The organism is Rodentibacter sp. Ppn85 (genome assembly GCF_001999335.1).
Classification (GTDB): Bacteria; Pseudomonadota; Gammaproteobacteria; order Enterobacterales; family Pasteurellaceae; genus Rodentibacter.
Genome location: NZ_MLHS01000045.1, coordinates 1 through 41,552 on the forward strand (window position 1 = coordinate 1; position 41,552 = coordinate 41,552).

General features: G+C 40.7%; 41 protein-coding genes. 28 read left to right on the top strand and 13 right to left on the bottom strand.

Translation table 11 applies throughout. From position 1 onward, the window contains the following. Positions 1-106: 106 nt before the first annotated feature. Entirely contained in the window at positions 107-1,309 is a 1,203-nt protein-coding gene (locus BKL51_RS08315) for an aromatic amino acid transport family protein (protein WP_077466242.1), read from the bottom strand. 155 nt (positions 1,310-1,464) lie between these two features. On the opposite strand from BKL51_RS08315, the gene BKL51_RS08320 reads away from it, so the two are divergent. The 5 genes from BKL51_RS08320 to tsf all read left to right on the top strand — a co-directional run bounded on the left by BKL51_RS08320 (position 1,465) and on the right by tsf (position 6,223). Continuing rightward, positions 1,465-2,328, top strand: coding sequence for a YicC/YloC family endoribonuclease (locus BKL51_RS08320; RefSeq protein ID WP_077466243.1), 864 nt, complete (start codon positions 1,465-1,467; stop codon positions 2,326-2,328). Positions 2,329-2,336: 8 nt separating this feature from the next. Continuing rightward, positions 2,337-3,176, top strand: a complete 840-nt coding sequence (locus tag BKL51_RS08325) for a folate-binding protein YgfZ (RefSeq protein ID WP_077466244.1) — start codon at positions 2,337-2,339, stop codon at positions 3,174-3,176. 1 nt (position 3,177) lies between these two features. Next, complete coding sequence (locus BKL51_RS08330; RefSeq protein WP_077466245.1) at positions 3,178-4,302, top strand: anhydro-N-acetylmuramic acid kinase; 1,125 nt, start codon at positions 3,178-3,180, stop codon at positions 4,300-4,302. 205 nt (positions 4,303-4,507) lie between these two features. Continuing rightward, the gene (rpsB, locus tag BKL51_RS08335; RefSeq protein ID WP_077466246.1) at positions 4,508-5,236 is read left to right on the top strand and encodes a 30S ribosomal protein S2; all 729 of its coding nucleotides are present in this window, start codon (positions 4,508-4,510) and stop codon (positions 5,234-5,236) included. Between the two features lie 135 nt (positions 5,237-5,371). Next, complete coding sequence (tsf, locus tag BKL51_RS08340) at positions 5,372-6,223, top strand: translation elongation factor Ts (RefSeq protein WP_077466247.1); 852 nt, start codon at positions 5,372-5,374, stop codon at positions 6,221-6,223. Positions 6,224-6,276: 53 nt separating this feature from the next. Here tsf and BKL51_RS08345 read toward each other — a convergent pair whose 3' ends face one another. Then, positions 6,277-7,839, bottom strand: coding sequence for a phosphoethanolamine transferase (locus BKL51_RS08345; protein ID WP_077466248.1), 1,563 nt, complete (start codon positions 7,837-7,839; stop codon positions 6,277-6,279). Between the two features lie 131 nt (positions 7,840-7,970). Between BKL51_RS08345 and pyrH the strand changes: the two genes are divergently transcribed. The 17 genes from pyrH (at position 7,971) to BKL51_RS08430 (ending at position 24,972) form a co-directional block, all read left to right on the top strand. After that, positions 7,971-8,684: a UMP kinase gene (pyrH, locus tag BKL51_RS08350; RefSeq protein WP_077466249.1), complete on the top strand. Its 714-nt coding sequence runs from the start codon at positions 7,971-7,973 to the stop codon at positions 8,682-8,684. A gap of 91 nt (positions 8,685-8,775) precedes the next feature. Continuing rightward, complete coding sequence (gene frr / locus BKL51_RS08355) at positions 8,776-9,333, top strand: ribosome recycling factor (RefSeq protein ID WP_059365944.1); 558 nt, start codon at positions 8,776-8,778, stop codon at positions 9,331-9,333. A 188-nt stretch (positions 9,334-9,521) separates the two neighbouring features. Further along, positions 9,522-10,718 carry a 1-deoxy-D-xylulose-5-phosphate reductoisomerase gene (gene ispC / locus BKL51_RS08360; protein ID WP_077466250.1) on the top strand — a complete coding sequence of 399 codons (1,197 nt, stop codon included), beginning with the start codon at positions 9,522-9,524 and terminating at the stop codon, positions 10,716-10,718. 27 nt (positions 10,719-10,745) lie between these two features. Further along, positions 10,746-11,465: a polyprenyl diphosphate synthase gene (gene uppS, locus BKL51_RS08365; RefSeq protein WP_077466251.1), complete on the top strand. Its 720-nt coding sequence runs from the start codon at positions 10,746-10,748 to the stop codon at positions 11,463-11,465. A gap of 11 nt (positions 11,466-11,476) precedes the next feature. Next, the gene (locus BKL51_RS08370) at positions 11,477-12,343 is read left to right on the top strand and encodes a phosphatidate cytidylyltransferase (RefSeq protein WP_077466252.1); all 867 of its coding nucleotides are present in this window, start codon (positions 11,477-11,479) and stop codon (positions 12,341-12,343) included. Between the two features lie 9 nt (positions 12,344-12,352). Beyond that, positions 12,353-13,684 carry a sigma E protease regulator RseP gene (rseP, locus tag BKL51_RS08375; protein WP_077466253.1) on the top strand — a complete coding sequence of 444 codons (1,332 nt, stop codon included), beginning with the start codon at positions 12,353-12,355 and terminating at the stop codon, positions 13,682-13,684. Between the two features lie 27 nt (positions 13,685-13,711). Beyond that, positions 13,712-16,102, top strand: a complete 2,391-nt coding sequence (gene bamA / locus BKL51_RS08380; protein ID WP_077466254.1) for an outer membrane protein assembly factor BamA — start codon at positions 13,712-13,714, stop codon at positions 16,100-16,102. A gap of 101 nt (positions 16,103-16,203) precedes the next feature. Continuing rightward, positions 16,204-16,815, top strand: coding sequence for an OmpH family outer membrane protein (locus tag BKL51_RS08385; RefSeq protein ID WP_077466255.1), 612 nt, complete (start codon positions 16,204-16,206; stop codon positions 16,813-16,815). A 12-nt stretch (positions 16,816-16,827) separates the two neighbouring features. Next, entirely contained in the window at positions 16,828-17,853 is a 1,026-nt protein-coding gene (gene lpxD / locus BKL51_RS08390) for a UDP-3-O-(3-hydroxymyristoyl)glucosamine N-acyltransferase (RefSeq protein WP_077466256.1), read from the top strand. Positions 17,854-17,955: 102 nt separating this feature from the next. Then, positions 17,956-18,402 (top strand): 3-hydroxyacyl-ACP dehydratase FabZ, encoded by a 447-nt coding sequence (gene fabZ, locus BKL51_RS08395; protein WP_077466280.1) that lies wholly within the window; start codon positions 17,956-17,958, stop codon positions 18,400-18,402. A gap of 18 nt (positions 18,403-18,420) precedes the next feature. Next, positions 18,421-19,209, top strand: a complete 789-nt coding sequence (gene lpxA, locus BKL51_RS08400) for an acyl-ACP--UDP-N-acetylglucosamine O-acyltransferase (RefSeq protein ID WP_077466257.1) — start codon at positions 18,421-18,423, stop codon at positions 19,207-19,209. A gap of 89 nt (positions 19,210-19,298) precedes the next feature. Continuing rightward, positions 19,299-20,471 (top strand): lipid-A-disaccharide synthase, encoded by a 1,173-nt coding sequence (gene lpxB / locus BKL51_RS08405; RefSeq protein ID WP_077466258.1) that lies wholly within the window; start codon positions 19,299-19,301, stop codon positions 20,469-20,471. Beyond that, the gene (gene rnhB, locus BKL51_RS08410) at positions 20,464-21,057 is read left to right on the top strand and encodes a ribonuclease HII (protein WP_077466259.1); all 594 of its coding nucleotides are present in this window, start codon (positions 20,464-20,466) and stop codon (positions 21,055-21,057) included. The genes lpxB and rnhB overlap by 8 nt, the downstream gene beginning before the upstream one ends. Before the next feature lie 16 nt (positions 21,058-21,073). Further along, a complete protein-coding gene (locus tag BKL51_RS08415) occupies positions 21,074-22,930 on the top strand; it encodes an SLC13 family permease (RefSeq protein WP_077466260.1) in 1,857 nt (618 codons plus the stop codon). Between the two features lie 65 nt (positions 22,931-22,995). After that, positions 22,996-23,589 carry a molybdopterin adenylyltransferase gene (gene mog / locus BKL51_RS08420; RefSeq protein WP_077466261.1) on the top strand — a complete coding sequence of 198 codons (594 nt, stop codon included), beginning with the start codon at positions 22,996-22,998 and terminating at the stop codon, positions 23,587-23,589. 1 nt (position 23,590) lies between these two features. Beyond that, positions 23,591-23,929 (top strand): nitrogen regulatory protein P-II, encoded by a 339-nt coding sequence (glnB, locus tag BKL51_RS08425; RefSeq protein WP_077466262.1) that lies wholly within the window; start codon positions 23,591-23,593, stop codon positions 23,927-23,929. Beyond that, positions 23,929-24,972 carry an AI-2E family transporter gene (locus BKL51_RS08430; protein WP_077466263.1) on the top strand — a complete coding sequence of 348 codons (1,044 nt, stop codon included), beginning with the start codon at positions 23,929-23,931 and terminating at the stop codon, positions 24,970-24,972. The genes glnB and BKL51_RS08430 overlap by 1 nt, the downstream gene beginning before the upstream one ends. A gap of 48 nt (positions 24,973-25,020) precedes the next feature. On the opposite strand, the gene BKL51_RS08435 is transcribed toward BKL51_RS08430, so the two are convergent. The 3 genes from BKL51_RS08435 to nhaB all read right to left on the bottom strand — a co-directional run bounded on the left by BKL51_RS08435 (position 25,021) and on the right by nhaB (position 28,018). After that, a complete protein-coding gene (locus BKL51_RS08435) occupies positions 25,021-25,809 on the bottom strand; it encodes a glycosyltransferase family 25 protein (RefSeq protein ID WP_077466264.1) in 789 nt (262 codons plus the stop codon). 124 nt (positions 25,810-25,933) lie between these two features. Next, on the bottom strand, positions 25,934-26,467 hold the full coding sequence (gene dsbB, locus BKL51_RS08440; protein ID WP_077466265.1) for a disulfide bond formation protein DsbB: 534 nt from the start codon (positions 26,465-26,467) through the stop codon (positions 25,934-25,936). Between the two features lie 9 nt (positions 26,468-26,476). Beyond that, positions 26,477-28,018, bottom strand: coding sequence for a Na(+)/H(+) antiporter NhaB (gene nhaB / locus BKL51_RS08445; RefSeq protein ID WP_077466266.1), 1,542 nt, complete (start codon positions 28,016-28,018; stop codon positions 26,477-26,479). Between the two features lie 133 nt (positions 28,019-28,151). On the opposite strand from nhaB, the gene fadR reads away from it, so the two are divergent. From fadR to ruvX, 4 genes are read left to right on the top strand one after another with little or no spacing between them, the layout of a single operon-like run. Further along, positions 28,152-28,877 (top strand): fatty acid metabolism transcriptional regulator FadR, encoded by a 726-nt coding sequence (fadR, locus tag BKL51_RS08450; RefSeq protein WP_077466267.1) that lies wholly within the window; start codon positions 28,152-28,154, stop codon positions 28,875-28,877. A gap of 56 nt (positions 28,878-28,933) precedes the next feature. After that, positions 28,934-29,671 carry a 16S rRNA (uracil(1498)-N(3))-methyltransferase gene (gene rsmE / locus BKL51_RS08455; protein WP_077466268.1) on the top strand — a complete coding sequence of 246 codons (738 nt, stop codon included), beginning with the start codon at positions 28,934-28,936 and terminating at the stop codon, positions 29,669-29,671. Continuing rightward, positions 29,668-30,228: a YqgE/AlgH family protein gene (locus tag BKL51_RS08460; RefSeq protein WP_077466269.1), complete on the top strand. Its 561-nt coding sequence runs from the start codon at positions 29,668-29,670 to the stop codon at positions 30,226-30,228. The genes rsmE and BKL51_RS08460 overlap by 4 nt, the downstream gene beginning before the upstream one ends. Further along, positions 30,228-30,650 carry a Holliday junction resolvase RuvX gene (gene ruvX / locus BKL51_RS08465; protein ID WP_077466270.1) on the top strand — a complete coding sequence of 141 codons (423 nt, stop codon included), beginning with the start codon at positions 30,228-30,230 and terminating at the stop codon, positions 30,648-30,650. Before BKL51_RS08460 ends, ruvX begins: the two co-directional genes overlap by 1 nt. Before the next feature lie 34 nt (positions 30,651-30,684). Here ruvX and pgeF read toward each other — a convergent pair whose 3' ends face one another. After that, a complete protein-coding gene (gene pgeF / locus BKL51_RS08470) occupies positions 30,685-31,419 on the bottom strand; it encodes a peptidoglycan editing factor PgeF (RefSeq protein WP_077466271.1) in 735 nt (244 codons plus the stop codon). A 1-nt stretch (position 31,420) separates the two neighbouring features. Then, complete coding sequence (rluD, locus tag BKL51_RS08475) at positions 31,421-32,395, bottom strand: 23S rRNA pseudouridine(1911/1915/1917) synthase RluD (protein ID WP_077466272.1); 975 nt, start codon at positions 32,393-32,395, stop codon at positions 31,421-31,423. 110 nt (positions 32,396-32,505) lie between these two features. On the opposite strand from rluD, the gene BKL51_RS08480 reads away from it, so the two are divergent. After that, positions 32,506-33,297: an outer membrane protein assembly factor BamD gene (locus tag BKL51_RS08480; protein WP_077466273.1), complete on the top strand. Its 792-nt coding sequence runs from the start codon at positions 32,506-32,508 to the stop codon at positions 33,295-33,297. 92 nt (positions 33,298-33,389) lie between these two features. On the opposite strand, the gene BKL51_RS11985 is transcribed toward BKL51_RS08480, so the two are convergent. The 6 genes from BKL51_RS11985 to pnp form a co-directional block, all read right to left on the bottom strand. After that, the gene (locus tag BKL51_RS11985; RefSeq protein ID WP_198930121.1) at positions 33,390-33,539 is read right to left on the bottom strand and encodes a hypothetical protein; all 150 of its coding nucleotides are present in this window, start codon (positions 33,537-33,539) and stop codon (positions 33,390-33,392) included. Between the two features lie 15 nt (positions 33,540-33,554). Further along, positions 33,555-34,970 (bottom strand): membrane-bound lytic murein transglycosylase MltF, encoded by a 1,416-nt coding sequence (mltF, locus tag BKL51_RS08485; protein ID WP_077466274.1) that lies wholly within the window; start codon positions 34,968-34,970, stop codon positions 33,555-33,557. A gap of 33 nt (positions 34,971-35,003) precedes the next feature. Continuing rightward, positions 35,004-35,471: a hypothetical protein gene (locus BKL51_RS08490; protein WP_077466275.1), complete on the bottom strand. Its 468-nt coding sequence runs from the start codon at positions 35,469-35,471 to the stop codon at positions 35,004-35,006. A gap of 52 nt (positions 35,472-35,523) precedes the next feature. Next, the gene (locus BKL51_RS08495; protein ID WP_077466276.1) at positions 35,524-37,323 is read right to left on the bottom strand and encodes a DEAD/DEAH box helicase; all 1,800 of its coding nucleotides are present in this window, start codon (positions 37,321-37,323) and stop codon (positions 35,524-35,526) included. A gap of 91 nt (positions 37,324-37,414) precedes the next feature. Then, the gene (nlpI, locus tag BKL51_RS08500) at positions 37,415-38,359 is read right to left on the bottom strand and encodes a lipoprotein NlpI (protein ID WP_077466277.1); all 945 of its coding nucleotides are present in this window, start codon (positions 38,357-38,359) and stop codon (positions 37,415-37,417) included. An 81-nt stretch (positions 38,360-38,440) separates the two neighbouring features. Beyond that, positions 38,441-40,570: a polyribonucleotide nucleotidyltransferase gene (gene pnp / locus BKL51_RS08505; RefSeq protein WP_077466278.1), complete on the bottom strand. Its 2,130-nt coding sequence runs from the start codon at positions 40,568-40,570 to the stop codon at positions 38,441-38,443. Between the two features lie 321 nt (positions 40,571-40,891). Here pnp and nanQ point away from each other — a divergent pair, with 321 nt between their 5' ends. Continuing rightward, positions 40,892-41,362, top strand: coding sequence for an N-acetylneuraminate anomerase (nanQ, locus tag BKL51_RS08510; protein WP_077466279.1), 471 nt, complete (start codon positions 40,892-40,894; stop codon positions 41,360-41,362). The last annotated feature ends 190 nt before the right edge of the window (positions 41,363-41,552 follow it).

Below are 41,552 nucleotides of genomic sequence, written 5' to 3' on the forward strand. Positions count from 1 at the left end.
TATGAAGGTGGATTTTTACATAGAGTAAAAAACAAAATTACGTGTCCTAAAATAGAATTTGAGCTGTTAAATCAGGCAAAGTGCGGTTGAATTTTGCTGTGTTTTATTAACCTACGACAAAAGGCAAGTAACCGGCACGGATTGCGAATGGAATAGACGTGATCACAACACCAAGCACGAGTACGACAAGCAGGGTTAAATTGCCACCCCATACGCGGTATGGGAGAGATGGATGAATGCGGCGTGCTTTCCATACAAGGCTGACCGGCAATACCACCGCATAGAAGGCGAACATTTGACCGGCATAGCCCAATGCCAAGATAAAACCTTCCGGATAGAATAAAGCGAAAGCAAGCGGCGGAATAAAGGTGAGCAATCCGAGAGAAATACGCCCTGCGGAAATATTAAAAGAGCGCTTTAATAGGTCCTCAATACATTCTAATAAACCTAACCCCACACCTAAGAAAGAGGTCACCAAGGCTAAAGTTGAGAATAGTTTGACCGCACTTGTGATCACATTACTACCGGTGATGGCAAGCGTTGCTTTTACCAAACCGTTTAATGTGGCATCTTCTTTTAATATCTGTAAAAATTCATTTTGTGTGAGCAAGCCGTGGGTAGAAAGTTGCCATAATATATAGGCACCAAGAGTGATGCTCGAGCCGATTAAAATCGAAATGCGCAAAGCTTTTACATTCCCGCCTAAGTATTTATTCAAACTTGGAATGGATCCGTGGAAACCAAAAGCGGTAAAAAATACCGGGCTGGCAGAAATGATCAATGCATTATCAATAGGCATGGCTAATAAATTATCCATTTTAATTTCAGGCAGCATTAACCCTAGTACTATCACAAAAGAGGCAAGCATCACAAAAAAGAGTAGGCGATTAACTTTATCTACACTGTGCGTACCGATCATAATAAATGACCCAAAAATGATTGTGAATAATAAAATACTGATTTTATTATCAAAATTTTCCGGCAATAAATCATTTAATAAAGAACCGCCGCCACTGACATAGGCCGCAATTAGGGCATATAAAAAGATAATGAGTACCACAGTAGCAACGACACGCCCGAATTTTCCGAAATATTGTTCTGCCAGCGTACCGATGCCCGCATCGCTTTCAGCGGTTTGGTAGAGTTCCACAAATAACAAAGCCGTAAAAGTAAGCAATGTCCAAAGTGCCAATAATAAAACTAACGTAAAGCCGAAACCGATTCCGGCAGAGGTGAGAGGCATTGCCAACATCCCCGCACCAATCATTGTGCCGGAAACAAGTAAAGTACTACCAACCGTTTTGTTCATTTTCTTTTCCTGGGTGTAATATAAAATTTACAAAGATTGTATTTTAAAATTTACATACTGTAAACATCTTGTCGATAAAAATATTTTTAGAATTCATTACGCTTTCTCGTTACAATAATCGACAAATCAACTAAGACATAAAATTAGGAGCTCTTATGATTTATAGCATGACTGCCTTTGCGCGCCTTGAACTGAAAAAAGATTGGGGTGATGCGGTGTGGGAAATTCGTTCGGTAAATCAACGTTATTTGGAAAATTTCTTTCGATTACCGGAACAATTTCGCGGTTTGGAGAACGTTTTACGTGAGAAACTTCGTCAAAATTTGACGCGTGGTAAAATTGAATGCTCTTTACGTATTGAAAGCAAAAAACAAACGAATAGCGAACTTAATATTAATCGGGAATTGGCAAATCAAGTACTCCAATCCTTGCAGTGGCTGAAGGCACAAGCAGGCGAGGGAGAAATTAATTTAACCGATGTATTGCGTTATCCCGGAGTCGTGGAGGCGCAGGAACAGGATTTAGATGCGATTAGCCAAGATTTATTGAGCGCTTTTGATGAGCTGCTAAAAGAATTTATTGCTATGCGAGGCCGTGAAGGGGATAAATTACAAGCGATTATTCAGCAACGCTTAGATGCCATTGGTGTAGAAGCTGACAAAGTGCGGTCACAAATGCCGGCGATTTTGCAATGGCAACGTGAGCGTTTAATACAACGTTTTGAAGAAGCGAAAATTAGTCTTGAACCGCAGCGCATGGAGCAGGAAATGGTTTTATTGGCACAGCGTGCGGATGTTGCGGAAGAGCTTGATCGTCTGCAAATGCATGTAAAAGAAACCTCAAATATTTTAAAAAAAGGTGGTGCTGTCGGACGTAAATTGGACTTTATGATGCAAGAGCTTAATCGTGAATCCAATACCTTGGCGTCTAAATCCATTAATGCGGATATCACCGCCTGTGCGGTTGAATTGAAAGTATTGATCGAGCAAATGCGTGAACAAATTCAGAATTTGGAGTAGGAGAGGAGATGGTCCAATTTATTCAACTGAATCAATATCAATTAATAGAAGTGCATGGTGCGGATGCCGAAAAATATTTGCAAGGGCAACTTACCACTGATGTTGTGGCATTAGCAGGCGGAGCGACCACGATCACCGCACATTGTGATCCGAAAGGTAAAGTGAACGCCATTTTTCGTTTATTTAAAGTGAGTAGTGAGCGGTTTTTTTTATTAGTGAGTAAGGATTTGTTACCAAGCGCACTAGAAGCTTTGAAAAAATATGCCGTGTTTTCCAAAGTCAGCTTTGATTTACACGATTGGCAGATCGTTGGGGTGAACGGTGAAAAATGTGGAAAAATTCAACCGCACTTTACATTAGAAATTAATGAACGACGAGCGATTTTATTAAATGAAATCCCGTTAGCGATTACTTTCAATGCCGATGAAAAAGCATGGAATATTGCCGATATTCAAGCCGGAATTCCTCATTTGAGTGCGAAAATGCAGAATGAATTGATTCCTCAAGCAATGAATTTACAAGCTGTCGAGCAGGCTATTTCCTTCACTAAAGGTTGCTATATCGGGCAAGAAACCGTGGCACGGGCCAAATATCGTGGGGCAAACAAGCGAGCGATGTTTGTTCTCAAAGGCGACACCCAAGAAACACCGGAAGTCGGTAGTGAAATTGAAATGCAGCTTGAAAGTCACTGGCGCAAAACCGGCACAATTATAAGTGCGGTCAATATTGAGGGTGTTTTGTGGTTACAAGTTGTGATGAACAATGATATTAATCCGAGTCAAACCTTCCGTTTGCCGAAAGACGGTTGCATTCTGACTATTCAACCTTTGCCTTATATACTCAATTAAAATGAATGCAAAATATTATATCGGCATTATGTCCGGTACAAGTTTGGATGGCGTAGATATTGCATTAGTCGATTTTAGTTTATCCCAACCAAAATTAGTGGCATCGGATTTTACCCCGATGCCAAAGGATTTACGTGAAAAAATTACCGCACTTGTACAGTCGGGTGAGACAACGTTACAGCAGTTGGGCGAATTGGATCATCAACTGGGCTTGCTTTATGCGGATTGCGTAAACCGTTTTTTACAGTCTGAACAGATTCCAACGGAACACATTCAAGCCATTGGTTGCCACGGACAAACTATATGGCATTCACCGCAAGGACGATTTCCTTTCACAATGCAAATTGGCGATATGAATTTGCTTGCCGCCCGTACTAATATAACAACGGTGGGGGATTTCCGCCGTAAAGATATGGCATTCGGCGGACAAGGCGCACCGCTCGTGCCGGCATTCCATCAAGCTGTTTTTTTTGATCCGAATTATGCCACCGTAGTGCTGAATATCGGCGGAATAAGCAATCTATCCTTGTTGATTCCAAATCAGCCTGTTATCGGGTTTGACACCGGAACGGGGAACACTTTACTTGATCAATGGATCGAAAAACAGCTTGGCGTACCCTATGATCAAAACGGCGAATGGGCGGCAACAGGTCGGGTCAATAAAGCATTGCTGGACGATTTGTTAGACGAGCTTTTTTTTCGACAACCACCACCTAAAAGTACGGGGCGAGAATTATTTAATTTATCTTGGTTGGAGCAAAAAATTCAACATATTGCGACAAATTCAAGCGTATTTTTACCACAGGATGTACAGGCAACATTGGTGGAATTTACCGTGAGTAGTATTGTCGAAAGCCTAAATAATATTGATACAACCTTACCAAAACGACTACTGGTTTGTGGCGGTGGTGCAAAAAATAAATTCATTATGCAGCGTCTTGCAAATTGTTTATTGCACTGGGAAATTTATACAACGAACGAGTTTGGTATGGATTCGGATTATGTGGAAGCGGCGGCTTTTGCCTGGCTGGCTTATCGAAGAATGAATTACCAAACGGGTAATTTGCCCGAGGTAACCGGTGCAAAAAGTGCGGTCGGTTTAGGTGTTGTTTTTCCAATGCCTTAAATATATCGTTATTGCGTAGTTCCAAACAAAAATAAACTAGAATTTAACCGCACTTTATGGTATAAATCGCACCGCTCTTTTTCCATCTGAAAAGAGTAAATTTTTAACTTAAATAACACACACATATCACCAAGGCTTCATCGGGGTGCCAAACGGTCGATGAGCTGATATGTGGAGGCTCAACCCCAATTAAAAGGAAAATATTATGGCACAAGTTTCAATGCGCGATATGATCAACGCAGGCGTACACTTCGGACACCAAACCCGTTACTGGAATCCACAAATGAAACCTTTCATTTTTGGTGCCCGTAATGGTGTTCACATCATCAACCTTGAAAAAACCTTACCATTATTCAACGAAGCATTAGCGGAATTAACCCGTATTGCAAGCAACAACGGTAAAGTGCTTTTCGTAGGTACAAAACGCGCTGCGTCTGAAGCCGTTCAAGCTGCCGCATTAGATTGTCAACAATATTATGTGAATCACCGTTGGTTAGGTGGTATGTTGACTAACTGGAAAACAGTACGTCAATCAATTAAACGTTTAAAAGATTTAGAAACTCAATCTCAAGACGGTACATTCGATAAATTAACTAAAAAAGAAGCGTTAATGCGTACCCGTGAGATGGAAAAACTTGAATTAAGCCTTGGCGGTATCAAAGATATGGGCGGTTTACCGGACGCATTATTTGTGATCGGTGCTGACCACGAACATATCGCAGTGAAAGAAGCGAATAATCTGGGTATTCCGGTATTTGCTATCGTCGATACCAATTCTACTCCGGCAGGCGTAGATTTCGTTATTCCGGGTAACGATGATGCGACCCGTGCGATTCAGCTTTACTTAACGGCTGCTGCTGCGGCAGTAAAAGAAGGTCGTGGCAACGAAGCGGCGGTTACGGAAGAATTGGCAGCTGCGGTTGAAGCGGAATAATTTAAGTTTTGCAATAAGGCGAAAGCCCTTATTAATCAAACGATTAATTGGCACAGGGGCGAGAAATTGCCCCTGTATTTTTATCTAAAAAGTTCGGTAAAAAATAACCGCACTTTCAGACAGAGGATTGGAAAAATGGCTGAAATTACAGCAGCATTAGTTAAAGAACTTCGTGAGCGTACCGGCGCAGGTATGATGGAATGTAAAAAAGCATTAGTTGAAGCGAACGGCGATATTGAATTAGCCATCGATAATATGCGTAAGTCCGGCCAAGCAAAAGCAGCGAAAAAAGCGGGTCGTGTGGCAGCTGAAGGCGTTATCATTGCACGTGTTGAAGCAGGTTTCGGCGTGTTAGTGGAAATGAACTGTGAAACCGATTTCGTGGCAAAAGATAGCGGTTTCTTAGCACTAGCAAACGAAGTGGCCGATTACGCTGCGGCAAATAAAGGCACTACTATCGAACAATTACAAGCACATTTTGAAGAAAAACGTGCGGCATTAGTAGCGAAAATCGGTGAAAATATGACTATTCGCCGTGTAACTTACTTAGAAGGTAACGTTATCGCTCAATACTTACACGGTGCGAAAATCGGCGTATTAGTTGCCGGTGAAGGTTCTGTTGAAGAATTGAAAAAAGTGGCAATGCACGTGGCAGCGTCTAAACCTGATTTCGTCAATCCGGAAGATGTTTCTGCCGAAGTCGTGGAGCACGAGCGTCAAATCCAAATCGACATCGCAATTAATTCAGGGAAACCAAAAGAAATTGCAGAGAAAATGGTTGAAGGCCGTATGAAGAAATTCACCGGTGAAGTTTCTTTAACCGGTCAAGCGTTCGTAATGGATCCTTCTCAATCTGTGGGCGACTACTTAAAATCAGTCAATACTTCAGTTTCTAACTTCATTCGTTTAGAAGTGGGTGAAGGTATTGAAAAAGTAGAAGAGGATTTCGCGGCAGAAGTAGCAAAAATTACCGGTGGTAATGCTTAATTCTTGTTATTTTTGAAAGATAAAAAAGCCGATATTAATTTATCGGCTTTTTGTTATTTACGTTTTGGTTGAATATCAATAGCAGGATCGTCTCCCTTTTCATATTTCTCGTCAATGCGTTTTTGCAACCCAAAATCATCTTTATCCGCTTCAGGCGAAAATAAATCTTCTTCCCCGATGAGTTTCGGATTTTTGATGCCTATCCAATTTGCAATTCCTTCCACAAAATTCAAACCGGACTTAAACACTTTATATTCTTTACGTTCGGTATCGTCAGAAGCGATTTTAAACAACGGAATATTGTGATGGCTACGACTAAAACAGTTTTGATTGAACAATATCAGGTTGTGTTTTTCATCTTTTTGGTGGCATAAACCGTGATCGGAGAAATAAATCATCGAAAAAGTGCGGTGATTTTTTTGTGCGTTTTGTTGCAGTTGTTTATAGACGCGTTCTAAAAACTCATCGGTTTTCTTGATAGAAGAAATATAACAATTTAAATAGGCATATTTCGGATCAATTTCGTCATCTTTAAAAATTTTCGGGTAGTCTTCCACACGATCGCATGCCAAAGGGTGAGAACCGTAAATATGCAAGACAATGAAGCGTTTATTTTCTATCGGGTTTTCCAAGATTCGGACGAATTTTGGTAATAAATCAAAATCGCTGTAATTCGTGGAGTTGAAACTGCCCCCTTTTTTTAAAAAGAAGGTTTCATCGGATTTTGCTGCAAGAGAGGAAACCGGCGTATCAAATTCACCCAGTAACCCTTGATTGGATAACCAATAGCTTTTAATACCGGCAGATTTGATGAGATCCACTAAACTTAAATCATAGTTAGGTTCCCATTTTTCTTTGTTTGGTAGCGTAAGCATTAAGCGTAAAGAGGCGATCGTATTGGTACCGGCAGAACGGAATCCGTTAATGAGAGTACCTTTTGCATTTGACATAAAAGGCGTGTTTTTCACCGGATAGCCATAAGCATGATGATAATCTTGGCGTGCACTTTCTCCAATGATTAACACATAATCATCGTAGCGGGAATCTTCTAAAGTTGATTTTCCCCAGCTATGGGAATGTGACATTTGTTTGAGTTTCTTGACTTCATCATAAATTTTTAACGTTGAATTGACACTTTCTTTTACGGGATCGGCCAGTGGAAGATAATAAGCAAAAAGTAATGCCGACAGGATAATAAAGGTTTTGTTACGATAAAATTTAATGCCGAATTTGACCGTACTTTTATATTGTAAAAATACCAATATTGGGATAGAAAAGGCAATGAGGTAGCTAGTCAGCGGAATTTGCAATAGAAATTCTCTAGTCTCCAACATATCCGTGGCAAAAACGGAGGCAATATATTGATAGCTTGGGGCGCCGAAATTGAGACCGACAGGGGTGTAAAACGCATGTACACAGGCAATCGGCACCAAAATAAAATAGAACGTTTTTTTGCTGCTACTCAATAAAATAATCAGGACTGTGGCAAGTAAAATTAACCCAATATCGGGTTGAGGAAACATTCCTGTACCAATCAGTGTGAAATAACCTGCTACCATGGCGCAAATAAAAATCCAAAGTGCGGTTAAAATCAGCGGTATTTTTAGGGTGTTCATACTATCTCTACGGAGAAATAAATGCGCTTATTATCCAGTTTTCAATGAGAATTTCCATCTTTAATATCTTCACTCTTGTGCAGTTATTTTATAGAATAGGGCAATTTTTTAAGCCCAAAAAGGAAAAGATAATGAGCCAACCAATTTACAAACGTATTTTATTGAAATTAAGCGGTGAAGCATTACAAGGTGATGACGGGTTTGGTATTGACCCGTCAATTCTCGATCGTATGGCATTAGAGATTAAAGAATTAGTAGAAATGGGAGTCGAAGTTGGTGTTGTATTGGGCGGCGGTAATTTATTTCGTGGCGCAAAATTAGCGAAAGCCGGTATGAATCGCGTAGTGGGCGACCATATGGGTATGCTTGCCACGGTGATGAATGGTTTGGCGATGCGTGATGCATTACATCGTGCCGACGTGAATGCAAAGTTAATGTCGGCTTTTCAGTTAAACGGTATTTGCGATACTTATAACTGGTCGGAAGCGATTAAAATGTTACGGGAAAAACGTGTGGTGATTTTCTCTGCGGGAACAGGCAGCCCGTTTTTTACGACCGATTCTGCAGCCTGCTTGCGAGGCATTGAAATTGAAGCGGATGTGGTGTTGAAAGCGACTAAAGTCGATGGCGTGTATGATTGCGATCCGGCTAAAAATCCACAAGCAAAATTATACCAACATCTTACCTATGCGGAAGTGATTGATAAAGAATTACAGGTAATGGATTTAGCGGCATTTACCTTAGCCCGTGACCACGGTATGCCGATTCGTGTGTTTAATATGGTTAAACCCGGCGCATTACGCAATGTTGTACTTGGTACAACGGAAGGCACGACTATTTGTTAATTGAATAGGATTAGTGAATTGAACTAGGAAAACGCAATGGAATTGAGTACAATCATTGCGTTTTTAATTTTTACTAAAAGGAACAGAATAAATGATTAATGAAATTAAAAAAGATGCGCAAGATCGTATGGATAAAAGCCTTGAAGCATTAAAAGGTCATATTGCTAAAATTCGTACGGGTCGTGCTCAACCAAGTTTATTAGATGCGATCCAAGTAGAATACTATGGTGCGGCAACACCACTTCGCCAATTAGCCAATGTAGTGGCTGAAGATGCGCGTACACTTGCGGTAACGGTATTTGATCGTTCATTAATCGGTGCGGTGGAAAAAGCGATTTTAACTTCCGATCTCGGTTTAAATCCGTCTTCTGCCGGTACGACGATTCGCGTACCGCTTCCTCCGTTAACGGAAGAACGTCGCCGTGATTTAATTAAAATTGTTAAGGCAGAAGGTGAGCAAGGCAAAGTCGCTATCCGTAATGTGCGTCGTGATGCGAATGATAAAATCAAAGCATTGCTAAAAGACAAAGAAATCAGTGAAAATGAACAGCATAAAGCGGAAGAAGATATTCAAAAAATTACTGATCAATTTATTAAGAAAGTTGATGAAGTTTTAGCAGAAAAAGAAAAAGAGTTATTAGATTTTTAATTGTTACCAAGATAAAGATACAAAAATGTTTGGCGGATTAATGACAAAAAATATTAAATCTGATTTGGTTACAGATTTATATTTTTCTATTATTTTGCAAGTATCTTTGAAACAAAAATAATCTTAATCGCGAAATAAAGGACGCACGGGCGTCCTTTTTACTCAATATAAAGTGCGGTCAAAAATTTATGCAAAAACAAAATATTGTGATTCTTGGTGCAACGGGATCGATTGGACAAAGCTCCTTATCCGTAATTGAAAATAACCCGGAAAAATATCATGCTTTTGCCCTTGTCGGCGGAAAAAATATTGAGTCAATGTTTGAAAAATGCGTGAAATTTCGACCGCACTTTGCTGCCCTTGATGATGTAGCCGCTGCCGATATGCTACGTGAAAAGCTTTCGGCACAGGGAGTTGCAACGGAAGTGTTGGCGGGACAAAAAGCAATTTGTGAATTAGCCGCACATCCCGAGGCTGATCAAGTTATGGCTGCCATTGTCGGTGCGGCGGGGTTATTACCGACCTTATCTGCGATAAAAGCCGGTAAACGTGTGCTATTAGCTAATAAAGAGGCGTTGGTAACTTGTGGAAAAATTTTCATTGATGCATTGAAACGGCACAATGCCACTTTGTTGCCGGTAGATAGCGAACATAATGCGATTTTCCAGTCTCTACCGCCTGAAGCACAACAAAAAATCGGTTTTTGCCCGTTAGCCGAATTAGGCATCAGTAAAATTGTGCTAACCGGCTCCGGCGGTCCTTTTCGTTATACCGCATTAGACGAATTTAAACATATCACACCGGAGCAGGCGGTTGCTCACCCGAATTGGTCAATGGGTAAAAAAATTTCTGTAGATTCTGCCACAATGATGAATAAAGGTTTGGAATATATTGAAGCCCGTTGGCTGTTCAATGCCAAAGCAGATGAAATGGAAGTCATTATTCATCCGCAATCCATTATTCATTCTATGGTGCGTTATGTGGACGGTTCGGTCATTGCCCAAATGGGCAATCCCGATATGCGAACTCCGATTGCCGAAAGCATGGCTTATCCCTATCGTACCTTTGCCGGGGTTGAACCTTTAGATTTCTTTAAAATCAAAGAACTCAGTTTTATTGAACCTGATTTTAACCGTTATCCGAATTTAAAACTTGCGATAGATGCTTTCGCCGAAGGGCAGTATGCGACAACCGCAATGAATGCAGCAAATGAAATTGCGGTACAGGCTTTCTTAGAGCGTCGCATTTCATTTGCAGATATTGCCCGAATTAATCAAGAATCGGTATTAAAAACGCCAAGTACGGCTATCTCAAATATTGATGATGTATTGGCTGTCGATGAGCGGGCTCGTATTATTGCCAAACAATTGATTGAACGATATTAAAAGTGCGGTCACAAATAAACTTATTTTATGATAGAACTTGATAAGAATAATATCCCGTTACATGTCGCCATTATTATGGACGGTAACGGACGTTGGGCGAAACAGCGTAATAAATTACGTGTATTTGGTCATACCCGCGGAGTTGGCGCAGTTCGCCGAGCGGTCAGTTATGCCCGTCAAATCGGTGTGAAAGTGCTGACACTTTATGCTTTTAGCAGTGAAAATTGGAATCGTCAGGAGCATGAGGTCAGTGCATTGATGCAACTTTTTATGCAAGCATTGGATCGTGAGGTAAAAAAATTACATAAAAATGATATTCGCCTAAAGATTATTGGCGATACGTCACGTTTTAGTGAAAAATTACAAGAAAAAATTAAAAAAGCGGAAAATTTAACGGAAAAAAATACCGCACTTACTCTAAATATTGCCGCGAATTACGGCGGTTGTTGGGACATAGTACAAGCAGCCAAACAAATTGCGGATAAAGTAAAAAATCATGAGATACAGTCGGAAGAAATTACCGAGCAATATTTTCAGCGACATTTGGCTACTCAAGATCAGCCGCAAGTGGATTTATTAATTCGTACTAGCGGTGAGCTGCGGATTAGTAATTTTTTACTTTGGCAGATTGCCTATGCGGAACTGTGTTTTTTAAATGTTTTGTGGCCGGATTTTAATGAAAAGGACTTTAATCAAGCCATTGCGAGTTATCAACAACGTCACCGTCGTTTTGGTGGGACAGAATAAGTGGAGAAATTATGCTTAAAGAACGTGTATTATCGGCTATTGTGCTTATTGCGCTGGTACTTTGTGCCTTGTTCTTGTTTAGCCCTTTTTATTTTGCTTTAGGGTTAGGTCTTATCGCTACATTAGGTATCTGGGAATGGACTCAGTTTGCACGTTTTAAACAGCCGTTGATACGCCTATGTATTGCGGCGTTTTTAGGGGCGTTTATCTTCTTGTGGATTTTTACCGAAAGTAATTATTTAGATGCCGGCCGTGTTTTTGAGAATTATCTTCCGTTTATATTGCTTAATTCGGTGATTTGGTGGGGGATTGCATTATTGTTAGTCATTACTTATCCCAACTCTGCAAAATATTGGGGTAAAAATAAACCTATTCACTTGCTGTTTGCTTTTGCAACCTTGATTCCTTTTATTGCCGCAGTCTTACGTTTGCGTCTGGAACAGTACACACAAGCTCCTAATCACGGCTTATTTTTACTGCTTTATGTGTTTGTGTTGGTTTGGGCGGCAGATTCCGGTGCATATTTTGCCGGTCGGGCATTGGGCAAACATAAACTTGCACCAAAAGTTTCACCGGGTAAAACTTGGGAGGGCGTATTAGGCGGGTTAATCACCGCGGCACTCCTTGCTTGTGCATTTATTTACTTTTCTCGTGAAACACTACTTGGTAACCGTGCGATGACGGGATTTGTGATACTCTCGGTGGTAACGGTTGCGATTTCGGTTTTAGGTGATTTAACGGAGAGTATGTTTAAGCGGGAGTCAGGGATCAAGGACAGTAGCCAACTTATTCCCGGTCATGGAGGTATTTTGGATCGTATTGATAGTTTAACGGCAGCCGTACCCTTTTTCACCTACTTTTATTTCTTTGTATTGTAAGGATTGATAATGTCATTTTTGTGGTCACTGGGTTCTTTTCTGATCGCTATCTCGGTATTAGTGGCGGTTCACGAATACGGTCATTTTTGGGCGGCTCGAAAGTGCGGTGTAAAAGTGCATCGTTTTTCTATCGGTTTCGGTAAAGTGCTTTGGCGGCGCACCGATAAAAAAGGAACGGAATTTGCCTTGTCGATGATCCCCTTGGGTGGCTACGTTAAAATGTTAGACGGACGAGCGGAAGAAATCCCTCAATCCTTAGAATCTCAAGCATTTGACCAAAAGTCGGTATTGCAACGCGCATTTATTATTGCCGCAGGGCCGTTAGCCAATTTTATTTTTGCTATTTTGGCGTATTGGCTGATTTATTCCGTCGGTATTCCGAGCGTAAAACCGGTGATTGAAAGTGTTGTCCCGAATTCTATTGCGGCACAGGCAAAGATTGAAGCAAACTCACAAATTATGACAATTGACGGACAAGAGGCACCGGATTGGGAAACTATCAATATGCTACTCGCTGCAAAGTTAGGGGAAGCCGAGGTGGATATTGGTTTTTCACCGTTTGGCTCAAGTATTACTTATGAAAAACGCTTGGACCTATCCGACTGGAGATTTGATCCTGAAAAAGAGAGTGCTTTTGAATCTTTGGGAATGAACCCTGTTCGTGCCAAAGTGGAAATGACTTTATCTAAAGTGGTAGATAATTCACCGGCGCAGAAAGCCGGCTTGCAAGTCGGCGATAAAATTTTAAATGAAAATTTGACCGCACTTTCTTGGCGGGATTTTGTGAAACTGGTCGAACAAGGGCTGCCAATTCCTTTAAAAATTGAACGTGACGGCAATATTTTTGCCAAAACGGTGCAACCGGAAAAAAATAAAGAGAATCGTTGGTTTGTGGGAGTAAGCCCAACCTTTTTAAATATCGGTGAGCAGTACCGTACGGAATTAAAATATGGTATTCTTGACGCTCTGTCGAAAGGCGTAGAAAAAACGGTACAATTATCGTGGTTAACCGTTAACGTGATTGGTAAATTATTTACCGGTGATCTTTCTTTAAATAATTTAAGCGGCCCGATTTCTATTGCAAAAGGAGCAGGCGCTTCATCAAGTGTAGGATGGGTTTATTTCCTGAGCTTTATGGCGTTAATCAGCGTCAATTTAGGTATTATGAATTTATTTCCGTTGCCGGTTCTGGATGGAGGGCATCTGGTGTTTTTGGCGGCAGAAGGTATTAAAGGAAAACCTGTTTCCGAACAGGTACAAAATTTAAGTTATCGCATTGGGGCGGCATTGCTATTAAGCTTAATGGTATTTGCACTTTTCAATGATTTCTTACGTTTATAAATTTTTATAGTAAATAGGATACAGTCGATGAAAAAACTTCTAATCGCAAGTTTATTATTCGGTACGACAACAGGCGTGTTTGCAGCCCCTTTCTTGGCAAAAGACATTCGCATAGATGGCGTTCAGGGTGAATTGGAACAACAAATTCTCGCTAGTTTGCCGGTTCGTGCAGGTCAACGTGTGACTGACAATGACGTGGCAAATGTTGTTCGTAATTTATTCGTAAGCGGTCGGTTTGATGATGTAAAAGCTTATCGTGACGGTGATGCCCTTGTAGTGAGTGTCATTGCTAAACCGATTATTTCGGAAGTGCATATTAAAGGCAATTCTTTAATTCCAACGGAAGCGTTAAAACAAAATTTGGATGCGAATGGCTTTAGAAGCGGTGATGTGCTGAATCGTGCGAAACTTGACGAGTTTGTGAAAGGCGTAAGAGAACACTATAAAAGTGTGGGACGTTATAATGCGAAAGTCGAGGCGATTGTAAATACGCTGCCAAATAATCGTGCGGAAATCAATCTTCAAATTGATGAAGATGATACGGCAAAATTGAAATCCGTTACTTTTAATGGTAATACGGCGGTTTCCGGCAGTACATTGCAAGAACAAATGGAATTACAACCGGACGCATGGTGGAAGCTATGGGGCAATAAGTTCGATGCAACCCAATTTGATAAAGATTTACAATCTATCCAACAATACTATCAAAATAATGGTTATGCAAAAGCGCATATTACCAACACGGATGTCCGGTTAAATGATGAACAAACCAAAGCGGAAGTCACTATCGATATTAACGAAGGTGAAAAATACGATTTAACCAGCGCGCGTATTGTTGGTAACTTAGGCGGTATGGCAGAAGAGTTACAGCCGTTATTAAACAATCTTCACTTCAACGATACTTTTAGTCGGGCCGATGTTACCGACGTTGAAAATGCTATTAAAGCAAAATTGGGTGAACGTGGTTACGGTAGTGCAACCGTTAATGCTGCTCCGACATTTGATGATGCGAATAAAACAATAGCACTGACATTTGTAGTTGATGCCGGTCGCCGTTTATCTGTTCGTCAAGTTCAGTTTGAAGGTAACACGGTTTCAGCCGATAGTACGCTACGTCAAGAAATGCGCCAGCAGGAAGGTTCTTGGTATAACGCTCAATTAGTTGAATTAGGTAAAGTTCGTTTAGATAGAACGGGTTTTTTTGAAACCGTTGAAAGCCGAGTTGATCCGGTTGAAGGTACTAATGACGAAGTTAATGTGGTGTATAAAGTAAAAGAGCGTAATACAGGTAGTATTAACTTTGGGGTAGGGTATGGTACGGAAAGCGGTATCAGCTACCAAGCCAGTATTAAACAGGATAACTTTTTAGGTACGGGAGCCGCGGTAAGTTTAGCCGGTTCGCGTAATGATTACGGTACGACAATTAATCTTGGGTACACCGAGCCGTATTTCACGAAAGATGGCGTAAGTTTGGGCGGAAATGTATTTTATGAAACTTACGATAACTCTGATAGCGATACATCGTCTAACTATAAACGTACGACATACGGTGGCAATGTTACTTTAGGTTTCCCGGTAAATGAAAATAACTCCTACTATTTAGGACTAGGTTACACCTATAATAAAATTAGTAATTTCTCTAGAGAATATAACCGTGACCTCTATTTGGCATCAATGAATTTTAATTCTACCTCAATTAAATCGAGTGACTTTGATTTTTCCTTTGGCTGGAATTATAACAGTTTGAACCGTGGTTATTTTCCAACTAAAGGGGTGAAAGCAAGTATTGGTGGTCGTGTCACCATTCCGGGATCCGATAACAAATATTATAAACTGAATGCGGATATTGAAGGTTATTATCCGCTTGATCGCGATCATCGTTGGGTGATTTCAGGTAAAGTCGGCGCAGGTTATGCCAACGGTTTTGGCGGTAAACGTTTGCCGTTCTACCAAAACTACACGGCGGGAGGAATTGGTTCACTACGTGGTTTTGCGTATGGTGCGGTAGGTCCTGAAGCTATTTATTATGCTAAGAATTGTCAGAGTGGTAAGGGTTATAAGGATGATTATTGTAACCGTAATGGCGATATCGTTGGTGGTAATGCAATTGCTACGGCAAGTATGGAATTAATTGTACCTACACCATTTGTTTCGGATAAGAGCCAAAACTCAGTAAGAACCTCGTTGTTTGTTGATGCGGCAAGCGTTTGGAATACAAAATGGACGGAGCAGGATAAAGCCAGATACCCTAATTTGCCAGATTACAGTGATCCAAGCCGCGTTCGTGCTTCTGCGGGTGTGGGCTTTCAATGGCAATCACCAATCGGACCGTTGGTATTCTCTTACGCTAAACCGATCAAAAAATATGAGAATGACGATGTAGAACAGTTCCAATTTAGTATTGGCGGTTCTTTCTAGTCGAACTTTTTATTTATTTTCTAGTCAAAACAAACACTTGCACGGTACCTGTTTAGGCTGTGCAAGTATGATTAACTACTTAACCTAATAAGGAAATTTCAATGAAAAATGTTTTAAAAGTGACCGCACTTTCAGTAGGTATTGCACTTGTATCAGGTTTTGCTGCGGCAGATGAAAATATCGCATTCATTAATGCAGGATATTTATTCCAACATCACCCGGATCGTCAAGCTATTGCCGATAAATTAGATGCCGAATTGAAACCGACGGCAGATAAGTTAGCCGCAAGTAAAAAAGAAATTGATGATAAAATTGCCGCATCACGTAAAAAGGTAGAAGCAAAAGTTGAGGCATTAAAAAAAGATGCACCGCGTTTACGTCAAGCTGAAATCCAAAAGCGTGAAGAAGAAATTAATAAATTTGGTGCGAATGAAGAAGCTGCACTGACTAAATTAATGCAAGAGCAAGATAAAAAAGTGGCTGAGTTCCAAGAAGAAAGCGATAAACGCCAAACGGAAGCTCGTGCAAAATTATTAGAAAGTATTCAAGTGGCAACCAACAATGTGGCAAAAGCAAAAGGTTATACCTATGTGCTTGATGCAAACTCTGTGGTATTTGCAGTAGAAGGTAAGGATATTACCGAAGAAGTATTAAAATCTATTCCTGTGACAGAAAAAGTTGCAGCGCCGGCTAAAGCAGAAGAGAAAAAATAATAGGTTCTCATAATGCAAAAATCCTATTCTCTACAAGAATTGGCCAATCAAATCGGCGCGACCGTTCGTGGTCACGCCGATGTTGTTGTCGCAAATATCGCTCCTCTTGATAAAGCGCAAGCTCATCAACTCACTTTCATTTCCAATGCAAAATTTCGTCCGTTATTAAAAGAATCTCAAGCCGGTATTTTGGTGGTATCCGAGGCAGACGTTGAATTTTGTGCGAAAGAAAGCAATTTACTCATTGTTAAAGATCCTTATGTAGCTTATGCGATTTTAGCGCAATATATGGACACTACACCAAAAGCAGCGCAAGGTATCGCACCAAGTGCGGTGATTTCTGAGGGCGTTTCTTTGGGTGAAAATGTGTCAATTGGAGCAAATAGCGTTATCGAAGAAGGGGCTGTATTAGGCGATAACGTGATTATCAGTGCAAATTGCTTTGTGGGTAAAAACACAAAAATTGCGGCCGGCACGCAACTGTGGGCGAATGTAACCATTTATCATGATGTAGAAATCGGCAAAAACTGCTTAATTCAATCCGGTGCGGTGATTGGCAGTGATGGTTTCGGTTATGCCAATGATCGTGGTCGTTGGATTAAAATTCCACAAGTAGGGCAAGTTATTATCGGTAACAATGTTGAAATCGGCGCTTGTACCTGTATCGATCGGGGGGCATTAGATGCAACGGTGATCGAGGATAACGTTATTATTGATAATCTTTGTCAAATTGCCCATAACGTTCATATTGGCACAGGTACAGCGGTAGCTGGCGGTGTGATTATGGCTGGTAGCCTAACAGTAGGACGTTACTGTTTAATTGGTGGTGCGAGTGTGATTAACGGCCATATGGAAATCTGCGATAAGGTGACAATTACCGGTATGGGAATGGTGATGCGGCCAATTACCGAACCGGGGGTTTATTCTTCCGGTATTCCGTTACAAACCAATAAAGAGTGGCGTAAAACCGCGGCTCTGACTTTGGGGATTGATGGAATGAATAAGCGTTTAAAAGCGCTTGAAAAGAAAATCGGTTAATCGGCTTTAAAAACGCACCGCACTTTAGTGGTGCGTTTTGTTTTTAACCGTAAATATCGTATAATTTGTGCGAATTTAGTGTTTATTTGTAAAGGTATCAACGTGTCAGAACAGCAATCAAGAGTGATCGAAGCAAAAGAAATTATGACTTTATTACCACACCGTTATCCGTTTTTATTAGTAGATCGCGTGTTGGATTTTAAGGAAGGCGAATGGTTAAAAGCAATCAAAAATATCAGTGTAAATGAGCCTTGTTTTACCGGTCATTTTCCTGGCGAACCTATTTTACCGGGCGTGTTGATTTTAGAAGCGCTTGCACAAGCTATGGGAATTCTGGCATTCAAAACCCATGAATTAAAAGGTGGAGAATTATTCTATTTTGCGGGGATTGACGAAGCGCGTTTTAAACGTCCTGTGTTACCCGGTGATCAAATGGAATTGAACGTTCAAGTCGTTAAAGAACGCCGTGGAATTACCGCTTTCACCGGTATTGCAACGGTAAACGGTGAAGTAGCTTGTGAAGCTAAATTAATGTGTGCACGTCGCTAATATAATAAGGGGATAAATATGATCCATCCAAGTGCAAAAATTCATCCGACGGCACTCGTTGAAGAAGGTGCGGTTATTGGTGAAGGCGTTTTTATCGGTCCTTTCTGTATTGTTGAAGGTTCCGTTGAGATTAAAGCGCGCACAGTGTTGAAATCACATGTAGTGGTGCGCGGCGATACCGTAATTGGTGAGGATAACGAAATTTATCAATTTGCGAGTATTGGTGAAGTCAACCAAGATTTAAAATACAAAGGCGAAGCGACGAAAACCGTTGTTGGCAATAGCAATAGAATTCGCGAGCATGTAACAATTCATCGGGGCACTATCCAAGGCGGAGGAGTAACGAGTATCGGTAATAATAATCTTCTGATGATTAACGTACATGTGGCGCATGACTGCCAAATTAAAAATAATTGTATTTTGGCAAATAATGCGACTCTTGCCGGTCATGTTGAATTGGATGATTTCGTGATTGTCGGCGGTATGTCGGCGATTCACCAATTTGTTGTTGTGGGAGCGCATGTAATGTTGGGAGGCGGCTCCATGGTTAGTCAAGACGTGCCGCCTTATGTGATGGCACAAGGTAATCATGCTCGCCCGTTCGGTGTAAATTTAGAAGGTTTAAAACGCCGAGGGTTTGACAAACCGACTATGCACGCAATTCGTAATGTGTATAAAATGATTTATCGTAGTGGTAAAACCCTTGAAGAAATCATCCCGGAAATTGAACAAATTGCTGAAACCGATTCCGCGATCAGTTTCTTTACCGATTTCTTTAAACGCTCAACCCGCGGAATTATTCGTTAACAGCGTTTCTCTCTTCAAAAAGAGTAAACATTATTAACAAATTAACCGCACTTTAATCCAAAGTGCGGTTATTTTTTAGGATAAATTTAATGAACAAGGAAAATCCTACTATTGCGCTTGTGGCGGGAGAAATCTCAGGGGACATTCTCGGTGCAGGTCTAATTAGCTGGCTTAAGACTTATTATCCCAATGCTCGTTTTATCGGTATTGCTGGTCCTAAAATGATCGCTGAAGGTTGCGAAACCTTGGTGGATATGGAAGCACTTTCCGTTATGGGCTTAGCAGAAATTGTTAAACATCTGCCACGCTTACTAAGAATCCGTAAAAATGTGATTCAAACCATATTGCGCGAAAAGCCCGATGTATATATCGGCATTGATGCACCTGATTTTAATTTAGACGTAGAACTGAAACTCAAAGCCAACGGCATCAAAACTATTCATTATGTCAGCCCTTCCGTATGGGCGTGGAGACAGAATAGAATCCACAAAATTGCTAAAGCGACAAATCAAGTGCTGGCATTTTTACCTTTTGAAAAAGCGTTTTATGATAAATTCAATGTGCCTTGCCGATTTATCGGTCACACGATGGCGGATGCAATCCCCTTAAAACCTAATCGGGCGGAGGCTTGCCGATTTCTCAATATTGATCCCGCACAACGTTATTTAGCGATTCTTGTGGGCAGTAGGGGGGCTGAAGTAGAATTTTTAACCGAGCCGTTTTTGAAAACGGCATTATTGCTGAAAAAGCAATTTTCGGCTCTACAATTTCTTGTCCCCTTAGTGAATGAAAAACGACGACAACAATTTGAAGCAATTAAGACCCGAGTCGCTCCGGATTTAGCTATGCATCTGATTGACGGCAATGCACGCCAAGTATTAATCGCAGCTGATGCCACTTTACTGGCCTCCGGCACCGCTGCTCTTGAAGCGATGTTGTGTAAATCACCAATGGTGGTGGGTTATAAAATGAAACCGCTCACTTATTTTTTAGCAAAGCGTTTAGTTAAAACCGACTATATTTCTCTGCCGAATCTATTAGCAAATGAAATGTTAGTGCCGGAAATGATCCAAGAAAATTGTGAGCCGATACTCCTCGCAGAAAAACTGGCGGTCTATTTTTCGGATGAAGAAAGTGCGGTTAAAAATCGCCATATTTTAATACAACGTTTCACGGACTTACACCGACAAATTCAATGTGATGCAGATAAGCAGGCTGCTCAAGCGGTGATTGATCTATTAGAGGAAAAACAACATGTTTGAATATCCGCAAGGTTATCAGTTAATTGCCGGCGTAGATGAAGTGGGGCGGGGGCCTTTAGTGGGGGCAGTCGTAACTGCGGCGGTGATTTTAGATCCCAATAATCCCATTGAAGGATTAGCCGATTCAAAAAAACTCACTGAAAAAAAACGCCTTGCCTTAGCAGAAGAAATTAAACAAAAAGCACTTGTATGGTCATTGGGGCGTGCGGAAGCGGAAGAAATTGATGAACTGAATATTTTGCAGGCATCCTTACTTGCCATGACGCGAGCGGTGAAATCATTAAAAATTCAACCGCACTTTGTGCTGGTAGATGGTAATAAAGTCCCTAAAGATCTCAATATCCCGGCCCAAGCTATCGTGAAAGGCGATAGTCTGGTTGCGGAAATTAGTGCCGCTTCTATTTTGGCAAAAGTCGCACGGGATCAAGAAATGGAATCATTGGACCGCCAATATCCGGAGTATGCTTTTGCCCAACATAAAGGATATCCGACGAAGTTACACCTAAAAAAATTAGCCGAATTAGGGGCATTGCCACAACACCGCTGTAGTTTCGCCCCAGTTCGCAAAGTATTAGAACGTCGCTAAAAATGAGAGGTAGGAGATGAATACCATATTCACAAATGCGCTTTGGGTCAGTCCGCTTTTCTGGACGCTTGCTCTGTTAGCCGTTGCAGTGATTTTATTCGTGAGAAATAAAGTGCGAATGGATGCCGTGGCACTTTTAGTGATGTTGGCATTTTATTTGAGCGGCATTTTAACCACCTATGAAATTTTTGCCGGCTTTAGTGATCCGAATATTATTTTGATAGCATTGTTGTTTATTATTGGCGAAGGATTGGTGCGTACCGGGGTCGCCTATCAAGTGAGTGAAGGGATCTTAAAACTTGCCGGAAATAGTGAAACCAAAGTCTTGGTGTTACTAATGCTTGCCGTGGCAGGATTAGGGGCGTTTATGAGCTCTACCGGTGTGGTGGCGATTTTTATCCCCGTGGTACTAATGATTTGTCGTCAAATGAATCTTTCTCCAAAACGTTTAATGATGCCATTAAGTGTGGCCGGATTGATCAGTGGTATGATGACACTCATCGCCACCGCCCCTAACTTGGTGGTGAATGCGGAATTAGTCAAAGATACCGGCACTCGTTTAAGATTTTTTGATTTTACTCCAATTGGTCTTATCATTTTGTTGTTAGGGATTGGTTATATGTTGTTAACCCGCCGTTGGCTAGGGGGAAATATTACTACGGATAACCAAGAAAATAACCAACGCTCAATGGCTGAATTGATTGATGAATATGGTTTACGCGGTCGTGCGAAACGTTTTGTGGTGCGTATCGGTTCACCTTTTATCGGCAAAAATTTAGATGAATTACATTTACGTTCCAACTATGGGATGAATGTGTTAGCGATTGAACGTTGGAAACGTTTTCGCCCGACTTATATGATGCCCCTTGCCACTTCTGAAATTCATGAAAAAGATATTTTAATGATCGATATGGGGCAGCAAGAATTTAATTTAGAGGAGTTTTGTCAAACCTATAATTTAGAACCGGCGGAGATTAAATCTCAATCTTTTGACGAACAGGCAAAATCTATTGGAATGGCGGAATTAGCTTTAGTACCGGGCTCGGCATTGATTGATAAAACCACACAAGAGGTGGAGTTTCGTTCTCGTTACGGATTAAATGTGGTGGGTATCAAGCGGGACGGCGAATTGATTTCCGACAGCTTTTCTGGCACACCTTATAAGCTTGGCGATTTAATTCTTGTTATTGGCGATTGGAAAGTAATTCAACAAATGCGTAACCGTACTAAGGATTTTGTTGTGCTAACCTACCCGAAAGAAATAGATCGTGTCGCACCGGCACAAAGCCAGGCACCGCAAGCCTTGCTTTCCATATTGGTGATGGCGCTGTTAATGGTATCCGGTCTTGTACCGAATGTGATTGCCGCACTCATCGGTTGTTTAATGTTGGGTTATTTCCGTTGCATAGATGCGAAAAGTGCTTATGACTCCATTCATTGGCCAAGTCTAATTTTGATTATCGGTATGATGCCGTTTGCTACTGCACTGCAAAAAACCGGCGGGATTCAACTCGTTGTGGAGGCAATGTTGCAGTTAATGGGAGATTGGGGAATGCATTTAGTGTTGATGATGTTATTTATCTTTTGTGCAGTGATCGGATTATTCATCTCTAATACAGCGACGGCGATTTTAGTCGCACCTATTGCAATTTCATTGGCACAGCAACTCCAAGTATCACCTATCCCCTTTGCTATGGTGGTGGCAATCGCCGCATCCGCCGCATTTATGACGCCGGTCTCTTCACCGGTTAATACAATGGTCGTGGGGCCCGGCGGATATAAGTTTAGTGATTTTTTAAAAATTGGTGTGCCGTTTACATTGATTGTGATGGTGGTGAGTGTATTTTTAATTCCGCTTTTATTCCCTTTTTAATGACATAGTGTGAACCGGTTCACAGAGAATACAAAAAAGTATTGATTGAAATTTTAAGGAAAAATATGACCGCACTTTTAAAAATTGGCCTTGTTTCCGTGTCTGATCGCGCTTCATCAGGCATTTATCAAGATCAAGGTATTCCCGAATTACAGGCTTGGTTAGAGAACGCATTAATCAATCCTTTCCATATAGAAACCCGATTGATTCCCGATGAACAAGGAATTATTGAGCAAACCCTCAAAGAATTGGTGGATAAACAAGGTTGCCATCTTGTATTAACCACCGGCGGAACGGGGCCGGCTAAACGTGATGTAACCCCTGATGCAACCTTGGCGGTTGCCGATCGTGAAATGCCCGGTTTTGGCGAACAAATGCGCCAAGTGAGTTTACACTTTGTACCTACGGCAATTTTATCCCGTCAAGTGGGAGTAATTCGTAAAGAAAGTTTGATTTTAAACTTACCGGGGCAACCCAAAGCCATCAAAGAAACCTTAGAAGGGGTGAAAGACAAAGACGGAAACGTGCTTGTGAGGGGTATTTTTAGCGCAGTGCCTTATTGTTTACAACTCATTAACGGTTTGTATATTGATACTCACTCTGATGTTATTGAGAGTTTTCGCCCAAAAGCGGCAAGACGAGAAAATTTGGAGAAATAGGATGAAAAAGATCGAAGCGATGATTCGCCCGTTTAAACTTGATGATGTGCGTGAAAATCTTTCCGATATAGGTATCACCGGGATGACAGTGACCGAGGTGCGTGGTTTTGGTCGTCAAAAAGGGCATACGGAACTTTACCGAGGGGCGGAATATATGGTGGATTTTTTACCAAAAGTAAAAATGGAAATTGTGGTGCCTGATGATCTGCTGGAACAATGTCTTGAAACCATTATAGAAACCTGCCAAACCGGCAAAATCGGTGATGGAAAAATTTTTGTTTATGATGTGCAACGGGTGATTCGAATTCGTACCGGTGAAGAAAATGAGGAAGCGATTTAGTGGAAAATAACCTAAATTTATACCGCACTTTGTTGGGGATAGCCGCCGTTATTGTTATTTTAGTCGGTATCAAATTAGCCGCTGAAATTGTTGTACCGTTTTTGTTGGCACTCTTCATTGCTATTATTTGTTCTCCGATTATTAAAGCAATGACTATCCGCCGTATCCCCCGCTGGCTTGCGATGGTACTGCTGTTTGTCTTGATCTCCCTTATTTTCTTCTCATTCTTGGGATTGATTAACAGTAGCGTGCGTGAATTTACTCAATCTATTCCTCAATATAAAATTTTGCTTTCCGAACGAGTAAATGATCTGATGGCATTGGCACAACATTTTAATTTGCCTGTTTATTTTTCAAGGGAAACAATTCAAGAAAATTTCGATCCAAGTATCATTATGAATTTTGTTAGCCGTGTATTGCTCAATTTTTCCGGTGTGGTAAGCAATGTATTCGTCTTAGTGCTTGTCGTGATTTTCATGCTCTCTGAAGCTCCCACCATGAAACACAAAGTTGCGGTGGTGATAAGCTCCACACCGAATGATGTAGAAAAGGAGGAACGCCATATTAATCGCATTTTGCAAGGGGTGATTGGCTACCTTGGGATTAAAAGTATCACCAGTTTGCTGACAGGGATTGCGGTGTTTATTTTGTTGGAAGTGTGCGGCGTACAATATGCGATTTTGTGGGCGACATTAAGTTTCTTGCTCAATTATATTCCGAATATCGGTTCTATCATTGCCGCCGCTCCCATTATTGTACAGGCTTTATTATTGAATGGTTTCGGTATCGGTTTTAGTGTGGCAGTTGGTGTGATTGCGATCAATTTGGTTATCGGTAATATTCTCGAGCCTAAAATGATGGGGCGGCGTCTCGGGCTTTCCACTTTAGTCGTTTTTCTTTCCCTCTTATTTTGGGGATGGTTGCTTGGTACGGTGGGAATGCTACTTTCCGTTCCCCTTACAATGGCACTAAAAATCGCCTTAGAATCCAGTCCGAATACGGTGAAATATGCCGAGTTGTTGGGGGATGTGGAAAGTGATTAAAATTTTTTTAGAGACATAAAAAGTGCGGTAAATTTTACCGTACTTCACTTATTTAAAGGGGACGGGTTTGCCAAAAAGTCGTCTTTTTAATCTTATCCACTCTTTCTTTATTCTTTCCAAAGGCGGTGCTTTCGTATTGTTATGGCTTACCTGTTCTCTTCCGGCAGAGAGGCTACTTTCAAAATGATTAGCATTGATAATAAAATCCTGCACACAAACTCCGGGTAAAAGCTGCATAGCTTTATAATCTTTTTGGTTCAAAAATTCTATAAAAATAAGATCATCGGCCGGAAGCGTAAGTAGCTTATTTTGAACCTTGTCGAGCAAATATCTCGCCCCTTTAGAGGTGAGGGTGTAACCCGCTGCACCTGATTGTTTAAAGGTTAAGGGAATAATTTCACGGTTGCATTTTATTTTTTTTGACTTTCTTTTTCCAAAGAGCATTTTTCCGTTGGCTTCTAATTTTAAAACATCCGTATTATCGGGAAGGTAATCAATTTCTAATAATTCCTTTGCATTTTCCCCTAAGTGAATGTCATCTTCAAAAATATTAATGTAGTCGAGGTTATTTTCCAGCATAAAATTCCAAAGGAAAATATGGCTTAAAGCACAGCTAATTTCGACATCACTTAAAAGAGCTTTGGGGGAACGGTCAAGAATAATATTAAGCTTTTTGGCAATTTCATCAATATTTGAAGGCGTAACCGCATCGAAAAATAAGAAAGGGATATTTTGTTTGTCAAATTCATTTTCAATGTGCTTTCGGCGTTTTTGTGCGGTAGTTAAACTAATGACATAATTGTGTTGTGTTGTGTTGTGTTGTGTTGTGTTGTGCATAAATATTACCTATAAAAAAGATAAGATTAAGTTCAGAAAAATACCGTTTTTAATGAGTCTCTCCCAAATTGGATTACTTAACCAATTTTGAGGAAAGACAAATTAACAATATTTTTTTAATTCCCTAATTAAATAACATTCTCTGTTTTCTGCTTTTTTTCACCTGTGCAATCAATATTACCACAAGGACAATTACATATACTGCAAAGATAAATACCAACCACTGCACCATCGTGATACCGAATAACGACCACTGACTGTTATCGCAGGAGCCGGTAGGGTTGAAAATGCTTGGCAACCATTGGTGGAATGGTAGGGTTTCCGGGAAATTAGGGATAAATTCACATTGCTTCCAAGGCGCGGGGTTCATTTGTAGATCAAGGTGACGAATGGATATTATCAAGCCTTTAATCGCACTAAATAAACCTAACGCGAGAGCAATTAAGCGCACGATAAGCGAACGGGGTGCGAGGAGACCAATAATGCCCGCAAAGAATAAACCACTCATAGCTAAACGTTCATATACACAAAGGACACAGGGTTGCAATCCCATACCGTATTGGAAATAAAGTGCGGTCAATTCTAAGGTTAAACTCGAAAATGCAAGTAATAACCACGATAAACGTTTTTCTGAAAATTGTTTAAAAAATGCGAGCATTTGTTCTCCTTAAATTGGCTGAATTAGTCCTAAATTTGCCAGCCAGATGGTAGCGGCCGGTAAAATATATTCAATGGCAAATAAGCCTACCAAGGATAACACAATGGTGTAAGGTAATGCCATGTAAACCATTCTGCCGTAAGAGAGACGAATTAACGGGGCAAGCGATGAGGTTAATAAGAATAAGAAGGCTGCTTGACCGTTTGGTGTTGCGACCGATGGCAAATTTGTTCCGGTATTGATTGCAACAGCGAGTAATTCAAATTGATGTGGTGCGATTACACCGTTAGTTAGTGCGGCTTTAACCTCGTTAATATAAACGGTTGCTACGAAAACATTATCAGAAATAGCAGAGAGTAAGCCATTAAAGGCATAGAATAAAATAAGCTGTGTGCTTTCACTAGCGGATAAGACATAGTGAATAATGGGTGAGAAAAGTTTTTGATCGATAATCACTGCTACCACGGTAAAGAATACGACAAGTAACGCAGTGAATGGCAAAGATTCTTGGAACGATTTGCCAATAATATGCTCATTGGTAATACCGGTTAATGCAGTTGTGAGAACGATCACGCTTAAACCTATTAAGCCTACGGCAGCTAAATGAAATGCTAAACCGATAACAAGCCAAAGTGCAATAACAGCCTGTACAATCAATTTTATTTTTTCTTGCTTTGACATTTTTTGCGTATTATTGTGATCTAAACGTGCCAATACCGCCCATACTTTACGAGGTAGTTTTGCACCATAGCCAAATAATTTGAATTTTTCTACCAAATAGCAGGTCAGCAAACCAAACACTAAAACAGGTAAAGTTACGGGCGCCATACGGAAGAAGAATTCAATAAAGCTCCAATTTGCTTGTTCTGCAATAATTAAATTTTGTGGTTCGCCTACCATGGTCATGACACCGCCGAGTGCGGTTCCCACACCGGCATGCATCATTAAACTTCTTAAAAATGCACGAAATTGTTCTAATGTGGCCTGTTTATCACCTAGTTTATCATCATTGGTGATATCGATAAGCTCGTTTAATTTATTGCCTGAGGCAACTTTGTGATACACACCATAAAAGCCCATGGCTACACTAATAATCACGGCAACTACGGTTAATGCATCTAAGAATGCGGATAAAAATGCGGCACTGATACAGAAAGCTAAAGACAGGGTAATCTTAGATTCGATAGCGATCAGCAAGCGGGTAAATACAAACAATAAGAGCTGTTTCATAAAATAAATGCCGGCCACCATAAACATCAGCAATAAAATAACTTCAAAATTTGCCATGATTTCAGCCTTTACGTGGGCCGGATTTGTCATGCCGATAGCAATAGCTTCAATAGCCAGTAAACCACCGGGCTGCAGAGGATAGCATTTTAATGCCATAGCAAGGGTGAAAATAAACTCTGCAACTAAAACCCAACCTGCGAGAAAGGGGCTGATAAAAAAGAAGATAATAGGGTTAATAATGAGAAAGAGGATAATGATGAATTTATACCAATCCGGGCTGCTGCCTAGGAAATTTTTCATAAAAGCTTGTGTGTAAGTCATAAATGGCTCCTGTTTTTTATAATACGCTCATTGTAATATAGTGTGCTTTAAAGGATAATAACGAAAGTGAAGATTTGTCAAATAAGTCACATTTTTTTGATCTTGTTGGGTTTTTTCCTAACGCCTGGTTATTATGAATACAGAAAACACACTTTTAAAAGCACAAAGTCCCGCAGCGCTTGCCGAAGAATATATTGTAAAAAGTATTTGGAGTAATGTATTTCCGGCAGGTAAAAATTTGCCATCAGAACGGGATCTCGCCGATAAAATAGGGGTAACCCGTACGACATTGCGAGAAGTTCTGCAACGTTTGGCACGAGACGGTTGGTTGACCATTCAACATGGTAAACCAACCAAAGTAAATAATATTTGGGACACGGCCAATCCTAGCATTATTGAAACGCTGATTACCCTTGATCAAAATTCCGCACCGCTCATTATTGATAATATGTTGTCGTTACGTAGCAAAATGTCGGAGTTTTATATTTATGAAGCGGTGAAAAACTCGCCTCAACAATCTGCAATGTTATTTAGTGAATTGAACGAATTAAAAAATTCGGCTGAAGACTATACGGAGTTTGATTATTGTATCTTTCGCCAATTTACTGTACTGGCAAAAAAACCTTTTTATCGTTTAATCTTTAACAGTTTAAAAGGGGTATATCAAAAAATCGGGCTGTTGTTTTTCAGTTATGAAAAACACCGTGAATTGGCGAAGCAGTTTTATCTGGAATTACAACAAATTTGCCAAGAAGGCAACGCAGATGCCGTGGTGGATTGTATTCGTAAACATAATTTAAGATCGGCAACTTATTGGCGTATGATTTTAGAACGCTTGCCTCAAAATCTTTCCGATTAATCAGCAAAAAGTGCGGTTAAATTAATCGTACTTTTTACATATATCTTTAATACCTTATGCGCATACCTCGAATTTATCATCCTGAATCCCTTGAAAATCAAATTCACTGCCAGCTTTCTGACGAGGCGGCAAATCATGTCGGACGAGTGTTACGAATGGTTGAGGGAGAGCAAATTGAATTATTTGACGGCACTAATCATATTTATCCGGCAAGGATTATTGAATCAGGCAAAAAAAGCGTGAAAGTTGAAATTTTGGGACGTGAGTTTGCCGATAAGGAATCAAACCTCAAGATTCATTTAGGTCAGGTCATTTCTCGTGGTGAGCGTATGGAATTTACCATTCAGAAGTCGGTAGAGTTGGGCGTGAATGTTATTACGCCGCTTTGGTCGGAACGGTGCGGGGTGAAATTAGATAGCGAACGTATGGACAAAAAAATTCAACAATGGCAAAAAATTGCTATTGCCGCTTGTGAGCAATGCGGTCGTAATGTTGTGCCTGAAATTCGACCGCTAATGAAATTGCAGGACTGGTGTGCGGAAAATGACAGAGCATTAAAGTTGAATTTACATCCTAGAGCCCAATATTCGATTAAAACTTTGCCGCATATTCCGACGGAGGGCGTTCGTTTGCTGATCGGTTCTGAAGGCGGTTTATCGCCACAGGAAATCGCTCAGACGGAGCAGCAGGGTTTTACTGAAATTTTATTAGGAAAGCGTGTATTGCGTACTGAAACCGCCTCTTTAGCGGCAATCAGCGCATTACAAATTTGTTTTGGAGATTTAGGTGAATGATGGATTTACAAGGAAAATTGTTAATTGCAATGCCTCATTTGGAAGATTATTTTCAGCATACGGTAATATTTATTTGTGAGCATAATGATCAAGGTTCGATGGGATTAGTGATTAACCAACCGACTGATTTAAGCATTGCGGAACTTTATTCCAAACTGAATTTTATGATGAAAAATGACCGCACTTTTGATGATGCGATGGTGGTAGCAGGTGGTCCGATGCATACGGAACGCGGTTTTATTGTACATAAAAAAACAGCAAATGATTTTCAGCATAGCTATAAGATAACGGATGATCTTTTCCTTACGACTTCCGCCGACGTGGTGGATACTTTCGGGGCGTTACAGGCGCCGGAAAAATATTTAGTGGCATTGGGGTGTTCAAGTTGGTCGCCTGGTCAGTTAGTGAAAGAAATCGCAGATAATGCTTGGTTGGTTGTGCCGTTAGACGAAACTATTTTATTTGATACGCCTTACGAAGAGCGCTACCTTGTGGCAAATCGACTGTTAGGTATTAATTCGCATAATTTTGCTACGGCACAAGTGGGGCATAGTTAATGGGTATTACCGCACTTGCCTTTGATTTTGGCACAAAAAGCATTGGATGTGCCGTGGGACAAAGTATTACTGGTACGGCACAGGCTTTACCGGCTTTTAATGCACGGGACGGTATTCCAAATTGGGAAAATATCGAAAAATGCTTAACAGAATGGAAACCCGACCTTGTCGTTGTGGGGCTTCCGTTGAATATGGACGGTACGGAACAGGAATTAACGTTGCGGGCGAGAAAATTTGCTCATCGCTTAAACGAGCGTTTCGGCGTCAAAGTCGCATTACAGGATGAGCGCTTAACCACAACACAAGCACGTAGTGAAATTTTTGATCGCGGTGGTTTTCGAGCATTGAAAAAGGGTAAAGTGGATGGCATTTCTGCTTGTTTAATTTTAGAAAGCTGGTTTGAAAATAATCCGGATTTTTGATGAAAAATCGGGTTTAGACAGCGTATCTCAATGCTTAATCGAACCAAATAACACTCGCCATTCTACCTGTCTTTCTGTCTCGTCGATAAGAGAAAAACAGGTCTTTTTCATTAAATGTGCAATGATTCCCACCGGAAATGTCTGTAATTCCCAATTTATTTAAGCGTTGCGTGGCAATCTGATAAAGATTGCCGAGGTACTTACCTTGTAGAGAAGGATCGGTTCGGAAAGCTGTTTCTGCAATAGGGTCAAAGCCGATAAATTGTTCAACTACTTCACCCCCTACCTGAAATGCGTTTGGTCCGATAGCAGGGCCAAGCCAAACGATAATATCCTGTGCTTGGGCTTTAAAACATTTTACCGTTTTCTCCAATACCCCATCACATAATCCGCGCCAGCCGGCATGAGCCGCTGCCACTTCATTGCCCTGACGGGTAGTGAACAATACGGGCAAGCAATCGGCGGTCATCACGCTACAAACTTGATTGGGCTGTCGGGTATAGACGGCATCCGCATTAAAATTACTGCCAGAATAAGGTAGTTGGATAACATCTGTACTATGGGTTTGAGTGAGAAATAACGGAGTTTGCGGTAAATTGAATTTTTCTACTAATAAAGTGCGGTTAATTTTGACCGCACTTTTTTCATCATCAACGTGATCGCCTAAATTAAAACTATCAAACGGTGCAACACTCACTCCTCCCCAGCGTGTCGTTGTAAATGCATGGATATTGGAGGGCACTTGCCAATTGGGAAAAATCGCGTGCATATTAATAATCCAAATTATCTTTGTGTTCAATATAATCTGTTTTTAGCGCATTAAGCAATTCGATAAAATCCTCCGGTAGAGGGGCGTGCCATTCCATCATTTCACCGCTAATAGGGTGTGCTAAGCGTAGCATAACTGCATGCAAAGCCTGACGTTTAAAATTACGCAATACTTCCATAAAACTTTCACTGGCATTTTTTGGCGGGCGAGGACGACCGCCATAAGTTTGATCGCCTAATAATGGGTGGGCGATGTGTGCCATATGAACACGAATTTGATGGGTTCTGCCCGTTTCCAAACGTAAGCGTAGGCGGGTATAGTTACGAAAGTTTTCCATAATACGATAGTGGGTTACTGCTGGTTTACCCATCGGATGCACCGCCATAAGTGTACGCTTAGTCGCATGGCGTGCCATCGGTTGATTGACAAAACCGCCTTTAGTCATAATACCTAAAGCAACGGCTTCATATTCACGGGTAATTTTTCGTTTTTGTAAATCTCGCACTAATTTTGTTTGGGCGGGTATGGTTTTTGCTACCACCATTAAACCGGTAGTATCTTTATCCAAGCGATGTACAATACCTGCACGCGGTACTTCGGCAATCGGCGGGTAGTGGTAAAGAAGAGCGTTTAATACCGTGCCGTTCGGATTGCCCGCACCGGGGTGTACGACAAGATCTTTGGGTTTATTAATCACAATAATATCGTCATCTTCATAGACGATATTAAGCGGGATATTTTCAGGTTCAAAGCGTGTTTCGTCTTCTATTTTAACGATGATTTCGATATGTTCTCCGCCTAATACTTTTTCACGAGGGATGTTGGCAATGCGATCGTTAATTTTCACAAGATCCGCTTCAATCCAAGTTTTTAGGCGTGATCGGGAATATTCAGGGAACAACTCAGCGAGGGTTTGGTCTAATCGCTGTCCGATTTGTTCAGGTTGTACCTCTGCCGAAAGGGTAATTTGTGGCATAAAAATCTATCTCAATAAGTTTAAAAAGTTGGCTTATTTATTAATGTTCTATACAATGTCGGCTAATTGTATCTTATTTATTGGTGTTCGTAAAAATTAAGGAAAAAACAATGCGCAAAATGAAATCATTGGCTTTGCTTGCAGTAATATTTGCTGTGATCGGTTGTTCAAGCGGTAAAAAAGAAGTTGAGCAATTATCGGTAGATGAACTTTACAATAAAGGTTCAATCTCTTTACAAGAAGGCGGTTATTCTGAGGCTATTCGTTATCTAAATGCGACAATGGAACGTTTCCCGGGAAGTACATATCAAGAACAAGCAATGTTGGATCTCATTTATGCAAACTATAAATCGCAGGATTACACAGCCGTATTGGTGACGGTAGATAATTTCTTAAATCAATTCCCGCAAAGTCCGAATCGTGATTATGCGGTGTATATGGCAGGTCTAACTAATGTTGCAACGGCGGATAATGCCATTCAGGATTTCTTTGGAATCGATCGTGCAACGCGTGAAACAACCTCTTTAAAAACCGCATTTTCGAATTTTCAAAGTTTAATACGCGCATTTCCTAATAGTCCTTATGCACAAGATGCCTTAGCCCGCATGGTTTATATTAAAGATTCTTTAGCGCGCCATGAATTGGAAATTGCTAAGTTCTATGCAAAGCGTAATGCGGATGTTGCGGTGGCAAACCGTGTTGTGGGAATGTTGCAATTATATCCTGACACGCAAGCGACTTATGAAGGTTTATTCTTAATGCGTGATGCGTACCAAAAAATGGGGCTGGATACTTTGGCAAATCAAACCCAACAAATTATTGATGCAAATAAGGATAAACAGTTTGTAAAAGTAGAAAAACCGGAAGAACCTGAATTGGTTGTTCCGGCTGCAACGAAATAATTGGTAAAACCTCCGATACTGATGTCGGGGTTTTGATGCATAAAATACCTTAAAATAAAACCGCACTTTGGGAAGCTAAAGTGCGGTTTTATTTAGCAACAAATTTCTTGTATGACAAACTGCATAGCATGGCGCTCAAATTGCTTTTGTTTGCGATGTTTTAATCGTTTTAAACGTAAGTTACGTGAAGTGGAGATATCACGGGATTTTATTTTTTTCAAAAAGGTTTTGCGTTTTAACATATTACTCTCCTATTCTTATTTATTTTCCATGATATTTTTAGAATCGTTGTTGTTCTGATTTCCTTGAACCCGATGATAATTAACAATACTTTTCATATAGCGACGGATATTTTCCACATATTGATATGCTTCATAGCCACGGGCGTAACCATATTTTAGATTATTATAATGACGTTTTTCTGACAGTAAGGGTAAGTTATTTTTTACATCTAGCCAATTATCCGGATTTCCCCCTAATTTTTTTGTTAAGCGACGTACATCCAGCACATGACCTAATCCCATATTATACGCAGCGAGAGCGTACCAAATGCGATCCTCTTGCGCAATGCTGTCCGGTATTTGGGTCAATAACCAATGTAAATAATCCGATCCTGCTTTGATACTTTGTTCCGGATCCGTTCGATTAGTGATTTTCATTCGTTCCGCCGTATCCCTGGTTAGCATCATCATTCCCCGTACACCGGTAGGAGAGGTTGCATCAGGGTTCCAATGGGATTCCTGATATGCCATAGCAGCCAATAAACGCCAGTCTAATGTGCCTTTGTATTTTTCAAAGAGCGGTTGATATTGTGGGAGAGTTTTTTCTATGGCATTTAAATAGGCTCGGCTATCGACATAATCGAATTGAGCGATGTGACGGAAATATTTCTCTTCAATACGATCAATTAATCCCGAGTCTAAAGCATTGTTCATGAAATCTAACAAACCAGCCTGCAGTTCATTATAAGAATTATTGGCGAGATACCAATGAACAGTAGCTTCGTCCGTTACGTCAAAGGCGATCGCAAGATTGGGGCGGATTTGTTGCGTAGCGGCTACATCAATGGAGTTAGCAATAGTGTAAGGAATCTTACCTTCTGCAACTTGAATTAATAATTCTTCTTGAGTGAATTGTTTGTTATTTTTCCACTGTAAGTTAGGGAATTTTTTCTTAAATTGAGCCAATAACTCGTTTAGTTCTTCTCCTCCGGCAATGGTGATTTCTTGTTGTATTTGGCTTAAATCTTTTGGTCGATTTTCTCCTTTTTTGTAGACTAATTGCCAAGAAGCGGAGGTATAAGCCGGCCCGATTTGGAACTGTTCCGCACGGCGGGGGTAAAAAAGTAAATTAGCGGCGGCAAAATCGATTTGGTTATTTGCGAGTGCGTTAAAAAGTGCGTCTGTATTTTCAAGGGTTTTAATTTTAAGCGTTACGCCTAAATAATCAGCAAAATTTTTTGCTAATTCGTATTCTAAACCGGATTCCCCTTCAGGACCGATCAAATAATAAATAGGGTTGTTGATTGTTCCAACAATAAGGCTGCCTCGTGATTTAATTGCAGTATAATGGTTTTCTTCCGATTGCATTATTTTCTGCCAAGGAAACACCATATCAATCGACCAAAGTAGCAATGCAAGTGCGGCGATAATACGTAAAAATAAACCTTTCAAATATATGTTCCTATTTATAAGAGTACCAAATAGCTAATTTATATCCGATTGATGATACCAGCGATTGTTCCGATTTGTATCGTCATATTCATCAAGTAGATGGCATTTAAAATCAATGGAGTCAAAGATTTCATGGAGAAATCTTTGTGTTTTATTCATATTGGAAACTACTTTATCATCATAGTTTGGTTCATTATCATAATTTAATTTTTCATAGATGTGAATTTCTAACAGCCAAGCACAATTTTTATATTGTTCCTCCCGCCATTTCCCCTCTAAGTCTTGATTAGGAATAATAGCAATGAATGTTTTCATTTCTTTATTTAAATTCCAATAAAAATGCTTATATTTAAAAGGTAAATAACTTTCCAAAAGAGTAGATTTGCATTTTGTGAAGGTTCTCTTGTGTGTTTTAAAGTAGGCTTCGATTGATTTTATTAACCTGTTTTCATCTTTTGCTACGCTTTGAACGGCCCAATAACTGTGATTTTTAAAATGCATTTTTTCTCCTTAATAGAAAGGGTAGGGATATATCCTATCTCTACCCTTTATATTAACTACGGCGGCCTCTTCGAGGTTTCTCGTTAAAAGTGCGGTTATTTTTTTCATTAAATTTCCGCCCGCCGCGATCACCATTACCGTTACCACGACCTTTCCTGTTTCCGCCGAAATCATCACGTTCGCGTGAGTTTTCGGATTTTACCGCCCCAAGAAATGACATTCTCATTTGCTTGTTTAGCACTCGAGTTTTGCCGAATTGTTGAAGCAATTCTTTTGGCATACCCTGTGGTAATTCCACTGTGGTGTATTCATCATAAAGTTTAATATGACCGATGTAGCGACTATTAATATCACCTTCGTTTGCAATTGCCCCAACAATATGACGAACTTCAACACCATCCATTCTTCCAACTTCAATACGGTATAAATCCATCGGTTGCGGATTACCATAACCTTTGCGCTCACTACGGCGTTCTGTCGAACGAGGATTTTCGCGACGTTCGCCACGATCATTACGACGACGTTTTTCCATTGGCGGATCCGGTGGAAGAATTAGTTTTTGCTTGCCTTGTAGTAACATTAGCATAGCAGCCGCAATATCTTCTTGATCTTGATCCGCAGTAAATAAGTCTTCTAACAGGCTACGATATTGTTCTAAATCGTGATGCTCAAGTTGTTTGGTGATTTTCGCCACAAATTTTTTACGGCGGCATTCTTGTAATACTAAATAATTCGGTAGTTCTACTTCATTGATCGGTTTTTTCATCAAATGTTCAATATTGCGGAGTAAACGGCGTTCCCGAGACTCTACAAACAATAACGCACGACCCGAACGGCCGGCTCGACCGGTACGACCGATACGATGCACGTAAGATTCGGCGTCAAGCGGAATGTCGTAGTTCACGACAAGGCTGATACGTTCAATATCAATACCTCGTGCGGCAACATCCGTGGCGACAACAATATCAAGACTGCCGTTACGTAAGCGATCAAGGGTTTGTTCACGCAGTTGTTGGGTCATATCACCATTAAGTGCGGCAGAGCGGAAACCGTTTTTCTCTAATAACTCGGTAATATCTAACGTACCTGTTTTAGTACGGGCAAAGATAATAGCGGCATCAAAATCTTCTACTTCTAGGAAACGAAGAAGTGCTTCATTTTTGCGTACACCGTGGACATACCAACAACTTTGTTCAATATCCGGCGCATTTTCGTTATTGACTTTAATCTTCACTTCTTGAGGATCATGCATAAAACGCTTGGTGATACGACGAATCGGTTCCGGCATTGTGGCAGAGAAAAGGGCGGTTTGATGACGTTCCGGCAATTCGGCCATTACAGTTTCAACATCGTCAATAAAACCCATGCGTAGCATCTCATCGGCTTCATCCAACACGATGAAACGAAGTTCGGATAAATCTAAAGTACCGCGACGAATATGATCCAGAATACGCCCCGGCGTGCCTACTACGACTTGCGCACCTTGTTTTAATGCACGCAGTTGAATGTCATATCGTTGCCCGCCGTAAAGAGTGACAACACGTATGCCCTGTATATGTTTTATAAATTGATCGCAGGCATCCGCCACTTGAATGGCAAGCTCACGTGTCGGCGCCATTACTAACATTTGAGGGTGTTTTGCTTCAGTATTAATTTGAGCCAGTAAAGGCAATGAGAAAGCCGCTGTTTTACCACTACCGGTTTGTGCCATACCCAACACATCTTTGCCGTTGAGCAAGTGAGGGATACAGGCTTGTTGAATTGGAGAAGGTGTTTCAAAACCTAGGTCAGAAACAGCTTTTAAGATGAACTCAGGCAGTCCTAAGTCATTAAAAGTGATTTTGTCAGTCATTAAAATACTCGAATATAAAAAGGAAAGCTCAAGAGGGCTTTCGGTTTAATTGTTGAACACAGAGGACGTTATCCTCAATGTAAAGTGCGGTCTAAAAATTTTCTGTTTTTGTAACCGCACTTTTTACTTCTTTTTCCTGTTCTGTTTGAGCCGGTTTTAATTTCATTAGCTCAAAAGAGGCAAAACGATACTCAACAAAGTTATAAACCCGATTCGCCATAGCCAGTTTAAATAAAGCAGCCGCTTCATCAACCAGCCCCACATTGAGTTTTTGTTTTGCTAGATAAAAATAGGTTTCCGTGAGAATTTCAGCATATTGTTGTGCGTTTTCAGCAAATTTACCGACACGTTGCTGTAATTCTTCCAAAGAAATGTGTCCTAAGTAGTATTGAACGATATTTGTACCCCAGAAGTCCTTTGATAGCCCTTTTGCTCGTTCAACAAGGTTTTTATGGGCTTCTTGCGGTTTTAATTTTTGTTCGTTCAAATACAACCATAAAACACGATAAGGATCGGTTGTATCGGCTTGGTAGAACTGTAAAAAATCCTGTTCGGCAAGATTATAACGTCCTACATAATAAAAATTTAAACCACGATTAAGGTGGGTGTAATTATAACTTGGATCTAATTCGAACACGGCATTGAAAGTTTCCAATGCACCGTCATAATCTTCCTCAAGTAATAGATAAAGCCCTAAATAATTATACACGGCTGCCATTTTCGGCTGCAATGCAAGGGCTTGAGTAAAATCGTAACGAGCCAGCCCCCATAGACCGAGGGAATCATACAGAACGCCGCGTTCAAAATGCAACAAAGCACGTTCTTCATTACTCATTTTTCCAACTAATAATACTTGGCTAATCCGTACAATCATCACCTCTTGTTCAAAGTGTGAATTCGGATTTTGCTCAGCAAGCATTACGTGATTGTTAGATACAAAAGTGTCCCTATACTGGACACAGCCGGCAAGAAACAATATCGCACATAAGCCGAATAAATAGGCTAAATAACGGCGAGATAGTCGAAAACGCTGCATTGGCTTTCTTCTTGTGTACTAATATTTGTTGGAAATAAACAAACTTGACGGAGTTTACCGTCAAGTTTTGATTTATCAAGATTATTCTTGTTCTTCGCTAGAATTTCCTTGGGTTTGTTCGGATTCTTGTTTTGGTGCAAGGTCTTTCATCGTTAAGCGAATACGACCCTGACGATCGATTTCCACTACTTTTACATTGACTTCTTGACCTACTTGAAGATAATCGCTGACTTTTTCAACGCGCTCCTCGGCGATTTGCGAAATGTGTACTAAACCCTCTTTATTGCCGACAATGGAAACGAATGCGCCGAAGTCAGCCAAACGGCTTACTTTGCCTTTATAAATCGCACCGGTTTCTACTTCCGCTACAATTTCTTCAATACGAGCCATCACATTTTTCGCCGCATTATTATCGACTGCGGCAATTTTTACCGTACCATCATCATCAATATCAATTGAAGTACCGGTTTCTTCGGTTAATGCACGAATTGTCGCTCCGCCTTTACCAATCACATCTTTGATTTTCTTCGGATCGATCTTCATTGTGTGAATACGCGGTGCGTAGTCGGAAATATCTTCACGTGGTGCGGGGATTGCTTGTTCCATCACACCAAGAATGTGCATACGTGCGCTTTTCGCTTGGTTTAAGGCGATTTGCATAATTTCCGGTGTAATCCCTTCAATCTTGATGTCCATTTGAAGTGCTGTCACGCCTTCACGTGTACCCGCTACTTTAAAGTCCATATCGCCGAGGTGATCTTCATCACCAAGAATATCGGAAAGTACAACGAATTTTTCTTCTTCTTTTACTAAACCCATAGCAATACCGGCTACTGCCGCTTTAATCGGGACACCTGCATCCATTAAGGCAAGAGAAGCGCCACATACGGAAGCCATGGAGGAAGAACCGTTAGATTCGGTGATTTCGGATACGACACGCACGACATAAGGGAACTCTGCAAGGCTTGGCATCACCGCAGCTACCCCGCGTTTTGCTAAACGTCCGTGACCGATCTCACGACGTTTCGGTGAACCGATCATACCGGTTTCGCCGACAGAGTACGGCGGGAAGTTATAGTGGAATAAGAAATGATCGGAACGCTCACCGGTCAACTCATCAATAATTTGTGCATCGCGCTCAGTACCAAGTGTTGCAACCGCTAATGCTTGAGTTTCACCACGGGTGAAAATTGCCGAACCATGAGTACGCGGTAATACGCCCGTGCAAATATCTAAAGCCCGAACCGTATCCACGGTACGACCGTCAATGCGTGGTTCGCCTGCAATGATACGGCCACGTACGATTTGGCTTTCAAGTGCGGTGAAAATATCGATGATTTTACCTTCACTGATTTCTTCGTCTTCTGCGGTAATTTGTGCGATAACATCAGCCTTGAGCGCATCAATTTGCTCATAGCGGGTTTGTTTTTCTGTAATACGGTATGCATCACCTAAACGTGCTTCTGCAATAGCTTTTACTTTATTGATTAAATCGGTATTTGGCTCAGGAACCACCCAATTCCAACGAGGTTTACCTGCTTCTGCCGCAAATTCTTTGATAGCCTCAACCACAACTTGTTGTTGCTGATGACCGAATACCACGGCAGACAGCATTTGTTCTTCCGTTAAAATATCGGCTTCGGATTCTACCATTAATACGGCTTTATCCGTTCCCGCTACGACTAAATCCAAACGGCTTTGTTTCTGTTCCGCCATAGTCGGGTTTAACACGAACTGATCGTTGATAAAACCGACGCGGGCCGCACCAATCGGACCGTTAAACGGTACACCAGATAAGGATAACGCGGCAGAAGCACCAATCATCGCGACTAAATCTGGACTAATTTGCGGATTGACGGAAACAACGGTCGCCACAACTTGGATCTCATTGAAGAAACCTTCCGGGAATAATGGACGGATAGGACGGTCGATTAAACGGGCAATTAAGGTTTCGCCTTCAGATGGGCGGCCTTCACGCTTGAAAAAACCACCGGGAATACGACCCGCAGCATAAGTACGCTCTTGGTAATTAACGGTTAACGGGAAGAAGTCTTGGCCTTCTTTTACATCTTTTTTAGCCACAACGGTAACGAACACGCTGGTGTCATCCATACTTGCCATTACTGCGGCAGTAGCTTGGCGTGCAATTGCACCGGTTTCTAACGTGACGGTGTGTTGACCATATTTAAACTGTTTAACAATTGGATTCACAATGTTTTCCTTTGATTTTGATATTAAAACAATGCCTTATTTTCCAGATTGCGACTAGCAAAAGAAATCTTTGAGAAAATTATTCACAAAACTCGTTTGTTCACCCTTAATATGGTGTTGTTGGTAAAGCCAACGTTTAAAAAACGTTGTTTTTTGTGACCGCACTTTTGCGAAAAAATTTCTTTTGTTAGCCGCACGCTAATACAGAAAATAAAGCTTGCACATTATACAGATGTTTTGATGTGATTGGTAACTTTATTTCATACTATCAACTTGTTATGATAGGTCAGTTTTCATTCATGCATTCATAAGGAGAAAGATGTGATTATTAGTAACCTAACCAACCCGAATTTTAAAGTGGGTTTACCAAAAGTGATTGTAGAAGTGTGCGATTACCTCAATACATTAGATTTAAATGCATTAGAAACCGGTCGCCACGATATTAACGATCAAATTTATATGAATGTGATGGAGCTGGAAACTGCCGAATCAAGCAGCAAGAAAGCGGAATTACATCATGAATATTTAGATGTGCAGGTCTTAATTCGAGGAACGGAAAATATTGAAGTTGGGGTAACCTATCCGGATTTAACAAAATACGAAGATTACAATGATGTCGATGATTATCAACTGACTGCAGCGGATATTGAGAATAAATTTACGGTCACATTAACACCTAAAATGTTTGCCGTATTCTATCCTTACGAACCGCATAAACCTTGTTGTTTGGTGAATGGAAAATCGGAAGAGATTAAAAAGTTAGTTGTCAAAATACCAGTTAAATTAATTTGATTTTATATAAAAATAGCACGCTCGTGCTTATAGTAAGCGTGCTATTTTATTGTATTTACCTGGTCTCTGTTTCTTTTAGGAGCCAGTTTGTCAATAGATAGAAATTGCTTTTTTATCTCGATTTCTTTATATTAGCGCTTGACTTCATTAGGAGAATATACACTAATCATGACGAGCAACGAGCAACGAG

What these genes read in the sequence shown, in the direction of transcription:
- uppS (WP_077466251.1), top strand. Translation starts at nt 10,746, where the DNA reads ATGATAGAACTTGATAAGAATAATATCCCGTTACATGTCGCCATTATT.
- BKL51_RS08345 (WP_077466248.1), bottom strand. Translation starts at nt 7,839, where the DNA reads ATGAACACCCTAAAAATACCGCTGATTTTAACCGCACTTTGGATTTTT.
- BKL51_RS08495 (WP_077466276.1), bottom strand. Translation starts at nt 37,323, where the DNA reads ATGACTGACAAAATCACTTTTAATGACTTAGGACTGCCTGAGTTCATC.
- fadR (WP_077466267.1), top strand. Translation starts at nt 28,152, where the DNA reads ATGAATACAGAAAACACACTTTTAAAAGCACAAAGTCCCGCAGCGCTT.
- BKL51_RS08330 (WP_077466245.1), top strand. Translation starts at nt 3,178, where the DNA reads ATGAATGCAAAATATTATATCGGCATTATGTCCGGTACAAGTTTGGAT.
- rpsB (WP_077466246.1), top strand. Translation starts at nt 4,508, where the DNA reads ATGGCACAAGTTTCAATGCGCGATATGATCAACGCAGGCGTACACTTC.
- pyrH (WP_077466249.1), top strand. Translation starts at nt 7,971, where the DNA reads ATGAGCCAACCAATTTACAAACGTATTTTATTGAAATTAAGCGGTGAA.
- mog (WP_077466261.1), top strand. Translation starts at nt 22,996, where the DNA reads ATGACCGCACTTTTAAAAATTGGCCTTGTTTCCGTGTCTGATCGCGCT.
- frr (WP_059365944.1), top strand. Translation starts at nt 8,776, where the DNA reads ATGATTAATGAAATTAAAAAAGATGCGCAAGATCGTATGGATAAAAGC.
- BKL51_RS08460 (WP_077466269.1), top strand. Translation starts at nt 29,668, where the DNA reads ATGATGGATTTACAAGGAAAATTGTTAATTGCAATGCCTCATTTGGAA.
- BKL51_RS08320 (WP_077466243.1), top strand. Translation starts at nt 1,465, where the DNA reads ATGATTTATAGCATGACTGCCTTTGCGCGCCTTGAACTGAAAAAAGAT.
- rnhB (WP_077466259.1), top strand. Translation starts at nt 20,464, where the DNA reads ATGTTTGAATATCCGCAAGGTTATCAGTTAATTGCCGGCGTAGATGAA.
- BKL51_RS08325 (WP_077466244.1), top strand. Translation starts at nt 2,337, where the DNA reads ATGGTCCAATTTATTCAACTGAATCAATATCAATTAATAGAAGTGCAT.
- BKL51_RS08385 (WP_077466255.1), top strand. Translation starts at nt 16,204, where the DNA reads ATGAAAAATGTTTTAAAAGTGACCGCACTTTCAGTAGGTATTGCACTT.
- nlpI (WP_077466277.1), bottom strand. Translation starts at nt 38,359, where the DNA reads ATGCAGCGTTTTCGACTATCTCGCCGTTATTTAGCCTATTTATTCGGC.
- BKL51_RS08435 (WP_077466264.1), bottom strand. Translation starts at nt 25,809, where the DNA reads ATGCACAACACAACACAACACAACACAACACAACACAATTATGTCATT.
- rluD (WP_077466272.1), bottom strand. Translation starts at nt 32,395, where the DNA reads ATGCCACAAATTACCCTTTCGGCAGAGGTACAACCTGAACAAATCGGA.
- BKL51_RS08480 (WP_077466273.1), top strand. Translation starts at nt 32,506, where the DNA reads ATGCGCAAAATGAAATCATTGGCTTTGCTTGCAGTAATATTTGCTGTG.
- tsf (WP_077466247.1), top strand. Translation starts at nt 5,372, where the DNA reads ATGGCTGAAATTACAGCAGCATTAGTTAAAGAACTTCGTGAGCGTACC.
- rsmE (WP_077466268.1), top strand. Translation starts at nt 28,934, where the DNA reads ATGCGCATACCTCGAATTTATCATCCTGAATCCCTTGAAAATCAAATT.
- lpxB (WP_077466258.1), top strand. Translation starts at nt 19,299, where the DNA reads ATGAACAAGGAAAATCCTACTATTGCGCTTGTGGCGGGAGAAATCTCA.
- lpxA (WP_077466257.1), top strand. Translation starts at nt 18,421, where the DNA reads ATGATCCATCCAAGTGCAAAAATTCATCCGACGGCACTCGTTGAAGAA.
- BKL51_RS08370 (WP_077466252.1), top strand. Translation starts at nt 11,477, where the DNA reads ATGCTTAAAGAACGTGTATTATCGGCTATTGTGCTTATTGCGCTGGTA.
- ruvX (WP_077466270.1), top strand. Translation starts at nt 30,228, where the DNA reads ATGGGTATTACCGCACTTGCCTTTGATTTTGGCACAAAAAGCATTGGA.
- rseP (WP_077466253.1), top strand. Translation starts at nt 12,353, where the DNA reads ATGTCATTTTTGTGGTCACTGGGTTCTTTTCTGATCGCTATCTCGGTA.
- BKL51_RS08415 (WP_077466260.1), top strand. Translation starts at nt 21,074, where the DNA reads ATGAATACCATATTCACAAATGCGCTTTGGGTCAGTCCGCTTTTCTGG.
- nhaB (WP_077466266.1), bottom strand. Translation starts at nt 28,018, where the DNA reads ATGACTTACACACAAGCTTTTATGAAAAATTTCCTAGGCAGCAGCCCG.
- ispC (WP_077466250.1), top strand. Translation starts at nt 9,522, where the DNA reads ATGCAAAAACAAAATATTGTGATTCTTGGTGCAACGGGATCGATTGGA.
- BKL51_RS11985 (WP_198930121.1), bottom strand. Translation starts at nt 33,539, where the DNA reads ATGTTAAAACGCAAAACCTTTTTGAAAAAAATAAAATCCCGTGATATC.
- dsbB (WP_077466265.1), bottom strand. Translation starts at nt 26,467, where the DNA reads ATGCTCGCATTTTTTAAACAATTTTCAGAAAAACGTTTATCGTGGTTA.
- BKL51_RS08315 (WP_077466242.1), bottom strand. Translation starts at nt 1,309, where the DNA reads ATGAACAAAACGGTTGGTAGTACTTTACTTGTTTCCGGCACAATGATT.
- BKL51_RS08490 (WP_077466275.1), bottom strand. Translation starts at nt 35,471, where the DNA reads ATGCATTTTAAAAATCACAGTTATTGGGCCGTTCAAAGCGTAGCAAAA.
- pgeF (WP_077466271.1), bottom strand. Translation starts at nt 31,419, where the DNA reads ATGCACGCGATTTTTCCCAATTGGCAAGTGCCCTCCAATATCCATGCA.
- glnB (WP_077466262.1), top strand. Translation starts at nt 23,591, where the DNA reads ATGAAAAAGATCGAAGCGATGATTCGCCCGTTTAAACTTGATGATGTG.
- bamA (WP_077466254.1), top strand. Translation starts at nt 13,712, where the DNA reads ATGAAAAAACTTCTAATCGCAAGTTTATTATTCGGTACGACAACAGGC.
- lpxD (WP_077466256.1), top strand. Translation starts at nt 16,828, where the DNA reads ATGCAAAAATCCTATTCTCTACAAGAATTGGCCAATCAAATCGGCGCG.